This is a genomic window from Bacillus sp. FSL R5-0712, assembly GCF_038593285.1.
GTDB classification, from domain to species: Bacteria; Bacillota; Bacilli; order Bacillales; family Bacillaceae; genus Bacillus; species Bacillus safensis.
Genome location: NZ_CP151981.1, coordinates 285,842 through 343,512 on the forward strand (window position 1 = coordinate 285,842; position 57,671 = coordinate 343,512).

Genomic DNA, 57,671 nt, shown 5'->3' on the forward strand with positions numbered 1-57,671 from the left:
ACATTGAGAGGCTCTTTGCTGATATTTTTTACAGATACATTCACTTTTAGTACATACTGATCATCCTGTACAGATGTATCGTATTGAGGTGGTAATGTGTACTCAGCACTTTCTACCTTTACCTCTGCTGCATCAAGAGATTTTTTGGTATCGTTTTCTTTCGCAGCTGTTTTGTCTTTTCCACCACTACAAGCAGCAGCGACAACAGTTACACACAAGATCAGAAGAAACAGGGATAATTTCTTTTTAAACATGGCGTGTTTTCCTCCTCGGGTTTATGGTGAATTTCATTGAAAAGCTGTAGTTCATATCATTCTTTTTGCATAAAAAGAAAAATACTGTATGTTTTTTACTGTAGAATGAAGCGAAAGTACTGTCAATACCTCAGTGCGTTTCCGAGGTTGATTGGCTTCAAGTAGTAAAAATGACACTAAGTTGAGAGGAGAAACTTGTAATTTATTATTTGATATCTCCTGTAGAAACTCAACATTTTATATTTTAAGGTTTTGAGTCGGATTATTGAATAGGTTCAAATGACTGTTTTTGAAGATGATGTCGCAATTAGAAGGATTTTTATGACTTGTAAATGAGTATATAGTAATGAATATTTCTTCCTGTTATGTATATGGTCACTTGGTTTGAGTGTTGTTGGCAGCGAGACACATGTCCAGCAAATTTAGACAGGCTGCCGACACTGAACGTGCTTTTTCATGTCAAAATGGCAGTCATCTACACAGAAACGCTACATAAAATAAAAGAGAAACGAACTGGAGGTGGATGTATGGCAGTGGTAAGAGCGACAAGCTCTGATATTGATTTAATGGCCAGACTGCTGAGAGCGGAGGCAGAAGGTGAAGGGAGGCGAGGGATGCTGCTCGTAGGAAACGTGGGCATCAATCGTTTGCGTGCCAACTGCTCTGACTTTAAAGGGCTGCGTACGATTCCACAAATGATTTATCAGGAGCATGCATTCGAAGCGGTCACGCATGGTTACTTCTATCAGCGAGCACGAGAAACGGAAAAAACACTTGCGCGGAGAAATATTAACGGAGAACGTTTTTGGCCGGCAAAATTCAGCCTTTGGTATTTTAAACCGCCTGGCGATTGTCCGGCGACTTGGTACAATCAGCCGTTTGTGGCAAGGTATAAGTCACATTGCTTTTATCAGCCAACTGCCGAAACGTGTGAAAATGTTTATAACACCTTTTAGCTTGATGAAACGCACAACCCTCTTCGAGTACAAATGCAGAGGGTTGTGTTTTTGTTTTTTCCAAAATGGGTAACCATTGTGTATCAGCAAGATGAAGCACGTGAATGGAGGAAATGAAGATGTATCAAGATTTAAAAGGGAAAACAGCCATTGTCACAGGTTCTTCAAAAGGAATTGGACAAGCGATCGCATTGCGGTTTGGACAAGAGGAAATGAATGTGGTTGTAAACTATAAAGGCGATGAAGATGGAGCTGAAGAGACCGTACAAGCCATTCAGAAGCACGGAGGTGGGGCGGTGAAAGTACACGCAGATGTCTCCAAAGAGGAAGGCATCCAAGCCATCATGGATACAGCACTGGAGCATTTCGGTACAGTAGATGTATTCGTCAATAATTCAGGCTTCAACGGGGAAGAAGCGCTGCCGCATGAGATGACGCTGGAGCAATGGCAAAACGTCATCGATGTGAACATAACAGGTGCATTTTTAGGCGCAAAGGCTGCGCTCGCCTATATGATGGAGCATGACATCAAAGGATCGATTTTAAATATTTCCAGTGTCCATCAGGAAATTCCGCGCCCGTTTAATGTTCATTATTCCACTTCAAAGGGCGGAATGAATATGATGACGAAGACGCTGGCTCTTGATTATGCCGAAGCAGGTATTCGAATCAACGCGATTGCGCCGGGTACCATGGCAACCGAATCGAATGATGATTTACAGGATGAATTGAAAAAACAAAAGCAGCTTGAGAAGATTCCGATGAGAACCTTTGGTGAACCGAAGGAGATTGGGGCCGCTGCTGCATTCCTCGTTTCTAAGGAAGCGGCGTATATCACAGGCACCACCTTATTTGTAGATGGTGGAATGACACTTTATCCTTCTCAAATCAATGATTAATACAAAAAACATCCGCCTGTTCAGCCGGCGGATGTTTTTTGTTCGTAGCGTTGTGCGACTTTGGCTGGTTTGCCGAGCAGCATCGGGTATTTGCTCAGGAAGGAGATACATGGCACCATGAGCAGCAATGTACCGATCGTATAAAAAAGTGTCCAAGAGAGCTGTGCTGTATCAGCAATATTGATACCGAGTCCATAAAAAACAAATGCTTTCATGATATCGATACCGGCAAACTGCAAGACAAGAATGACAATAGAATTACGTCCTAGATACGTCAAAATAGGGGATGTTTTCAATTTAAAGCTTAAATAAATCACGGCAGCTGAACCGAGCAGAGCACATGCGTAGAAAATAAAGAGATCACCGTAGTCGTTGACGCGCATATCGATCCGTGAATTAAAGCTTTGCATGTAAGCCGTCAGCACAAGCAGACCTGTACATAAAAGAAGGGTTGGATCTGTTTTTAATTCCACAAACCATTGCTTTGCTAAAAATCCAATCGAATAAAATACAACAGCCGTCAAGGCGACATTGGCGTTCCAAGGAAGACTTTGATCTAAAAGCAAGGTAGAGGCATATCCAGCACCTCCGCAAAGAACAGTCAGCAAGATCACGGCAGCGGGTTTTCCTTTAGAAAGACGATGCATAAAGAAAAATAAAATTTCCACTAAAAAGAGCGTCGTTAAAAACCAAATCGCTGGGTTATGTGTGAGTCTTGCTTCATCTGCATTGGATATGAAAATACCTGTAAACGGAACGAAAGGATCAATATCCGTTTGTCCCTTGAATGCGAAAAAACGGGTAACGGAGAACCAAAATACATACGTAATGATGGAGAAATAGAGATAGGGCAAGAGTAAGCTTTTGGCTTTTTTCTGAATAAATGACAAAGCAGGGGATGAGGATGATCGAAACATCATGCCTGATAGTAAAAAGAAAAGCGGCATATGAAAAGAGTAAATGAATTGCTTGAGCGAATCTGGAATGGGCACATGCGCCATGACCACGAGCAGAATGCCAATTCCTTTAGCTGCATCAACCCAATCGAGTCTCTTTTTCATGTCTGTCATCTCCTTCTTTCTCAGCGTTGTAAACCGTTCATTGAATATGTACCTCTACTATATAAAAGGTACACCTCTTATGCGTTTACAGTTCGCTAACGATTAGAAGACACATTTGCGATCAGATGACAGACGGAAGAATTTTGACATCTTGATGTTACATTTCCCATTTTTTATGACAATGTAAAAAAGAAGCCTGCTGGCTTCAAAATAATTCTGCTATTCGCTTGAAGGAACGTTGTTTTTCGATCGGATCAAAGGAATTGTTCAGAATCATGATGTCATCCGTTTGATAGCGGTCCATCAAGGTCTGTAATTGCTCTTTCACCGTTTTCTTCGAGCCGACAATCATCCGCTGGCGGTTTTGCAGCACTTTTTTCTTTTCCTGTGTGGTGTAGTGATAGGCGTTTGCTTCTTCTATAGAAGGAACGCGGCTGTCCAGTCCGTTTTCAACACGAAGCAGCCATAAATCTGTACTGCTGGCGATCCTGTCTGCTTCTTCATCTGTTTCACCACAGATGACAAAGACGGCAAACATAGATTGTGGCTGCCTAGAAAAGACAGATGGAGAAAAGTGTGATCGATACGTCTCAAATGCTTGTGTGCCGCGTGCAGGATGGATAAAGTGGCCGAAAATATAGTTGATTCCAAGCTCCGCCGCCTGCATGGCACTATTTTCTCCCAGCCCAAGCAGCCAAACCGGCGGATGAGCATCAACAAGCGGAGCAGCTTTCACGCCTGTATGCGGATGACCAGAAGGCAGGCTGTCTGATAAGTAAAAAAGAAGATCCTTCAGCTGGCGGTCAAACTGAGACAGATCTTTAGGCACGCCGTCTGTCAAAGCGAGCCTCGTCCTTTCGATCCCGCCCGGGGATTTGCCGACACCAATCTCAATCCGTCCAGGATAAAGGGCTTCAAGCTGCCGCGTGACCTCTGCTACTTTAAAAGGACTGTACTGAGGAAGTAAAATACCGCCAGATCCGGTACGCAAGGTCGTTGTATGAGCCGCAATATGAGCCATTAATATTTCAGGCGCTGTACTAGCGAGCCCTCTTGTGCTGTGGTGTTCAGCGAACCAATAGCGCTCATACCCAAGCGTTTCAGCCAGCTGAGCCAGCTGCGTTGTATGAATCAATGTCTCCTGAGCAGACTGACCTTTAGGAATGGCGACTTGATCTAATATATGAAGTGATGGCATCATCAACATCCTTTCATCAACATGCTGAATATAAGTATAAAGAAATCCATAGGTGGAAGGAAACGAAAGGGTTTATCCTTTGCTTTTATCTTTTCTATATCAACATATGAAACCACATCAATACACTCGTTATCAGCAAGAGCTGTTCATCGGGAACTTTCGACAATGTTTCACATGAAACACTTCATTAACGACATGAACCATTTCCAATGTGCATCTTTCGTTAAAAAAATATAAAGTGTTTGAAACCTATCTTGAACATAGATCGTATATACTAGTAAATAGAAAAAAGAGTAAGAGGCTCCAATGTCATTTCATGAATTTTGTCGAATTTTCATGTATGATGATTTTAATAGGGTCCATCGCTTAATAAATAGATTTTTATTATGCTGGAGGAGTGATTGATTTGGCGATTACATTAGAAAAAGGTCAACGTATTGATTTAACAAAAGGGAAAACAGGGCTGACGAATATTCTTGTTGGACTTGGCTGGGACCCTGTATCACAAGGCGGCGGATTTTTAGGAAAGCTGTTTGGCGGCGGAGGCGGCGCTGATGTTGATTGTGATGCTTCAGTGCTCATGCTGAAAAATGATAAGTTTACGGAAAATAAAGATTTGATTTATTTTGGCAACCTAAAGAGCAAATGCGGCAGTGTTGAGCATACAGGTGACAACCTGACTGGTGAAGGAGACGGAGATGATGAACAAGTCCTCGTCAACTTGAGCAAGGTGCCGGGTAATGTGAATAAATTAGTGTTTGTCGTCAACATTTATGATGCCCTTAGAAGGAACCAACACTTTGGTATGATTCAAAATGCTTACATTCGTATCGTTGATCGTTCAAACAATCAAGAATTAGTGAAATATAATTTAAAAGATGATTATGCAGGAAAAACATCATTAATCGTCGGAGAGCTTTATCGTCACGAGAATGAGTGGAAGTTTGCGGCGCTTGGAAATGGTACAAATGATGCGAAGCTTGCAGATATTACGAGAAACTATATTTAAACAGAAGGGAGAGGTTCCTAGTGGGAATTTCTTTAGCGAAAGGTCAAAAAATTGATTTAACAAAAACGAATCCGGGTTTAACAAAAGTAGTCGTCGGTCTTGGCTGGGACGTCAATAAGTATGACGGCGGACATGACTTTGATCTAGACGCAAGTGTATTCCTTTTAGATGCGTCAGGTAAAGCAAGCTCTCCATCTGACTTTGTCTTTTACAACCAAACAACTGGCGGAGGCGGCAGTGTCGTACATACAGGCGATAACCGCACTGGTGAAGGGGACGGAGATGACGAGCAAGTCAATGTTGACCTTGCAGCTGTACCAGCAAGTGTTGAGAAGATTTCATTTGTCATTACAATTCATGATGCAGAAGCGCGCAGTCAAAATTTCGGACAAGTGTCTAACGCATATGTACGTATTTTAAATGCAGCATCGAATGAAGAACTCATTCGCTACGATTTGGCAGAGGATTTCTCAATTGAGACAGCCATTATTGTAGGTGAATTATACCGTCACGGCGGGGAATGGAAATTCTCAGCTGTCGGATCAGGCTATCAAGGCGGTCTTGCCCGCATTGCAACGGACTTTGGCTTAGATATCGGATAACGCAATAGTTTCCTATTTTCAAAGACAGGAGAGATACGAATATGGCGATTCAGCTTTCAAAAGGACAACGTGTCGATTTAACCAAAACCAATCCAGGGCTGACGAAAGTGATGATCGGTCTTGGCTGGGATACGAATAAATATTCTGGCGGAGCCGAATTTGATTTGGACGCTTCGGCTTTCTTGGTAGATGCAAACAATCGTTGTCAGCAAGATACAGATTTTGTGTTCTATAATAACCTTCAGCATCCGAGCGGCAGTGTCACTCATACAGGTGATAACCGTACAGGTGAAGGAGATGGAGATGACGAGCAAATTCTCGTTGATTTCTCGAAAATTCCTGCTAACATTGATCGTATCGGAATTACAGTTACGATCCATGATGCAGAGGCGCGCAGCCAAAATTTTGGACAAGTCTCTAATGCATTTGTTCGTGTTGTAAATGAAGAGGGCGGGGAAGAATTGATTCGCTTCGATTTAGGCGAAGACTTCTCAATTGAAACAGCTGTTGTGGTATGTGAATTGTACCGACACGGAAGTGATTGGAAGTTTAACGCGATCGGAAGCGGATTCTCTGGCGGACTTGCAGCTCTTTGTCAAAATTATGGGTTAGAAGTGTAAATAAGAGAAACAAATCAATTCAAGAGATGCTGTCAAAAGCTCATATGAGGGCCTTTTCCTAAGTGAGAAAGAAACAGCGATCAAGAATAGCAGCAGGCGAAAGCCTGCTGATGCTTCTACACTTATAGGAGGAAAACCAGTTGGACATTTTGAAACATATGTTGGATACATATGCCTCGTTTTTTGATTGGCATATGTGGGCAGAGGTATTAACAGACCCTGTCTCTTGGGGGCTTATTGGGACGCTTGTCGTGCTTGAAGGATTGTTATCAGCAGATAACGCACTTGTATTAGCTGTGATGGTGAAACATCTACCAGAAAAGCAGCGTAAAAAAGCATTAACCTACGGATTAATTGGCGCTTATTTCTTCCGTTTTCTATTCATTGGCGTAGGGATGCTGCTTATTAAGTTCTGGTGGATTAAGGTCCTCGGAGCTGCTTACTTAGCATGGCTTGTTATTAAGCACTTCTGGTTAGGTGACGGCGATGATGAAGCGAAGGAACTGAAAAAAGAAGGCTGGTTGATTCGAGTCTTTGGTGTGTTCTGGGCAACTGTTATTTCTGTTGAAATTATGGACCTTGCCTTCTCGGTTGATAGTATTCTTGCAGCATTCGCTGTATCTGAGGAAGTATGGATTCTACTATTAGGCGGAATGCTTGGAATTCTCATGATGCGTACAGTCGCACAGTTATTCCTTGTTCTCATTGACCGTATCCCAGAGCTTGAGAATACAGCGTTTATTCTCATCGGGATCATTGCGATCAAAATGGGCTTGAGTGCTGCTCACATTGAAATCCCGCATCTTGTATTCTTTGCGATTATTATCCTAGCATTTATCGGAACGTTTATCGTTCATAAAATCAATAAGAAGAAACATCAAGAAGTGACAAACGAAGCTGCGGCTTCAAAAGAAGAATAGGACGATCAAAAAGGAATGGAGTTGATTAGCGGCTCCATCCTTTTTTGAATCATCAAGTCATTTGTTCGATTTTCTCTCAACAACAGGAGGTGGCACAGCATGCGGTATTTTCAGTTTTTATCAGAGGCGAGGCAGCACGATATTTTTTTCAAACGGCCGGGGGCGATGCATTTGATGACGCCAAGGCACGTACTTGCGCATGCATTAGGTGCTACTTTGTATATGCCTGCGACAAGACAGGATATAGCAGACATGCTGCTGTCGCAGAAATATGAAGCGCTTTGCTCTGTTGTATTTTGTTTAGAGGATGCCATCGGTGATCAAGAAGTGGAAATGGCTGAACAGAATCTAGTGGTACAACTCGCCAAACTGTCGGACAAATTAACGCATACACCTGAAATGGCTGAACAAATGCCGCTTTTATTTATTCGGGTTCGTTCGCCGAAGCAGCTGCTCAAAATGGCAGATTTGCTTGGTCCATCTCTTCGTTTATTGACGGGTTTTGTATTTCCAAAGTGTTCTATTCATAATGCGAAGGATTATTTGGACAGCTTGAAACAGGCGTCCGCACAAACGAAGACAACGCTGTACGGTATGCCCATTTTGGAAACACCCGATTTATTAGAAAAAGAAACAAGATATACGGTGCTGTCTAAGTTAAAGCAGATCATGCTGAATGATGAAGAATATATTTTGAATATTCGTATTGGGGCAACGGATCTTTGCGGCTTATATGGCATTCGCCGTGATCGCGACACCACCATCTATGAAATCAGATTGATTGCTGATTTGATCACAGATATTATCAATTATTTTGGTCGTTCCTTTGTTGTATCAGGTGCTGTATGGGAGCATTTTGGTCCTGCACGAAAGGAACAAAAACCATTCATCCGTGCGCTTTCTAAGGGAGGTGAGCTGTCCTTATCTGAATTCGATGACGTACAAGGTTTACTCAAAGAGACAAGACTCGATGTAGCCAACGGCATACATGGAAAGACAGTGATCCATCCAACACATCTCAAGCCAGTGCAAAGCATGTACGTTGTGACAAAGGAAGAGTACTTGGATGCTTTAAGCATTCTGGAACATGCCGACGGCACAGTTGGCGTGATGAAGAGTGCTTTCTCTAATAAGATGAATGAAACAAAGCCGCATTACAGGTGGGCAGAGCACATTTTAATGAAGTCAGACATTTACGGGGTGTTTCATGAAAATAGAAGCTATATCGACATACTCACAGAATCAGAAGCGGCATACGCTGAACATCTTGGAACATATGGAGGTTGAGCTTGACCTCAAAGAAGGTGCGCTCCAGCTTGAAAAAGAGCATCTTTTTGAGATGGCGGCAAGGGTGAACAAAAAAAGAGCCTTTTTATTCGTGAGTAAGGTGCTTGGAAAGCATATTCCTGTTCATCCAGTAAAACCGCTCCTTGTCTCGGGTCTTTTAGCGATGGCATATGCCAAAGAGCAAACTGGAAAGATGCCCCCGCACCAAGATCTTCTTGTAGAGGCACTCAAGACGAATGATCACACGGTGTTAACGGCAGCCTATGAAACACTCAAAGAAGAAAAGCTTTCAGTAGGCAATGAGCCTGTCGTCATCGGCTTTGCGGAAACGGCAACAGCCCTTGGACATGGTGTGTATGATGTGATAGAAGGCGCATCATACATTCATACGACACGTGAACAGCTGCTGGATCTTGACCCGTCATTGGTATTTGAAGAAGAACATTCGCATGCAACAGATCAGCTTTGTTATGCAGACGAAGCATTCCTTCGCACAGACCGCCCCATCGTGTTAGTAGATGATGAAGTCACAACAGGTCGTACCAATATCAACATCATTCGTGACCTTCATGCAAAGTACCCAAGGCATTCTTATACCATTCTTTCCATTTTGGACTGGCGGACGGAGGAGCATGAGATAGCCATGTGCCAGCTTGAAGAGGAGCTTGGAATTCACATCACATCATTGTCTTTATTAAAAGGGCAGATGATTTTTCGAGGCAAAACGCTCGATGAAACAGCTTATTCGTATGAGATTGCGGAGCAAGAGAAGCAGCCAAGTCTCTCTTTTCACTCTCTTCAACCTTTCTTTAAGCAAGTGCCTTATTCACTTTCTCATGCAGCAAATTCGGCTGGTCATTCGCCATATATACATGAAACGGGTCGTTTTGGTTTAAATGCAGCAGATACGGAAGCGCTCGACCAAGCAGCTGCTGAAGCGGGATTGAAGCTGCGGCAGGAACGCAAAGGAAAACAAACACTCTGCTTAGGGACAGGTGAGCTGATGTATGTGCCGATGAGACTGTCTGCACACATGGGGGAAGGCGTTCTCTTTCATTCAACAACGAGAAGCCCTATTCACCCAGTCGAAAAGGATGGATACGCTGTCCAAAATGGGTTTACCTTTATGAATCCAGAGGATGCCCGAATTCAGCACTACGTGTACAACATTCCAAAAGGTGAATATGATGATGTATTTCTCTTTTTTGAGAAAAAGGTCTCTCAGGAGGCATTGCTTCCACTTGTTCACTTATTTGCTGAGCGGCATGTGAAGCATGTGCATATTGTGACTTTATCAGACGAGGTGAAGGTGAATGGCTAATGTGTATACAAAGATGGGGAGCTATCCAGAGCAGGATGTAACCTTCTTACTCAAAGATTTATCCTCTATTGAGATGGAGAAAAGTACAGAAGAGCGGGAGCGTTCGATTCAGAGCGGTTCGCATTATTCAGAAATGCTGCCAATTGAGTACAAACCAACGGCATCTTATATGACTTTATTCTATCAATCTCTTGAAGAAAGTAAGGAAAAGGTAGCAGAAGCAGTAGCTGTTGTAGCAGAACAGATTGTGAAGAAGCGAGGCTTCCAAACCGTACTTTGCAGCTTGGCGCGTGCAGGGACACCGATCGGGGTGCTGATCAAACGATATATTCGAAAGGCGTATGGTGTCGATCTGCCTCATTACAGCATTTCTATTATTCGCGACCGCGGAATAGACGAGAATGCACTGCATTATATGCTGAAAGAACATCCAGGTTTTGAAATTGCTTTTATCGATGGATGGACTGGAAAAGGTGCGATTTCGAAAGAGCTCCAAAAAGCTGTTCTTGATTTTGAAAAAAAGTATGGTGTACGTCTCTCGAGTGAGCTGGCTGTGCTGGCAGACCCCGGCTATTGTACACATGTATACGGAACGAGGGAGGACTTTCTCATTCCAAGTGCCTGCCTGAATTCGACAGTATCAGGGCTTGTCAGTCGTACGGTATTAAACAACCGCTGGATCAATGCCGATGATTTCCATGGGGCAAAGTATTATAAAGAGCTGCTTGATGAAGATGTGTCCAATCTATATGTGGATACAATTGAAGAAGCATTTTCCAGCCTCGGACCAAATGTACAAGAGAAAGCAGAAACCATACTTACGCAAGGAGCACCGGCAGATTGGCGGGGAATGGCATCCATTGAAGCAATTGGTCAGGAGTTTCAAATTGAAAATACCCACTTGATTAAGCCGGGTGTTGGTGAAACGACCCGCGTGCTGCTTAGAAGAATCCCTTGGAAAATCTTGATTCAGCCTGGATCTCAGGAGAAGCTGAAGCATATCTTGCTTTTGGCAGAGGACAGAGGTGTTCCTGTCATTGAATATGCCAATATGTCTTACACGTGCTGTGGGTTAATTCGCCCGTTGGAGCAAACGTCATGAAGACATTTGCATTTGCCAGTGATTTAGACCGGACGCTGATTTACTCACATCGAGTGCTTGACCAGTATGCGTATGAAGGAGAGTATGATTTAGTTGAGGTGCTGGACGAACGGCCGCTTTCCTATATGTCTGTTGAAACGAAAAAATCTTTGCAGACGATTCATCAATCAGGCTGGTTCATACCAGTAACGACAAGAACAACCGCACAGTATGAACGGATCACTTTCTTTCAACAAGAGCTTAATCCGGAATATGCCGTCACAACAAATGGGGGCTGTATTCTTCACCATGGCAAACCGCTTGAGGATTGGCAGGCCATTGTTGATGAGAGACTTAGGGAGTGTATGCCAGTCAGAGAGATGTTGAGGGCGATCTCGGAACTTCCGGTTGCGGCATGGGTGAAGCGTACCCGTACAGCAGAGGGAAGATTTCTTTATTTGATTATGAAAGAGGAGTATCTATCTCACATTCCGCTTGCTGAATTGAAGCTGTGGGGTGAGGAGAGAGGATGGCAGGTTTCTCTTCAGGGACGGAAGCTTTATTTTATTCCACAGCCGCTTAATAAGTGGGATGCTGTTGCTTTTCTAAAGGACAGGCTGCAGCTTGAATACGTCTATGGTGCGGGTGATTCTCTGTTAGATGCGGGGCTCATTCGGCAATCAGATATGGGCTTTGCCCCAAGGCATGGAGAAGTGCTCGACTTTGATCCAGAACTTGAGCCGACATCGGCATCTGGCATGGCCGCAGCGGATGAGATCACCGCTTGTGTCATCGAGCAAATGATGAACGCAAAAAAGCCTTCGATTCGATAGCAGAAGTAGAAGGCTGAATGATATGATAGTAGTAGCTTTCGAGAAAATATAGGAGAAAGGAAGGAGCGGCGTGAGTTATAAAGAAATCAATGTCACCCATACACGGGCGGAGCAGGAAGCCTGGAAAAATGTGCTGAAAAAGCCGCTCCCTGAAAGAGACGGTTATGTAAAGGACGAGCATATGTTGTCCTTGCCGCGTCTCGCCGCCCGGGTCCTTGGAACTCCGCATGATGCAACCGATTATTTTATTTATTTACATGAATTATACGAAACAGACGGCATGCATATTTTAAGTGAAACGCTCAATCGTCATATTGAGCCGGAGCATTTTCAAGCGCTGCAGCGCATTCATTTGATTAACCAAGAAGAAAAGGGATTGTCCGTGAATCGCTTTGTGGCTTTTTTAGATGGTGAACAGCTGATTGTACGCCATCCAAACGCTGTGATGAACCGGCATATCCGTCTTTCATTGATCAAGGTATTTGAGCATTTCAAGCAGCTGCACGAGGGTGGATTTCAGCATCCTGATTTCCGCCGGGTCCTGCTGGATGTCGTGAAGTTTTCAAATAATCATCTAGGTCCATGGCTGAAGGAAGTCAATATCGAAGAAAAAATGCCGGCTGTCATTTGGTATGGAGAGGCGAATAAAAGTCAGCTTTATTTTCTTTACTACGTCATGCTGATTGGCTGTGATGTTGTCCTATTTCATCCAGAAGGCAAGGATTCGTTCCGCGAATTAGATCCAGAAGAAAAGCTGACTTTTATTGATCAGTACCCGGGGACTTCAAAGCTTGAGCCGTTCCCTACTGAAAAGCCTGAGAGGAAATCAACGGTGGCGTACCGCTCGACAAGAGAGCTTGAAGAGGTGCTTCACACGGAAGATTCAATGCTGTATAAGCCGTGGCAATTCAGAGATCATACTCCTCATTCTATTACACTGAAGACCACGTATGATGAGCTGTTTTTAATTGCAAAGGAACGATCCTTTATCCGCCCGAATTTCAAAGCCGACCGGGACACGATACAGATTCCAAATCTCTTTGCGAAAATGATGGGTGTCACACGAGACAAACGTGAATACTGGGATCGCATTCACACGTTAATGGAAGGGAAAGAGACGAAGACCATTCGCCATTTTCCTTTTACGAAAGAAGTGACATCGAATTATCAATTTCATTATCAGCATGCACTTTCTTCTAATGGAGAGATTGATCCTGACTTATTAATGAAAAGCAATGTGTGGCAGTTTTCTCATCTATATGAGGGCACGCAGCGTGCGATAGCAGAGGCGATATCTCGAATCTGTCAGCATCCGAAGCTATTAAAAGAAGGCAATGAAACCGAATTAGATGTCCGTATTTATTTATTCAAGCAGGTTCTGCATTTAAGCCAGGATCTCATTGGACTGATTCAAACCTTTGATTACGCACAAACCGTACCGAAAGTGATTTTATACCATACGGAATATAATGGTGAGCTGACTCGTTCTGATGCGGCCGCCCTGATTTTCCTAAATGAAATGGGTGTGGATCTCTTCGTATATCATCCAGCGGGATATCAGTGTATCGAACGGTATATCGATGAACAATTATTTGATACCCATTGGCTTGATGAGATGGTCATGAACCAGGAGTTTAAAGAGCCGTCCATCGTTAGAAAGTTATTTCAATCCATTAAAAACCGATAAGGAGATCAAAGCTTATGACAAATACAAACGGAAATGACATCATTTCAATTGATAAAGAGGAAATCACGATTGAGAAGGCAGACGATATTCGCGTTCAGCTTCGAAATGAACCAGAAGTGCAAAATATTGCGAGACAGATCGATGCGAAAAATCAGCTGGAACTTCTTGAATACGGTAAACAGCCAGCCGTTGAAATCTCTAAGTTCTCTGATCGTATCCTTTCAATGATGCGTTCAACAAGTGTCACTGACTCAGGAACAATGCTGACGCAGCTTGGTAAGATTATGGATCGCTTTGATAAAAATGATTTTGACGAACCGAAGGGTGGTTTGTTGTCAAAAATCTTTAAGCGCGGCGGCAGCATGATCGAAAAGATTTTTAGTAAATATCAAACGCTCGGTGCAGAAATTGAAAAAATTAATGTGGAAATTAGTAAATATAAAGATGAAATGACCAAATCGACTGTGACGCTTGAAGAAATGTATGAGCATAACATTCAATACTATTTGGAGCTGGAAAAGTATGTCGTAGCCGGTCAAATGAAAATCGAAGAATTAAAACAATTGGTTCCTTCATATGAAGAAAAAGCAGCTAGTGGAAACCAGCTGGCACAAATGGAGCTTGATACGCTTCGTAATGGCATTCAAGCGCTTGAAGAGCGTGTGTATGACCTTGATATGGCACGAATGGTGGCGCTTCAAACGGCACCGCAAATCCGTTTGCTTCAGCGTGGGAATACGAAATTAATCGGTAAAATCAACTCTGCCTTCATCATCACGATTCCAATTTTCAAAAATGGGATCATTCAAGCTGTTACAGCGAAGAGACAAAAGCTTGTGGCTGATTCTATGAGTGAGCTGGATAGAAGAACAAATGAAATGCTGAAACGAAATGCTGAAAACATTTCAAGTCAAAGTGTGGAGATTGCCAAATTATCTGGCCGTCCAAGCATCGACATTGAAACGATCGAATCTTCCTTTAATACAATTGTACAAGGGATGAAAGAGACGAAACAGATTGAAGAAGAGAACAAGCGATTACGCGAAGATGGAACAAAACGTATGCTTGAGCTTCAAGATAATATTAAGCGGGCTGCCCTAGAGTCCTAAAAAAACAAGCTGTCTGTAACTAAAGTTGCAGGCAGTTTTTTTATGAATTTAAATAAAATTTGAGGAAAAAGGTTTTTATGTGACCATTTTCGGGTAAATCCTGTTAAGGGGAATGGTTCGCCCATGATTCAAAAAACCGCTATGACGAGGATTCGACTTATTTTTTAGCACAATTAGGAATTTCCAGTAAAATATTGTCTGATGAGAGGAAATACCCCGTAAAATATGTAGTTTATGAAGCATTCTATAGGATTTACGAGTAATACGGCGTATAAACTCTAATGACCAGACCTCTATATGGAATTCATACATATTGTGGGGAAATAAGCGAATTCTAAAGATTGTTCGCATCATAACGCTTATGTTACGGTTATAAAGATGCTAATTTGGAGGGAAAATATGAATTCTGAAGAGAGAAATATCAAAATCAAGATAAATAATGTATCTAAAATTTTCGGTAAAAATGCTAAAAAAGCATCTCAAATGCTTGAAAAAGGGAAAACAAAAAGAGAGATCCTAAAAGAGACCGGCGCAACAGTTGGTGTCAATCGAGCAAATTTTGATGTGTATGACGGCGAGATATTTGTCATCATGGGGCTATCAGGGAGCGGAAAGTCCACACTTGTGCGGATGCTAAACAGGTTAATCGAACCAACCTCCGGTGAAATATATATTGATGGGGATATGATAACAAATATGTCAAAGGATCAATTGCGTGAAGTCAGACGGAAAAAGATCAGCATGGTTTTCCAAAACTTCGCATTGTTCCCGCACCGTACAATTCTTGAGAACACTGAGTATGGTCTTGAATTGCAAGGTGTCGATAAAGAAGAGCGCAGACCAAAAGCGCTTGAATCTTTAAAGCTTGTTGGACTTGAAGGCTTTGAAGAGCAATATCCAAATCAATTAAGTGGTGGGATGCAGCAGCGTGTTGGATTGGCACGTGCGTTAGCAAATGACCCTGACATTTTATTAATGGATGAAGCATTCAGCGCACTAGATCCATTAATTCGTAAAGATATGCAGGATGAATTGCTTGAGCTTCATACATCTGTAGGAAAAACGATCATTTTCATTACCCATGATTTAGATGAGGCGCTTCGTATTGGTGACCGCATTGTACTCATGAAGGACGGAAATATCGTTCAAATCGGAACACCAGAAGAAATTCTGATGAACCCATCGAATGAATATGTTGAACGCTTCGTTGAAGATGTTGACCTTTCTAAAGTATTAACCGCTGGTCATATTATGAAACGTGCAGAAACAGTTCAGATTGATAAAGGGGCACGTGTTGCGCTTACGCTCATGAAAAACCTTGGGATTTCGTCTATCTATGCGGTAGATAAGAAAAAGCATTTATTAGGTGTCATTTCTGCCCAAGCAGCGAAGAAAGCAGCAGAAACGGGAGCGTCGCTTGAAACGGTTCTCGATAAAGAATTTACGACAGTGTTGGAATCTACGTATTTGACAGAGATCTTTGATGCGGTGTCTGATGCGAACATTCCGATTGCCGTTGTTGATGAGAAAAACAGAATGAAGGGCATTGTGGTCCGAGGTGCATTGATTGGTGCATTATCAGGAAATGATGAGTATATCAACATGTCTTCTAACAAGCTAGAGGAAATTAAAGCACAAGAGCCTTCTGCACAGGAGGTAGAATAAGATGTTTAGTATGAGTGATTTACCTAGAATTCCGTTTGCGGAATATATCGATCAATTTGTTGACTGGTTAACATTAACGTTTGGTGGTTTCTTTGATGGCATCACAAATGGATTAGCAGGAACAGTAAATGGGATTGTGGCTGCACTTGGCGTCATTCCATCCATTATTTTAACTCTTATTTTTGCCGGCATTGCTTGGTGGATCAGTACAAGAGGAGTTGCTCTTTTCACACTTATTGGATTTTTACTGATCGACTATTTAGGCTACTGGCATCCAATGCTTCAAACACTTGCACTCGTTTTGACCGCTGTGGTCATTTCCATTGTGATCGGGGTTCCGATCGGTATTTGGGCATCACAGAAGGAAACTGTGCGTAAAATAGTGACACCTATTTTAGATTTAATGCAGACAATGCCTGCATTCGTTTATCTATTACCAGCGATCTTCTTCTTTAATATTGGGGTTGTTCCTGGGGTTGTGGCATCGGTTATTTTCTCCATGCCGCCAACGATTCGTATGACCATTCTCGGTATTAAACAAGTACCAGCTGATTTAATTGAAGCTACTGAAGCATTTGGTTCAACGACATTCCAGCGTTTATTCAAAGTTCAGCTTCCACTTGCAACAAAAACCATCTTAGCTGGTATTAACCAAAGTATCATGCTGGCTCTATCAATGGTCGTCATTGCGGCAATGGTAGGTGCACCAGGACTTGGTTCAGAAGTATATAGTGCGGTAACGCAGCTGAAAACAGGTATTGGTTTTGAAGCAGGTATTGCCATTGTGATTGTGGCGATTACACTTGACCGTATTACCCAAAACATTAAAACGAAAAAAACCAGGGGGAATGCTTAATGTGGAAAAAGTCTCTCTACATTGGGATGACCGCCCTGCTTGTCTTTTTACTAGCCGCTTGCGGTGCGCAGACAGATTCAAATGCGAGTGCCGCACAGCAGGTGAATAAAACCATTATCGGAATCGATCCTGGTTCAGGGATTATGGCACTGACAGATCAAGCGAAAAAGGATTACGGCTTAGAGGATTGGACGGTTGTGTCTGCATCAAGTGCAGCCATGACGGCAACGCTCAAAAAATCTTACGACCGTAAAAAGCCAATCATCATCACTGGCTGGAATCCACACTGGATGTTTTCCCGCTATGATTTAAAATATTTAGATGATCCAAAAAAATCTTATGGTGAAGCGGAAGAAATTCATACGATTTCACGTAAAGGCTTTGCGAAGGATCAGCCGGAAGCAGCCAAAATGCTTAGTCAGTTTAAATGGTCTCAAGATGACATGGGCGAAGTCATGATTGATATCCAAGATGGTGTGAAACCAAAGGATGCCGCCTTAAAATATGTGAAAAAACATAAAGACCAAGTAGCGAAATGGACAAAAGGCGTGAAAAAGTCGAATGGTGGAAAAGTCAATCTGGCCTACGTTGCATGGGATAGTGAGATTGCAAGTACCAATGTTGCGGCAGAAGTATTGCGTGAACTCGGGTTTACGGTGACTTTGACTCAGGTTGAAGCAGGTCCAATGTGGACAGCAATTGCAACCGGAAGTGCGGATGCATCATTATCCGCTTGGCTGCCAAATACGCATAAAACGTATGCAGCGAAGTTTAAAGGAAAATATGATGACCTTGGTACAAGTATGAAAGGTCTTCGAATGGGGCTAGTTGTTCCGACATATATGAAGAACGTAAACTCCATTGAAGATTTGAAAAAATAGTCAATGATATAGTGGTTCCCTTATAATAGAAGGGAGCATGTTGAAAAAGCAGTCTGCTCAAAAAGCGGCTGCTTTTTTCTTATATAGAAGGATGGAGTTGTCGGGCAATGGATAAGTCAATTATGGTTTTTCTGCATGGTGGAGGAGTAAGCAGCTGGATGTGGCAGGAGCAGGTTGAAATATTGAAGGACACGTATGAATGCTTTGCCCCTGATCTCATTGGACATGGGACAAGAGCAAAAGAACAGATATTTTCAATGAATGAAAGCACCCGTGAAGTCATCTCATGGATCAAGGAAAATGCGAATGGCCGTCAAGTGATTCTGATTGGATTTTCTTTAGGTGCGCAGATTGCAGTTGATGTGTTATCAAGAGAGCCGGATATCGTAGACATAGCCGTCATCAATAGCGCCCTTGTGATGCCTTTGCCATGGCTCCATTTCATGGTGAGACCCCTCTTGCCCCTGACGTATCCATTATTAAAGAAAGATTGGTTTATCCAGCTCCAAGCCGAAAAGATGGGGCTCTCGCAACATGTACTGCATCATTATGCGGCGGAATCGAAACATCTGCAAAAGAAAACCCTTCTTACGATGTTTCAAGAAAACCTCCATTACAAGCTCCCTGACACGTTTCAACAAGCGAAGGCACGCATTCTTGTCACAGTGGGAGAAAAGGAAAAAGGCATCATGAAACGGTCAGCAAAAAAAATAACGAATTCACATCCGAAGGCAACAGGTGTCATCGTTCCCGGTATTGGACATACATTTACTTTTGAGAAGAAAGAACTTTTTACAGAAATGATCAAATGCTTTATAGAGGCACGTGCATTACCAGTTGAATTAAAGGAAATCCAGTAGCCGCGCCAATCAATAAGTGAAGACGAGCATAAAAGGGGCGCCAGTCTCTTTGAATCTGTATGATATAGGTATAAAACGCTTACAGTATGTGTGCCATAGAAGGAGGAGCTATGAGTAAAAACTATATCATATTCGGTGCAAGTCAAGGATTAGGAGATGCTTTTGTAAAGGGTCTCCCTTCAAGTGGAGATACAGTTTGGATTGTGTCGCGTAGTGAACCAAGCAGTTTGAGCATAGATGACGGTGTTCATAGAATTTGGCTGAAAATCGACTTATCAAGCCAAACGCATATCCCTTATATGCTTGAAGTACTTGAGAACAAGACGATTGATGTACTCATCTATAACGTCGGTTTATGGGAAAAACGAGGCTTTGAAGACGATTATTCCTTTGATCACGATCAGCCAGAGGATATTGCACATTTAATCAATGTGAATGTCACCTCAACCATTACATACATCCAGGCACTGCTTCCGCACGTAAGGAAATCAGAGAATGGGAAAATCATCGTGATTGGCTCAACGGCCGGACTCGACCATACAAACCTGCCGCAAGTCTCGTTTGTTGCATCTAAATTTGGCCTGCGCGGAATTGTGAATGCACTGAGAGAGCATGTGAGGAAAGATAAAATATCCGTCACCTGTATCAATCCAGGAGAGCTGGCGGCGGAGGTTCCGTATGAGGATGGAGCCGAAAAGGCCATCACTCTATATGATGAAACGAGAATCCCTGTCCAGGATATTGTGGAGCTTGCGAGATGTGTGATTCATTTATCAAGGGTATCTTGCGTAAAAGAAATCAACGTTCCCGCCATGGCAGATCTGAATGCATAATATAAAGCAGACCACCCGCTTGATGAGAAGGCGGGTGGCTTTTTCATTTATGATGAATGCTGCTGGAGTGTTTGATAGACAGCTTCGGTCAAAATCTCAATGCCGGTAAAGATTGCCGAGCGGTCAAAGGTCATATACGGATGATGAAGACCAGGCTTTAAATCACAGCCTAAACCGAGCATTGTGGATTTGATATGCGGAAGCTTTGCTGCATAAAAGTGAAAGTCCTCTCCACCTGTTGTGACAATCGGGGGATCAAGCTGCTCTTTACCTAAAACCTGTTCAATTGCATGAGACATGATCTGGACAGCTTCCTCATTTAAGGTGGCGGCAGGCAGACGATGGTCTGTTGAAAGTGTAATGGAAGCGCCAAAGGCATCCGCTACAGAATGAACTGCTCTTTCAATTTCTTTTTCTAGCTCATCCATTACTTCGTTTGTTTGCGCCCGTACATCTAATGTAAAAGAAGCTTTCCCTGGGATGATGTTTGAGCTGCCCCCGCCAGCATGTAAATTGGTCATTTTGACAGAATGCGCGACTCTTGGATCGACATGGATATGCGCGAGTCTCTGCACAAGAGTTGAAGCCACTTCTATTACGTTGACGCCAAGATGTGGGCGTGCGCCGTGCGCTTCCTCGCCAATAATGGTGCCGACGTAATGATTACTTGATCCGTGCAAAATAGCAGGAGCGCAGCGTCCGTTTAATGTTTCTTGAATTGGGCGCACATGTACGCCATATAAGTAATCGACATCTGCGAGCACACCTTTTTCAATCATTTTCAGCGCACCGCCGCCTCTTTCCTCAGCAGGCTGAAAGATGAAACGGATCGTGCCGTTCGGTCGTTCTTTTTCCTTTAATGCCATGAAGGTGCCAAGAGCCATTGTCATGTGTGCATCGTGGCCACATGAATGATTGGCTTGAAACTCACCATCTACTTCCTGCCAAAGTGCATCAATATCAGCTCTCACAGCGACCACTGGTGCGCCTTCTCCAATTTCACCAATCACCCCTGTACAGTCGTCAAATGTTTGAGTTTTGCAGCCCAATTTTTTCAATATATCTTCAATATAAGCGGTCGTTTCTGTTTCTTCCCAGCTGATTTCTGGGTGGGCATGCAAGTGTTCAAAGATGTCTGTCACGGTTTGTTTCATTTCGTTTGTCAAAGTTGTCATGAGAAGCCTCCTTGCTGACAGATAATCTGCCAAAACATTATTTTAATGAAATAATATTGCTCTTAAATATCAACAGTGTTTATAATATAACACATCATTTGATTATTCTGAAAATTAAGTGAAATTCCGATCGGGACAAAGGGGTTTTGACACATGAAAACAGCGACAGTATCAGCACCAGAGAAACAAAAACGAAAACTTCAAATGCCAGATGCGTATGTTCTCTTATTTATGATTGCACTGATTTGTACAATAGCAACGTATTTTGTACCAGCGGGTGAGTTTGACCGAAAGACATCTGGGGAGATCACAACAGCCGTTCCTGGCAGCTATCACCGTATTGATCAATCACCAGTGAGTCCAGTTGGCTTTTTTACAGCGATACAAGAAGGAATGGTAGGGTCCTCTTCTATTATTTTTCTGATTCTATTTACGGGCGGAACCATTGCCATTCTGGAGAAGACAGGTGCTATTAACGGGATGATTCACCATGTCATCAGCCGGTTTCAAACGAAGCAATTATTGTTTATTTGTATTGTTGGGGGATTATTTTCAGTCCTTGGAACGACCGGAATTGTCGTGAACTCTGTCATTGGATTTATTCCAATCGGCATCATTGTAGCACGATCCTTGAAATGGGATGCTGTAGCAGGAGCGGCTGTCATATACATCGGCTGTTATGCAGGATTTAACGCAACGATTTTATCTCCATCTCCATTAGGTTTATCACAAACGATTGCAGAGCTGCCGATCTTTTCCGGCATTGGCCTGCGTGTCATTATTTATCTTTGTTTTCTTATTTCTAGTATTGTGTACATCTATTTATATACAAGACGTCTGAAGAATAAAGAAAAGGGAAGCATTCTTGGCGATCAATGGTTTCCTGCTAAGGGGCTTGGCGGAGCCGATGCGGAATCTGTGGACAAGCCTGCATTTACTGGCAGACATAAGCTGATTTTAGCAGTGTGCGGATTGTCACTTGGAGGTTTCTTATATGGCGCACTTCAGCTTGGCTGGACCGATAAGGAAATGGCGGGTGTGTTCATTTTTATGGCTATCGCTGCTGGCCTGCTCGGCGGTTTAGCGGCCAATGATATTGCGAAAACGTTTATTATTGGGTGCCAAAGCCTTGTATACGGCGCACTTATTGTTGGGATGGCACGCTGTATTTCGGTCATTTTAGAAAACGGGAAGCTGCTTGATACAGTGGTCAACGGCTTGGCGAGTATGCTGACAGGCTTTAGTCCAATCGCTGGTGCGATCGGGATGTATATTGCGAGTGCGCTTCTTCACTTTTTGATTTCATCAGGATCAGGAGAGGCTGTTGTCTTTATCCCGATTCTTGCGCCGCTCGCTGATTTAATGGGCATCACAAGACAGGTAGCTGTAGAAGCAGTGATGCTTGGCGAAGGGGTAGTCAACTGTATCAATCCGACTTCTGGTGTATTGATGGCTGTGCTTGCTGCAAGTGGTATACCTTATGTAAAGTGGCTGCGTTTTATGGTGCCGCTTGCCCTCATTTGGTTTGTCATCGGTCTTGTATTTATTTGTATCGGGGTCATGATCAACTGGGGACCTTATTAAATATGTATGTAGGAAGCTGCCGACGAGCGTTTGGCAGCTTTTTTCTTGTGGAAATATGTATGGAGCCAGCGCTTTGAAAGCACAATAAATGTGTTCACAAATTCGCTACATATTTTTTTTGAGCAGTCCCCTTGCAAAAGTTTGTGAAATGTTGCACAATATGAATGTGAAATACTTCACATAATAAAAACAGCCTAGTTTTACTCAGGAGGATGAGATAAATGACAAACGAAAAAGTAAACAAAGTAGCCCTTATTGGAGCAGGTTTCGTCGGCAGCAGTTATGCCTTTACATTAATAAATCAAGCAATCACAGATGAATTGGTTGTCATCGATTTGAATCAAGACAAAGCAATGGGTGACGTGATGGATTTAAACCACGGAAAAGCATTTGCCCCGCATCCTGTGAATACATGGTATGGAGATTATGAGGATTGTAAGGATGCAGATATCGTCTGTATCTGTGCTGGTGCAAACCAAAAGCCAGGTGAAACAAGACTTGATCTTGTTGAGAAAAATTTAAATATATTTAAAGGCATTGTAGAAAACGTAATGAAAAGTGGATTTGATGGCATTTTCTTAGTTGCCACAAACCCAGTCGATATTTTGACATATGCGACTTGGAAATTCAGTGGACTTCCAAAAGAACGAGTGATTGGCAGTGGTACGACGCTTGATACGGCAAGATTTAGATACATGCTTAGTGAGTATTTTGAAGCAGCGGCACACAACGTGCATGCTTACATCATTGGCGAGCATGGAGATACAGAGCTTGCTGTTTGGAGTCATGCGAATATCGGAAGTGTACCAATTACAGAATTAATGAAGAGAAATGAGCAATACAAACAAGAAGACTTAGATGAAATCATGGAAAATGTTCGTCATGCCGCTTACCAAATCATTGAGAAAAAAGGCGCCACTTATTACGGCGTAGCAATGAGTTTAGCCCGCATTACAAGAGCGATCCTGCACAATGAAAACAGCATTTTAACTGTCAGCACTTACTTAGATGGAGAGTACGGAGCAGAAGATGTCTACATTGGTGTACCAGCCCTTGTGAATCGAAATGGTGCAACAGAAGTGATGGAGCTTGCTCTGGATGATACGGAGAAAGAAAAATTTGCACACAGTGTAAATGTGTTAAAAGAGATTTTGGCTCCTCATTTTTAATCAATCAAAAGCAACCTATCTGAGCAGAAAAGGATGAATCACTATGTGGCAGCAAATATATGATCCGTTTGGTAATGAATTCGTCAGTGCATTGGTGGCAATGCTTCCAATCTTGTTTTTCCTTCTTGCATTAACCGTTTTTAAGCTAAAAGGTGTTTTAGCCGCTTGTTTTACCTTAATCGTCAGTTTTGTAACAGCTGTTTTCTTCTTTCATATGCCAGTTGAAAAAGCATTATCTGCTGTGCTGCTCGGTATATCTAATGGGCTGTGGCCGATTGGATATATCGTCATCATGGCGGTATGGCTCTATAAAATTGCCGTGAAATCTGGTAAGTTCGATATCATTCGATCTAGTATTGCAGGAATCTCTCAAGATCAACGTCTTCAGCTCTTATTAATTGGTTTTAGTTTTAACGCATTTTTAGAGGGAGCTGCTGGGTTTGGTGTACCGATTGCGATCAGTGCCGCTCTCTTAACAGAGCTTGGGTTTAAACCGCTGAAAGCTGCGATGCTCTGCTTAATTGCCAATGCTGCGTCTGGTGCATTTGGTGCTGTAGGCATTCCAGTGATTACAGGGGCGCAAATGGGCAATATGACGCCGCTTGCGTTATCTCAAACCCTTGTATATACGATCCCATTTATTTCATTCTGTATTCCGTTTCTCCTCATTCTGATTGTAGATGGATTGAAAGGGATCAAAGAAACTCTGCCAGCCTTGCTTGTTGTGAGTGGTACCTATGCTATTTTGCAAGCTGTCACAATGGTGACGATGGGTCCTGAGCTTGCCAATATTATTTCTGCCTTAGCAAGTATGGGAGTTTTGGCTTTATTTCTTCGGAAATGGCAGCCAAAACACATTTATCGTGAAGAAGGAGCGCCAGATATTGAACAGAAACAAACGTATCGCGGCGTTGAAATACTGAAAGCATGGTCTCCGTTCTATATTTTAACTGCTGTTATTACGGTATGGAGTCTGCCGGCATTTAAAGCATTGTTTGCTGTAGGAGGACCGCTTAACTGGACGACCATTTTAGTGAAAATGCCATTTTTACATCAGCAAATTGTGAAATTACCACCAATTGCACAAACGGAAACACCTATTGATGCGATCTTTAAAATTGATGTCATCAGTGCAACGGGGACCGCCATTCTGATTGCGGTCATGCTGACAGGGCTGTTTAGCAGACATATTACATTAACAGAAGGCGCTGTCTGCTTAAAAGCAGCGGTGAAAGAGCTTTGGGTTCCTGTTCTTACTATTTGTTTTGTTATGGGCTTTGCCAACCTGGCGAACTTTGCTGGACTAAGTTCAGCGATTGGACTTGCTCTTGCCAAAACGGGCGATTTGTTCCCGCTTGTCAGCCCGGTGCTTGGCTGGATCGGCGTGTTTATTACGGGGTCTGTCGTGAGTAACAACGCCTTATTCGGTAACCTTCAAGCGGTCACTGCTTCTCAAATCGGTTCACAGGCAGGTTTGTTAATTGGGGCGAATACGACCGGTGGTGTGATGGCGAAATTAATTTCTCCACAATCAATCGCTATCGCTACAGCAGCTGTTGGAGAAACAGGGAAAGAGTCTGAGCTCTTCAAAAAGACCGTGAAGTACAGCTTCATCCTGCTCGGTATTGTATGTATATGGACATTCATTCTTGCTCAATTTGTATAGGTTGATAGATAGGTATAAAAAAGACTGAGATCTCTCTCAGTCTTTTTCTTTATGTAGATTCTCTTGTCACGAGCCGGGTAGGCAGCTGGATATGTTCGCGCTGTAATGGTTTTTGATCTTGAAGGAGTGCGATCATTTGCTGTACAGACCGCTGGCCAAGCTCTACGATCGGTATGTCAATCGTGGTGATCGTTGGAGCTGTCACCTCACATATGTCTTGGTTATCATAGCCGATGACCGCTAAATCCTCGGGGATTTGATAGCCATATGAAATGGCCTGTTTAATGAGCCCTGCTGCGACTTGATCATTGCCGGTGAAAATGGCATCAGGCGCATTCTTCATGTGATGGATGACATCCATTAAGCGAAAGCCGTCTTCAATGGTAAAGGCTTCTCCAAACAGCCAATCATCTTGCAGCGGCAAACCGTGAGCAGAAAGTGCATCAAGATAGCCCTGTTTCCTTTGTTTCTGCGCTTCACTGCTTTCTGTATCAAAGCAAAACCCAATCGATTTTCGCCCCGACCGAATCAAGTAGTCGACCGCTTTATAGGCGGCTTCCCGTTCATCGTATCCGATAATCGGGATGTTTGCTGTTTGATGATATTCATTAGCCATGACAATGGGGCCGTTCGTTAAATATGGCTCGATCTTTTCCCACTGATTTTCTAATGCCCCCAATATGACCCCATCTACTTCTTTTCTTTTTAATAATTGAAGCCCTTCAAGCTCTAATGCTTCTTGATAAAACGTCTGGAGCACGATGGTTTTATATCCTTGATCCAGTGCTTCCTTTGAAATGCCTTTAATCAATTGTGCAAAAAAAGGATGGTCCACAGCTGGAACAGACACAGCAATGGTTTTTGTCTGATGTGACCTTAGTGTGCGGGCTGCTGAACTCGGTGTATATTCCATTTCTTTCATCACCTGTAAAATGAGCTGCCGTTTTTCTTCTGACACATATGGGTGATGGTTTAGCACTCTGGAAACGGTGGTGGTTGAAACCCCGCAGCGTTTGGCAATTTCATAAATTGTACACATATTAACAAATCCTTTACACAAAGTTATTGTTCTGAAATCGATAACATCATTTACAATGTGAAACAAGTTAAATATTAACAAAAGGAATTGATTAATTGGAGGGAATGGAATGCAAATATTGACGAAGATATCAGGTAAAAGCAAGGATTATCTTCCTTTGCTGGATATGATCAATCAAGGTGTTCAAGTTAAGGCCGATTCAGTTGAAAAGCATCTAGCAAATGAAAAGCTGGTAACGTTCCTTGAGCAAGATATAGAGCGCACAGGTTTGGAAAAAATTCTCTTCCATTATAAACAAAATAAGGAAAAAAAGATACCGTTTCTGCCAGTTGACAAACTGATTTCAGAAGATGAAATCGATGATATTATGCAGGTGCTGAAGGAAGTATTGAGCTCTGGCCGTTTTACTTCAGGGCCATATATTCCGACATTTGAAAAGGCGATTGCTGAGTATTTAGGGAAAAAATATGTCATTGCCACGTCAAGTGGAACAGATGCATTGATGATCAGTCTCATATCAGCAGGCGTCCATCCAGGAGACGAGGTGATTTTGCCGGCCAATAGCTTTGCTGCAACAGAAAATGCAGTGCTTGCCATTGGGGCTGTTCCGGTATATGCCGATATTGATCCTGAAACCTACTGCCTCTCACCGAGTGAAATAGAGAAGCATATCACAGATAAAACGGTATGCATTCTACCGGTTCATTTATATGGAAAGCAAGCGGATATGAAGGAGATTTCGGCGATTGCGAAACAGCATGGGCTGAAAATCATTGAAGACGGCTGTCAGGCGATTGGCAGCAGCGGCCTTGGCGCTTATGGAGATGGACTTGTTCTCAGCTTTAATCCATACAAAAACCTTGGGGTCTGCGGAAAGGCAGGAGCCATCGCTACAAATGATGAGGCCTTAGCGGAAAAATGCATGGAGATCAGCTATCACGGCTTTGAAGCTGGAAAGAAAAATGTCAAACGCAGTGACTACGGCTTTAATTCGAAAATTGATAATTTGCAGGCAGCGATTGGACTCGAACGAATGAAGTATTTAGGACTGCAAAATTTCAAACGTTTTTACTTAGCCAAGCGATACATTGAACAGCTGCAAACGCTTGAGGATGAAGGATATATGAAGCTCCCGACGCTGACAGATGATCATGTATGGCATCTATTCCCGATTAGAGTGCTGAAGGGAGAACGAGATGAACTGGCAGCGAAATTGCTGGAAATGGGCATAGAGACGGATGTCTATTACCCGGTTCTATCGCATCAGCATCAAACAAATCTTGTTTCTCAAAAATATAGACAAACGACACTTCCACACACGGAAAAAGCAGCGCAGCAATTACTACACTTGCCGCTTTATCCAGGAATGCCGCTGCAAGATCAGGAGAAGGTCATCGAGGGGGTTCATCATGTTATCAAGTCTTCCATTCAATAAAAAACTGCTGAATCTGCCGAAGAATCCGCAGTGGATCGTCTTCTGTGATTTTGATGAAACGTATTATTCTCACGGAATGACAGAGGAGCAGAGAGAGGATGTCAAGCGGCTGGAAGCCTTTGTAGCAGAAAAGAGTGAAGCGGGACAGCTCTTGCTGGGCTGGGTGACGGGAAGCAGCCTCGATTCTGTCACGAGCAAAATGGAAAAAGGCGGGTTTCATCAATTCCCGCATTTCATTGCGTCGAACTTAGGGACTGAGATTGTATATACGTCGGATGCCGATTTTGGACAGCCAGATGCAGAGTGGATGAAGCGGCTGGATGCACAGGGCTTTTCAGATGAAAAAATCGAAGACATCCTGGAAACCATCCGAGAAAAGGGCATTTCTCTTAGACCGCAAACGCAGCTGGGCAGTTCAGGGTATAAGAAGAATTTCTATTATCAGGAGCAGGATGAACGGACAGATCTTTATCATCTATCATTTATCCAAACACTGGCTAAAGAGCGAGGCGTGGCAGTCAACATCAATAAATGCAACCCGCTTGCTGGAGATCCTGCGGATTGCTATGATGTCGATTTTTTACCAGTCGGAACAGGGAAGGATGAAATTGTCCGTTTTATGCTGAACCAATATGATTTATCGAAAGATCAAGGCTTTGCCTTTGGTGATAGCGGGAACGATTTGCGGATGCTTCAATCCGTCACACACGGCTTCCTTGTCCAAAATGCGACAGCCGAAGCCAAACGGCACCATCACCAAATTTGTCATCATGGGTATGCAAAAGGAATCTATGAAACACTGAAAACAGTGATGTATAAACATGAGGAGGCACATTCATGAAGAAAATTGGAATTGTTGGAGCAGGGAATATTGCAAAAGCACATGCAAGAGCATTATCAACGATCAAAGGTGCAGAATTATCCGGTGTCTATGATTTGCATGAGTCGGTCGCACAGGGATTCATTAAACAGTACGGCGGACGTGTGTATTCAAGTATCGGGACACTGGCAGATGCATCTGATGGATTGATCATTGCATCCCCTAATTTTTGTCACAAGGACCATGCCCTTCAGTCGCTAAGAGCAGGACAGCCGATTTTATGTGAAAAACCGATGGCTGTGTCGTTGAAGGAAGCGAAGGAAATGGTGGAGACAGCCAAACAGTTCCAAGTTCAAGCCAGTATGGGCTTTAACTATCGTTATTTATCCTTTGTGAATATATTGAAAAACTTGATTGCCAACGGTGAATTAGGCCGCATTTTGACCGTCAGAACTCATTTTAAGAAAAACAGTGCCCTTAGAAGAAAGACTTTTTCATGGAGAGACAGCGGTGAAAGTCTGCGTACGAGCGGTGCACTAGGGGATCTTGGCATTCATTTGATTGATATGCTGTGGTACTTATTTGGCAGTGAAATGAAGAAAGAATCACTTAACACCAAGATGCTGACACATGTAAAGGAAAAAGAAGAGAAAAAGGTTCAGGTGGATGATCATACCGAAATTTTTGGGCAGATGGAGAATCAAGTGTTCTTTCATTTGGTGACATCCAAAAGCACGCAGCCTGAGGAATGTGGATTTAGTGTAGAAGTCGTTGGTCATGACAAGGTATTCAAATACCATACGAACATGAAAAACGAATATGAGATCAGTGATGGATTGTGTGTGGAGCGTCATCAAATGCCGCAAACTTTGCTGACAGATCCGCCAAATGAATTTTACGGATGGTCCGATACATTCCGCGATCAGCTGATGCATTGGGTGAATACTGATCCATACCCATCTCATATGAAGGTCGCTGATTTTGAAGATGGTTATCGCGCTCAGGCTGCGCTCAATACATGCTTTGAAAGGGAAGAGGCAGTTGTCTCTGCCCAGGCATATTAAAGAGGTGGAGCGGAGGATATCATGACTCCGCTCCTTTTTAGAGGAAGTGAAAAGATGAAAAAGGTATTTTATTTTGGCTGTGTCTTTTATTTTTTTATTGGGACCATTCATGTATTTTTTGGCAGCTTAACACCTTATTTGCTGTCTAGTTACGATAAAGGCCCCGGGGAATTATCATCTTTAATTTTTTTTCAGTTTATTGGTTTTTTGACAGGCGTTCTGTTATCCCCCATTTTAGTGAGAAAAAAAGGTTATGGCGCTGTGCTGACGATGGGTCTTTTGCTGATGATCGGCTCACTTCTGCTGGGGCTGTTGGTGCCGGGCTGGACAACGCTTGTGCTGGCAGGTTTTTTTCTTGGGAGCGGCGCTGGCAGTCTTGAGACAACAGCCGGTGCGTATGTCATTTCGATGGCTAATAGTGCAAAGCGAATCAGTATTATGGAAGTCTTTTTTGGATTAGGTGCGCTGTTATTTCCGCTAGTGATTCTGCTGACTGTCACAGAACAGACATGGCAGTATGTGTTTTTATTTCAGGTGGGTGCGCTGACATTTTTCCTCATGCTCTGGCTGGTTTTTATGAACAAACTGCCTCATGGACAGATGGATGCTCCCTCCACAGGGGGGACGCGGAAACCGTCTTTACTTGTTGATCGAAATAATCGAATGATTGTGGTGATCATGATTTGCTTTGCCTTTTTCTACGCAGGGATTGAAACGAACTTTGCGAATTTTTTGCCGTCGATCATGCTGGAAAAAGGGGGAGAAAATTGGGGACTCTTTGCGGTCTCTACTTTCTGGACAGCGATCGTCATCGGCAGAACCGTGATCGCGAGAAAAGCTGATCAGCTGCATCCGCTGCGTTTTTTAAAGCTAAGTGCATCACTGATGATTTTGCTGCTTGTGATATTCGCTCTGACAACCCACATTACCGCGCAGCTGATTCTCATCTTTTTCATCGGCCTTTGCGCAGCTGGCATGTTCCCAATCGCCCTGACAGCGTCTGCCTTAATGATTGAAAATGCCATTGATGAGGCGACAAGTTATTTTATTGCAGCCGCGAGCTTAGGAGGAGCCTGCTTGTCCTTTTTGATTGGATTTAGTCTGGAATGGGCAGGAGCGGCTAGTGCCGTCTTTGTATTTGCTTTCTTAGCTGTTCTTCTGTTCGCAGCTGCGATTCAAATGAATCGTTCTAAGAAAAAAGAAACGGTACACGCGCAGCAGTCGGCACTGAAAGCAGATCGCTAAGCGGATGACCCAGCGGCTGGTCCACCTGAAATGATGACAAAGGACTTGTACTAAAACGCAGAAAGTTTGAATAACATGTACAAGTCAGCATCAAAAGGAGGACGTCTATGTGGCGGTGTTTTTTGGTTATATCTTTTTAGGGTTGTCACTTTCAGCGCCTGTTGGGCCAGTCAATGCAGCCCAAATCGACAGAGGGATTAAAAGTGGATTTTGGCATGCGTGGATTTTTGGTGTGGGAGCTATGGCTGCGGATATTGTCTATATGCTTCTCATCTATTTTGGTGTCGCCCAGCTTTTGACTGCACCTCTTGTAAAAACCTTTTTGTGGCTGTTCGGCTTTTTCGTTCTGACCTATACCGGCATTGAAAGTCTGCGTAAAATCAATTTACAGGAGAGTCCGAAAAAGGATAGCGGAAACACATCAGTTGGCCATTCGTTCATGACCGGATTTTTCATTTCTTTATCTAATCCGCTCAGTATTTTGTTTTGGCTTGGCATCTATGGCAGCATTTTAGCCAATACGATCGAAAAGTATGGAGCTTCCCAAATGCTCATGTACAGTGTGGCTATTTTTATCGGCATGCTGATCTGGGATTTCTGTATGGCGCTGCTTGCTAGTTCGTTTAGGCGTTATTTAAGTGAACGTGTGTTACATGGTTTATCCGTTCTGGCAGGTCTATCTTTACTTGGTTTCGGCGCCTATTTTGGGTATCAAGGGATTATGGCGTTGATTGGGTAGAAAAACAGACTGACACATTCAGTCTGTTTCAGCGTGTAGACAAACCCTCGCATTCGGTGTCAGGTCTGCGCTCCGGTGCTCACGAATGTCAAATTCGCTCCGCTCCGATGCTCGTCCTTCCTATGGCCGCAAAGGTTTTCTATCACGCTGAAAAGAAGACAAAGGGCTAAAATTAAAAATCATTTTAGCCCTTTGTCAGTAATCTGAAGCAGACTGACACATTCAGTCTGTTTTTTTGTAAGGATTGACAGACATAACACATTCTTGAATAATGGTGGAATATAAAATGGATTGAAGGAGCTTCTGCTATGCGTATGTTTCTGCCAGTATTCAATTATTTGTGTATGTTGATTTTATCAGTCATCACAGCAACATTCGTTTATACGTTTTTATTTATGCCGCCTGAAGTGGGCTTTAGTTATGTGGAGATGATCAGTCTGTTCATTTTGCTTGCTTATGTCATTTTTGCTGCACCGATTCAGTTTGTTTTACACCGGCATCCTAAAAGGTTTCGAAGCCGTGACTTATTGATTTATTTTATTGCGGCCTGGGTGGTTTGCTCGGCTTTGGCTTTATGGATTGATTATGGACTTGTTGTGTTCATCAGCTATAAAGTTTATTTGTTTAGCTTCTGCGCAGCCCTTATTTATTGGGTGCTGGATTCCGTCTTTTTGATGAAGAGCCGTTCGTAGGAATGACGAAAGGCGCTCTATTAACTTACATTAGTCTGATCCTGCATAATAGAATAAGAGGAACAAATACCTGCTCCATTTGAATGGAAATCCCCATCTTGTCATGTGCAAGGAAAGTCGTGGGAGGACAGTCACCACAGCCATTTCCACCTCATAGGCTGTGGAGAAGACGCTAAAACGAGGTGGAAGGAAATGGCCCAGCTGTATGCAAAAAGTTGCCTTGATCAAAACCTACGATCACTAGAAGACTGGAAGCAGGACGCTTTCACAAAATTTGGCGAGATGGTAGGAGATGAAGCAGATACATTCCCTTGTGTACCCGGAAGACAAGGATTTTTTCTCGATCATTTACGCTATGGGTTTGTTGGTGACCCGAGGGAAGAGGAAGCGGTGGATGATTTAGCCCAGCTGCTTAGAGAATATCAAGGCTGTGCGAAAGAAACCGGTCAATATGCTTCATTTATCTGTTTTTTTGAAACACCACAGGACTTAAAGGAAAGTTCGCTTGAAGAGTTTGAGCAGCAGTTTTGGTCGCTGCTTCAACGGCTGCATCAGAAAGATGAAATGCCATGGCCTGAGGATATACCGGTGGACCCTCATCATCATGAGTGGGAGTATTGCTTCCAGGGTGAAGCGTATTTTATTTTATGTTCCACACCTGCTCACAAGCTCAGAAAAAGCCGCCACTTCCCTTATCTCTTGATGGCGTTTCAGCCTAGATGGGTATTTGAAAAATTGAATGGATCGACCAAGTTTGGACAAAAAATGAGCCAGCTCGTTCGCAAGCGGCTCAAAGCATATGATGAGGTCAGTGTTCATTCATCATTAAAATGGTACGGTGACCAGGCCAATCATGAATGGAAGCAATACTTTCTCCCAGATGAAGAGGCGGAGAAGCCAGCCTCCGCCAAATGTCCATTTACTGCATTAAAAAACATGATGAAATTATGATGCGGTCTGATCCTGCTTCCACTTTTTCCTCATAAATAGCACCATGATGGCAATCACTGCAATGATCCCAAGGCTGATAAAAAAGCCAGGTCGTCCGCTTGCCTCTGTTAATGTGCCTGAAACGGCGGCTCCAATTAAGAGCAGCGCAAGAATCATTTCGCACGTTTGGCGAGTGGATGGCTTGGATAGCTTTTTACTTGAGAACAGAATAAAGATCCATGTGTACAGCAGGGTAAGACCAGCTGCTGTTGTGAGATGCTCGTAGATGTGTTTGGACAAAAAGAGTGCAAGCAAAATTGAGACAATTAAGCCAGCGGCAGTTAAGATAATCGAAGACCATCTTACATGAGATGGATCTTTTTGCTTAAAGCAAGCAGGTGCATCTTGATGCTCTGACATCGTGCCGAGCAGTGTTGTGACCGCATAGAGAGAGGCAACCAATGTCGAAAAACCTGCAATAATAAAAATGCCATTAAAGATATGAAGAAAGATCGATAAATGAAACGGCTCTAATGAAGTAATAAATGGACTGCTGTTCTCATTAAAGGCTGTCACTGGGACAAGCAAGAGAGCAAGTCCGATCGAGACGATATAGATGACCGCTAGAATGATCAGCATGACACGTCCAGCCTTTGCCGCATCCTTCGGGTCCTTTAAATGAACCGCCATCAGCCCCATGACTTCAATTCCTCCAAATGCATAAAACGCGTAAATCAAACCATTCCAAAGACCAAGCGGACCAAGAGGCATCCATTCGTGATCCTTGTTAGGCAGATGCAGGGTCGGTTTATGCTCTGTCAAAATGCCGAATAACACAAGCACCGCAAGAATCATAAACAGAAAAATCGCCGCTGTTTTCAGTACCGCCAGAACATTTTCTGTCTTTTGAAAAGAAGAAAGCCCAATGATAATGACGAGCAGGGCAAGAGCGGAATAAATCGCAGAAAACACCCAAAGCGGAATATAAGGAAACCAGTGGCGGGTAAATAGAGAAATGGCTGTTAACTGACTTCCTGTTATCAGCATTTCTGCAAACCAATACACCCAGCCATTGCTAAACCCTGCCCAGCGTCCATATGCTTTACGAGCATAGGAACAAAACGACCCTTTATCAGGGTTATCAGCTGTCATCGCAGCCAAATGTTTAAAGACGAGATATGTTCCGACCGCAGCAAGCAAAAAGGAAATGCAGACGGAATAACCGGACTTTGTAATGGCGATGCTGGAGCCGAGGAAGAACCCAGTGCCAATTGTACAGCCGACTCCGATGAGAGAAAGCTGCCACCAAGATAAAGATTGTTCTTCTTTCAATGCAAGTGCAACACCTTTCTATTTCAATGACATTAGCTTGTGACCGCCTCTTTTTTTTATACATGATTATGGGGACGTTTTGGGCATACTGTCATGGAAAGGAGTGCATGTGATGAACGGAGAATACGTCATTTTACCAAAGGGTAGACACGGCTTTCGTTTAGGAAAAGGCCAATGTATGCGAGTGGTTGATGTCGAAGGCCAGCAAGTAGCAGATGTGATGGCCTATCATGAAAAGGATTTTTATGAAAAATTTGACCAAGGTGCGACAATGGACAGCCTATTTTCATCCAAAGTGAAAAAAGGCGATAAGCTCTATTCTAATTTATATAAACCGATGTTTACGATCATTGAAGATACAGTGGAATGCCATGATTTATACATGCCCGCCTGCCGGCAAGAAATGTATCAGCTTTTATACGGCCGGACGCACTTGGAGGTCATGCATACATGCTACGACAATTTGCGGACTGCCTTTGAGCCCTTTGGAATTCCAAAGGAGGATATGTATTATCCTTTTAATGCCTTTATGAATACAGTCATTGATGAAAAAGGAAAGCTGTCTGTGGAGCTGCCAAAATCGCTGCCAGGTGACTACATTCGCCTGAGGGCTGAAATGGATCTCATTGTGGCCGTGTCCGCTTGCCCTGCTGATATTGGGAAGTGTAATGGTTCAAGCTGTACATCTATACGGGTAGAAATCGATTAAAAAAGAAAAGGACCAGTCCATAAAGACGTGGTCTTTTTCACTTGTGAATGTTTGATCATCTAAGAAATAGGGGAACGTCTAACAAAATGTTCTTGATGAAAACATGGTATAATGGAGATTCAAAAAACGTTGTTAAATCAATGAATTGTGTGTAAAACCTGTTCTCTTCATGTAGAGGATGCTTAGGAGGAAAAGTGTATGAGTTTGCAGAAAAAGATCAGCCAAGAGTTGCATGTGCAGCCCTCAATTGACCCAAAGCAGGAGATCGAAAAGCGGGTTGGATTTCTAAAGGAATACTTGAAAAAAACCGGGGCAAAAGGATTCGTACTCGGCATTAGCGGCGGGCAGGATTCAACGCTTGCCGGACGTCTTGCACAGCTTGCTGTCAGTGAGCTTCGTCAAGAAGGAAAAGAGGATGCAGTCTTTATTGCGGTACGCCTTCCGCATGGTGTGCAGCAGGATGAAGATGATGCACAGCTCGCTCTATCATTTATTCAGCCAGACAAGTCGTGGAAATATGATATTGCACCTGCCGTATCAGCATTCAGTGATCAATATCAAAAGGAAACGGGCGGACCATTGTCTGATTTTAATAAAGGGAATGTCAAAGCACGCATGAGAATGATCGCACAATATGCTGTCGGTGGTGAGGAAGGATTGCTTGTCATCGGTACAGATCATGCAGCCGAAGCAGTAACCGGCTTCTTCACGAAGTATGGTGACGGCGGTGCAGATGTTCTTCCGCTTACAGGTCTGACAAAACGCCAAGGCCGTGCGCTACTCGAAGCGCTAGAAGCGCCGGAGCGCCTGTACTTAAAGAAACCAACAGCTGATCTGCTGGATGATAAACCTCAGCAAACGGATGAAACAGAGCTCGGCATTACGTACAATGAAATTGATGATTACTTAGAAGGAAAACCAGTGTCAGATCAAGCAGCAGAAGCGATTGAAAAGCGCTATGTTCAATCAGAACATAAACGCCAAGTACCCGCTTCCATGTTTGATGACTGGTGGAAATAAAAAAGACCTCTCCAGAAGATGGAGAGGTTTCAGGCTGTCGAGAAAATCTCGACAGCTTTATTTTTTTCCTTAAAGTTTCCATCTCCAAATTTTATAATAGAGATAAGTCCCACTAAAGGAAGTGTTTTTTCTTATGTTGTTGCTTAACAATAATTTTTAAGGTATTTTTACAGTATATGCTAAATTAACAAACATAATATTTACGCCTACATCAACTTTCTTATATTTGTTTTTAACTGCCCATGCAACAGCACCAGAAGTTCCAGCAGTAATAGCCGCAGCGGCTCCAGCACCCCATGGTCCAGCAGCAGCAATTCGACTTGTGTACCAACCGATATATCCGGCTGCAAATCCACCTGCTACTATGGCATTCATGCTTCTAACTTTCGGTCCTAATTTGAGGTGTAAACCTACAAAACCTAATGTCTGCATGTCACCTTTTTTCTCATTCTCTTCAAAGCTAAATTCTTCTGATTTCATTGAAGTCATTAGTAGACTGTCGTGTTCTGAAATTCCCATTTCCATAAGGGTTTCTTTATCAGCTGTAAAATGAATATTTCCATCCTTATCTAATTCGAAGTAATTAGATAGTTTCTCTGCTAATTCCAATTGTTTTTTATCTACACTGACTGGAGGGGTCTCATTATTACCTTGACTTGCATGACTAATCATTGGAGAAGAGAAACCAAATGTAATAGTAAGCACACATAACACTACTAGAAATTTTTTAAACATACGTACTACTCCTATTTGTTTTTTGGGGTAACGCATACATGATATTTCCTTCTATTGGGGTGGAATACTTAGAGGTTAAGGAGAGTAATAAAATGTATTTATTCTTATTCACTTTGATTTATTGTGTAATCACACAGATGTTGAGTTTTTCCTTTGAGATGTCTTTTGGTGTGTACTTGATAGGTTTAGCTTTAATCAAAGGACTTTCCAGTGGGGAAATTAAAGACATCTTTAATTTCAAAAAGACAAGGGACGTGTTCAAAGAAAACAGATTTATAGATTCTTTGATGGAATTGTTTTCTTTGGTAATAGTGTTTATTAATGCATACATAATTGATTATGAACCATTCTCTCCCTTTGAGTTTGTTTATACTTTTTTCTTGCTTGTAGTTCTGTACAGGTTCCTATTTTGGGGGATCATAAGAGAGTCTAAAAAATGGTTGCATAAAGAGTCATAAGAGACATGGGCTTATAAAAATCACTCACTTTCTTTGATATATTCCAATGCTACCATTTATTTCTTTATAATTGGTAATGTGATGGAAATTTTATTTTTCAGTTGCGGTATCCGCAATTAAGGTTCTTTTAATTGGGAGGAGAAATTTCGAATAGAGAAGAATTAGATTATCAATTATCGCTAATGAACAGGCTGGAGAGCCTGTTTTTTATTTCTTAATATTATGTTTTTGTTGAAAAAATTCCATGCTTCATTATTTAGAAGAACTGGCATTAGAGTCCGCAGAATTTTATACTAAATGTGAGCGTATGGAGGAATCTGTATATTTGTATCAGCAAATGGTGTACGCTCAAAAACAAATTCGAAGGGGCGACTGTTTGTATGAACATTAGAAAAAGCTTTGTTTTAGCTGGTCTTGCAATCATGATGTTGGTTGGTGGTTCATATCTGAATCATACCGAGACTGCTATGGAGTTGGCTATTCGATTAGGTACATGAAAAATAGCAGACCTTTTGGGTCTGTCTATTTGGAAATTCTTCTGGAACAACGCCAATGCACTAACAGACACTCAGAAAAAATCCCTTCCAATTGGATAGGGATTTTTTGAATAAGCTGCGATCTAATTCAAAGTTGCATAACCCTAATCAACAACAAACAGTACGGCCGTTCCATCTTCGTATTCATTTAGTTGATGGGACACCCAAGATCCCGCACCTCGATTGTCTGAAGGAGATATTTATTCTATATCGGCTCCTGCACTGCCTTCTTCACACATAGCCATAGGGAATTCATCTCGATCATATCCCCTTTTTGTTGGTATGTTTTTCAATGATTCTTCTCTATTTTTATCGGCACCATCTTTATCAATCGTGCAGACGGCAGAAGCGCCCTTTTTTATAGCATTTTTTATGTGTCGTGCTGTTTCTGGATACTTATCAGTCGGAAACTTCAATTTCACATCATACTGAGACCTCTCCAGAAGAAGGAGAGGTCTTTTTATGTCGAATTGGGTTTGACAAAATAACCAAAAATTCATTAAATTAGTAGAACGATATACTTAAGTCCATTTAACTAAATATCGATTTTCTAGATCGAAAAAAGTAAACATAATTAGTTCGATTCACTTAATTTCACTTCTATTGACAGTATTTTCAGAAAAAATAATTGACGAATAAAAAGAATGCGCTTACAATGAAACCACATTCCGAAAAGTGAAATTAGATTCCACTGGATGGAATAAAGGGGTGGTTCACCTCCAAATAAGAAGCTAAAGGAATGATTCACACAATGAAAAATCGAAGTGCACTGGAAATTTACAAAGAGGGAGGCGCTTGGTGGGAGACTGAGATTAGTCATATTCAAAAAAATTCAATTGAAATTCGAGGGTATCCGATTGAAGAACTGATTGGTGAATTGTCGTATCCACAAATGCTCTATTTACTGCTTGTTGGTGAATTATTGGATGATTCAAAAGCAGCTCTTTTTGAAAGTGTTCTTGTCGCAGGTGCGGACCATGGACCAAGAGCGCCATCTATTGCAGCAGCTAGAATGGCGGTGACTTGCGGCATTTCGTTTAATTCCTCTGTAGCAACAGGGGTGAATCTATTAGGTGACATTCATGGCGGAGCCGGAGAGAAGGCCATGCGTATGTTATACGAGGCTAAAGCGATCTACGATGATCAAAAGGATATACACTCTGCCGCAAAGCAAGTGTGTCAAACATGGTTAAATCGCAAGGAAAAAATCCCGGGAATCGGACATCAGCTTCATGATGATGATCCGAGGGTGAGACGTCTATATGAGCTGAGTCACACATATGTCCAGCAAGGTGTTATCAGCGGGACATATTTACGGTTAGCCGAAGCGATTAGACATGAGCTTGAACAGCTGAAAGGGAAGAAAATCACGATGAATATAGATGGTGTATCTGCTGCCATCCAATGTGAATTAAACATTCCAGCAGAAGCAGCAAAAGGCATTTTTTCCTTATCCAGAGGAATGGGCATCGTGGCGCATGCATATGAGGAGCTGACAAAGGGAGCCCTCGTGAAAGGACCTTGTCCGAATGAAGAAAGATTGGTTCGTTATGCAGGACATGGAACGCGGCACTTGAAGGAGGGAGAAAAAATTTGAGTGGTTTAAAAGCATTGTCATATATAAACGGCGAGTGGCTGGATACCGGTCGTGTGAAAACAGATATCATCAATCCTTACTCAGGAGAAAGGATCGGTACATCCTATCTCGCCTCATCAGAAGACATAGAACAAGCACTTTCTATTGCGCAGCATGCTAAAAAACAAATAGCGGGAATATCGGCAATCGAACGCTCAAAGCTTCTAACAAAAGCAGCCACCTTGCTTGAAGAACAAAAAGACCATTTTGCAAAACTGATTTCGCTAGAATTAGGCAAACCGCTTAAAAATACAAGAGATGAAGTTTCGCGGTCAATCGAGACGCTGGCGCAGTCGGCGGAAGAAGCGAATCGATTAATAGGCGAGACCATTCCTGGCAATGTATCATCCCGTGGACAGGGAGCAATGGCCATGACATTTAAAGTACCAGTCGGAGTTGTGCTGGCGATTACCCCTTTTAATGCACCGCTCAACTTAATTTGTCACAAAGTCGGTCCGGCCTTTGCGGGAGGGAATGTCATCATTTTGAAGCCTGCACCGCAAACATCAGCTGTTGCCACAGCGTTTGTCGAACTCCTTCTCGAAGCAGGATTTCCTGAGGCTGGTTTGCAGCTTGTGATTGGCGGGGTCGACGCCGGGAAACAGTTAGTCACTGATGATAGAACGAATCTCATCTCTTTTACCGGCGGGGCTGCCGGAGGCGAACACATTACAACCTCTGCGGGATTAAAAAAGGTACTGCTCGAACTCGGAGGGAATGGAGCGACGATTGTTCATCACGATGCAGATATTGAACAAGCCGCATCCATGTGTGCCAAAACAGGCTTTAGTAATTCCGGTCAAAGCTGTATTTCTGTTCAAAGAATTTATGTCCACCAGGAAATGATGCCGTCGTTTACTGAGGTATTAAAACAAAAAGTAGAGCAGCTTGTTGTTGGAGATCCGCTGTCCAGTGAGAGTGATATCGGCTGTATGGTCGATGTTCAGGCCGCGCAGCGTGTTGAGACATGGATACAAGAGGCAGAGAGCATGGGTGCCCAGCTTTTATGCGGGGGGAAAAGAAATGGAGCGAGCATCACACCGGCTATTTTGCTAAACCCTCCGAAACAGGCCAAGGTCGTCTGTGAGGAAGTGTTCGGCCCAGTTGTCAGCATTCTCCCTTATGAGGAGCTGGAGGAAGCGATTAAAGAAGCAAATGATAGCCGATATGGTTTGCAGGCAGGGATCTTTACGAATCAGCTGGATGTGGCATTATACGCAGCAAAAGAGCTTGAAGCTGGCGGGGTTGTCATCAATGGGACATCGAATTTTAGACTGGATCATTGGCCTTATGGCGGGATTAAACGAAGTGGCCTTGGAAGAGAAGGTCCGCGTTTCGCCATCGAGGAGATGACCGAAACCAAAATGGTCGTGCTTCCAAATGGTCTGTGAAAGGGGCGTATGGATGTGAATGCATTTCAGCAAAAGGTAAAAAGTGTGCAGGCAGGCGGTCAGCCAATGATTTGTACGCCGCTCATCGGACAAACAAAGGAAGAATTGTTTCATGAGGTCGAGGTGTTAACAGAGAAGAAGCCTGATGTGATAGAGTGGCGGGCGGATTTTTTTCATCACCTTCATGACAAGGATCAAGTGATAGAAACCCTTAAGGGAATGGTAGAAAAGGCAAAGGGCATCCCATTTTTATTCACCATTCGTTCTGAAAAGGAGGGAGGCGAAAGGATATCACTCTCAGAATCTGAGAAGGTTTCTCTGCTTGCCGAACTTTGTTCCACACAGCTTGTGGACGCCGTTGATTATGAATTAATGCATGATGTGACACATATACAGCAAGTCAGTCAGGCAGCTAAAAGACATGGCGTTACCTTGATTGTGTCGTATCACGATTTCGATCGCACCCCTGAGGTGGATCGCCTCGTGCAGCTATTCGTCAATGCAGAATCAGTCGGCGCCGATATCGCAAAGATCGCAGTGATGCCGCACTCCTATGACGATGCATTAACACTGCTCTCGGCGACCAGCCTTGCGAAAAAGCAGCTGTCAATTCCCGTTATTTCGATGGCGATGGCGGAATACGGGGCTTTTACAAGAATGATTGGCGGGCTTTTTGGTTCTGTGATGACCTTTGCTGTAGGGAAAGAAAGCTCAGCTCCCGGGCAAGTGGCGATACAGGATTTGAACAATGTTCTATCTATTGTGTTTTCAAAGAATAAGTGAGTAGCAGATTCATAGCTGCACCGTGAGAGGAGAGAAACATGAAGAAGAATATTTCTACACAGGTTATTCAGTACTTAGAAAATCGGGGAGTCGAGCATATTTTCGGCCTCTGTGGTCATACGAATATTGCTTTTTTATCAGCGCTTGAAAAAAGCTCGATTCAATTTGTAAATGTCAGACATGAACAGATAGCGGCACATGCAGCAGATGGTTATGCGCGGGCGAAGAAACAGACGGCTGTTGTTCTCAGTCATCTAGGACCTGGACTCACCAATGCCGCAACAGGGGTAGCGAATGCAGCACTTGATTCCATTCCAATGGTTGTTATTGCAGGAGATGTCCCAAGTCACTATTACGGAAAGCACCCACACCAAGAAATCAATCTTCATTCCGATGCCTCTCAATACGAAATTTACCGGCCGTTTGTGAAAAGAGCATGGCGAGTCGATATTCCAGAATTATTTCCAGAGATTTTATCAAAAGCATTTCAGTTAGCTGAAAGCGGCCGTCCTGGCCCGGTGCTTATTTCTGTTCCAATGGATGTGTTCTCAAAAGATTTAGATGTGTCCCTGTTTGAACAAATCAACCATCATACACACACCATTGAAAAACCTTCTATCGATGATCAAACGGCCAATCGGATATTAGATCGATTGCTGCAGGCAGAAAGGCCGCTCTTATATGTTGGGGGAGGCATTTTATTAGCTGATGCCGCTGAAGAACTAAAGGCATTTTCTGACCATCTAAGTATCCCTGTCGCCCATTCTTTGATGGGGAAAGGAGCCATGCCGGATGATCACCCAATGACCCTTGGAATGACAGGGTTTTGGGGGACGAAATTTATCAATGATCAGTGCAAAGAGGCGGATTATATATTGGCTTTAGGCACTCGTTTTGCTGAAGCTGATGCGAGCTCGTGGGAATCGGAGTATACGTTCAATTTCCAATCAACCAAGCTCATTCATATCGACATAGATCCGAATGAAATTGGACGTAACTATCCTGTTGAAATTGGAGCAGTAGCCGATCTTAAGCAAGCCTTGACCGTACTCAATCGCGTGGCGAGAGAAATGCAGCCAGAAGGTATCGATCGCCCTGAACTGAAAAAGGACATTGCGGCATATCGTGAGGAATTTCAAAAGAGCAATCTGACGAATATTCAAGATGAATCCTTCCCAATGAAGCCGCAGCGTATTTTGCAGGAAGTGCGGGAAGTATTGCCGCCAGATGCCTTTATTACAACGGATGTTGGCTGGAACAAAAATGGGGTTGGACAGCAATTTCCAGTGTTGACGCCAGGAACCATTTTAACGCCAGGCGGCTTTGCAACGATGGGATTTGGAGCCCCTGCCGCACTTGGGGCAAAGATTGCCCAGCCTGACCGTGTTGTTGTGTCACTCGTTGGAGACGGCGGCTTCGGTCAAAATCCATCCGTTCTCGCAACAGCCGTTGAAGAGAACATTCCTGTTGTGTGGATTGTGATGAATAACAGTGCATTTGGCACAATAGCCGGCTTGCAAATGGCGCACTATGAAACGACGTACGGCACTGTTTTCAGAAAAGATGGAGAAAGCTATTCACCGGATTTTGCTGTCATTGCGAGAGGTTATGGAATGAAGGGGATTAAAATCACCTCTGCTTCTGAATTCAAAGAAGCTTTAGCTGATGCCATTGCTTCTCAGGAGCCTTGCGTTATTGATGTAGCAATGAAAAATGATCCTGTTCCTACGGATGGACATTGGAATATTAATGACATTTATTCACCAAATTCAAAGCGCTCACATGTCAGCGTGAATTAATCAAAACGAGGGAGGAATTAACAATGAAAATTAAAGTATTGAATCCGTTTCAAGATGGGAACCCATTATGGTTAGGCTTAGATCGTCCAGAGGAGCAAATGGTTCGAAAGGTATTTCAAACCATTACACCGGATACAGTTGGTTCAGAACATATGATGGCGGGTCTCACCATTTTTGAACCAGGGGAAGCAAGTTCAGTGCACAATCACCCGGGTTCAGAGGAATTTGATTTTGTGATTAAAGGATCTGGCGAAGTCATTTGTGATGGAGAAAGGCAGTCCTTTAAACAAAATGATTTTATGTTCATTCCTGACGGTGTCCCGCACCAGCATGTCAATACAGGAGATGAACCTTTATGGCTCATTTGGCTCTACACACCGCAAGGGCAGCTTCCAAAGGATTAAAAACCTGCACCGGTAAGCCCTCCTTTTGAATCATCAGGGCTTTCCGGGTCAATTAGAAAGATGAAAAGGGCTAAAATTAGGAATGATTTTAGCCCTTCATCACTTGAATGAAAGGGAGTCAAGCAATGAATATGAATACACCGCTCGAAGGAATAAAAATATTAGACGTCTCTACGATGATTGCTGCACCCTATGGCGCGGTGCTTCTAGGGGATTTTGGAGCAGAGGTCATCAAAGTCGAGATTCCTGGCAAAGGCGATACGCTGCGGCATGTCGGCCCTTTTGCAGATGGGGAACCACTTAGATGGTCTGGTCTCTCACGGAATAAGAAATCCCTTACACTGGATCTGCACAAAGACGAAGCAAAAGACATTTTTAAAAAACTTGCGGGCCAGGTCGATGTGCTGATTGAAAATTTCCGCCCTGGAACACTGGAAAAATGGGGCGTTGGGTACGATGTGTTAAAAGAAATCAACCCTCGTTTAATTATGATTCGTGTATCGGGTTATGGTCAAACGGGCCCGTTTAAGGACAAAGCCGGATTTGGAACACCAGCGACGGCGTTTAGCGGCTTTACATATATTCAAGGGTTTCCAGACCGGCATCCAGTCAGCCCTTCCTTTTCTCTCACTGATTATATTGCTGGCATCTATGTGGCGTTTGCTACTGTGACAGCGATGTATTACAGGGATACACATCAAGAAGGAACTGGGCAAATGGTGGATTTGGCCCTCTATGAATCTGTGTTTCGTATGTTAGAGTTTTTGGTTGCAGAATATGACAAGCTTGGGAAGGTGCGTGAGCGTTCACCGGGGCTGAGCGGACATTCAAGCCCTGCCGGCACCTATGAGACAAAGGATGGTCATTATTTGGTTCTTGTGACGAGTACAGATTCGACCTTCAATCGATTGGCAGAGGCGATGAATCGATTAGATTTACTAGAGAATGAAAAATTCGCGGTCAATGCATCCAGGCTGAAGCATAACAAAGAAATGGATGCGATCGTCTCTGAATGGATCGCATCGAAAACAAGGGATGACGTATTAGAAATTTTAGATACACATGGTGTTCCTGTGAGCCCAATCTTAAGTATTCGGGATATTTTTGAGCATCCGCAATTTAAAGCACGAGAGAATATCGTCGAGGTGCATCACCCTCGTCTTGGAAAAGTGAAGGTGCCTGGGATCATTCCAAAGTTTGAAAAAACACCTGGAAGTATCCGTCACATTGCACCTGATTTGGGCGAACATAATTATGAGATTTTAACAAATATGCTTGGCTTAACAGAAGAAGAGTGTAAGCAGTTAGAAGAAAAAGGGGTAATTTAATACGCTCAACCGAACCGCACGCTGCGGAAACAAAGGAGGATGGTTATGAAAGTGCATTCAGAACTGCAGGGGAATGAATTGCAGCCCGCATATGTGAAACCAACGAAAGCCCGTTTTGGCATATTGATTCTGTTGTTTTTTATTACCGCTATTAATTATATTGATCGAGCCAGTGTATCCATTGTTGCTCCTGCAATTCAATCTTCATTGCAATTAAATCCTGCCTTATTAGGCTTGATTTTTTCAGCATTTAGCTGGACATATACAGCAATGCAAATACCAGGCGGTTTTATTCTCGATAAATTTGGCTCAAAGGTAACGTATGGGATATCACTCGTTACTTGGTCTATTTTCACAGGCTTACAGGCGTTTGCGAACAGCTTTGCCTTTTTATTCGGCTGCCGTTTGTTTATTGGGATTACAGAATCTCCCGCTTTTCCTGCAAATAACCGTATTGTCACCACATGGTTTCCAAGGCGGGAACGGGCTTTTGCAACAGGTGTTTATACTGCTGGAGAGTATGTGGGTCTTGCATTTGCGACACCTCTTCTATTTTGGATCATGACGACTTTCGATTGGAGAACCGTCTTCATTACGGCAGGTGCGCTCGGTATCATATTTGCTTTCTTTTGGTACAAGTATTATCACGAACCGAAAGAGCATCCGAAGATAAATGAAGATGAGTTAGAATTAATCCGGCAAGGCGATGGGCTGACAGTCGCATCACAGGAGAAGCTGAAATGGGCAGACTTTGCCGCCCTTCTAAAATATCGTAAATTGATCGGGCTTTATATTGGCCAATTCTCTGTTGCGTCTACCCTTTTTTTCTTTTTAACATGGTTTCCGACCTATTTGGCAGAGGCGAAAAATATGGCGTTTCTCAAGGTAGGTTTTGCTGCTTCTCTTCCTTATATTGCTGCCTTCTTTGGGGTCTTGTTTGGAGGTTATGTATCTGATTGGCTGCTTAAAAAGGGCGTATCAGTGAATGTAGCAAGAAAGCTGCCAGTAGTGGTTGGCTTGCTAATGACGAGTACCATTGTTTTAGCAAACTTTACAACAAATATCCCGCTTGTGCTGACCATTTTATCCATCGCTTCATTTGCGCAAGGATTGTCTAATATCTCTTGGACGATGCTGTCTGAGGTGGCACCGCGGGAAATGGTTGGGCTGGCTGGCGGCGTATTTAACTTTTTTGCTAATTTAGCTGGGATCATCACTCCGCTGATTATCGGATTCATCGTGTCGGCGACAGGCTCTTACAATGGAGGTATTTTATTCGTCAGTTTAGTTGCTTTAGGCGGGGCATTGTCGTACATCTTTATCGTAGGTAAAATTGAACGTATTCAATTAAAGCCATAGAGAGAAAGCAAAAGAGAACTCAAGGGTGAGTTCTCTTTTCAGCGTGTAGACAAACCCTCGCATTCTTTGTCAGTCCTGCGTGCTGGTGCTCACGAATATTAAATTCGCTCCGCGCCCGTGCTCGTCCTTCCTAGACTTCAAAGGTTTTCTATCACGCTGAAAAGAAGACAAAGGGCTAAAATCAACATCATTTTAGCCCTTTGTCAACAATCTGAAAAGAGAACTCAAGGATGAGTTCTCTTTTTTATGTATAAAAGATAACGGTGATGATCGCTGCACATGCGATACCCATGCTGATATAAAGGCTGGCAAACCATATATTCCAGCGAGTGATACGGTAAGGGTTGACCTTCATCAAATCAGCTAATAGGGAGACAGAAACATTAAAAGGACTAAACATAACAGTTGATGTGCCAGCAACGATCAGCATGATGGCAATGGGAAGAGCAGGCAGTTCATGGATGACTGGTGCCATCATACTCACTAACAAAGCAAGTGAGACGAGCGGGTGAAAACCGCAAAGGGCGGTGATCAGAAAATACAACCCAATGACACAATAAACCCAAATGGCATGGTCTGATATACTGACAATAAATGCTTGAATCGGCTGCATACTGTTTGTCGCAAGGAGCATATCGACAAAGAAGCCTGCACTTAAAAATAGACACATATAGTTGGAGAGCTGACGGGTTCTTTCTTTCCAATGAGGCACAGAGACAGCGATATATTGTTTTCTTTTTTTGATAACAGAAGAGAATAATAGAGCAAATGGAATAATCGTCAGTACTACAGCGAATAAATAGCCTTTCCCAATCCATGCATCGACAAGTGAGACGACTGTCATAAAACCTAGCAGCATGAAAGCGAGCTGAAGGGTTTTTCGTTTAATTCGATGAGGATTGGCGCTTGTTTCTGAAGACTGAATGATGTTTGGTAATCGTTTGCTTTGACGAGAAAAAAGCATCCAATCTATCGCCAGTACGACGACCATTAAACCAAAAGTAATAGGTGCAATTTGATAATATTTTAGTTTGGTTGCATCAATGGTGACGCTTACCAGCACTTCAACAGGACTCCAGCTTAAACATAATGCATATGACCTTAAGAGGTTGCGTGTATAAAGATGTTGTTTCACTTGTTCTTTTAGGGATTCAAGCGACGGTTTGAGCGATGTATAGAGTAAGGGAATCGTCGCGATATTTAAAAACATGCCGAGTATATGAGTGACAAATGAACTCTTGCGATAAAGCTGATTTGAGCTCGTTGTATGCAGTGTGAGCAGTTTATTTAATTGTGTATCGAAATGTCCAACATGTATGAGAGAATGAATAAAAGGCAGCATGAAAAAGAGAGAAAGCAAGCCCAGCATGGAATGAAAGTGAAGAAAAAACGTGTGCAAAGGCTGGCCGGATAAGAAGAATAAGAACAACCCAATGATGAGAAATACAGCACCTGTTTTCAAATAAAGCCCGCTTGCTTTCTTAAAAGAAATGGTGAGCGAAGCAGCGGCCAGCAGACCAACAAAATAGGAGAGTATGGGAGCAGGAAATAGTTGATGAACTATATATAGACTGATAAGAAGTGTAAAAACGAGCAGGTACATTCAAATATCTCCTCCATCAAATATCTTCAATTGATTTTATTCCGTCTGGTGGAATTTGTTTTCTTTTAATGGAACGTTTAAAATGGATTATAGCAAAATCGATCGTTGATGTCGATAAGAAATCAAAGGGGAAAAGGAGAAAGTGAATATGGCTGATAAAAAGTCAAAAGAAGAATCAGGACTGCGTACAGTTCAGCGTGCTTTGGATATTCTTTATTGTTTTAGTGAAGAACGTCAAGAGCTGACGCTAACGGATATTTCAAAAGAGATGAATTTAGCAATGTCTACGACAACGAGACTGCTCAAGGCACTTGAAATGAATCATTTTGTGGAGAAGAATCAAGAAACAATGAAATACCGATTGGGTCAAAGGCTTTATCTCCTCGGATACATTGCAGGGAAGTCCATTAAATTGAGGGAACTGGCTAAGCCACTCATGTACTCACTTCGTGATGAAACAAAGGAAACCGTCAACCTGTATGTACTGGATTCAACAAGCAGGGTTTGTATTGAACAAGCGGAAGGGCTGCAATCGATTCGGCATCTTGTCAAGATTGGTGAAAAGCTGCCATTGTACGCAGGTGCAGGCGGAAAGGTATTATTGGCATTTCAAAGTGAAGAATTTCAACAAAAAGTATTAGCGTATGAGGCTGATCATGTGATGAAGGGTGACTGGCAAAAGGAACGTAAACATATTCTTGACACATATACTTCTTGCAGCATCGATGAACGCGAGGTAGGATCAGCGGCAGTAGCGGCACCAATCTTTAACATTCATGGTGAAGTGAAAGCCTGTTTATCCATATCTGGTCCAACCCATCGGTTTACTGAAGAAGTCATTCCTCAGCTGCAGCAAAAAGTGAAAGAACAGGCACAGCGGCTTTCTGAACAGCTCGGCTACGTCGTCAAACACAATTTTTAAGATTGCCTATCTTTTCGCGCTCCATTTATCATATAATAGAAACATTATGTAGCATTCCTTGTCGTAGGGAGGACGTGTCACGACCATGAAAATCAATAGAGAAATTCCTGTAAGACAGCGGAATATTGTCCTCATTGGCTTTATGGGTGTTGGGAAAACAACCATTGGGCAGCTGGTTGCCAAAAAGCTATATAGAGATTTTATTGATGTCGATCAGGAGATTGAGAAAAAGTACAACATGACGATTCCAGAGATGTTTCAGCAAAAAGGAGAAGCATTCTTCAGGCAGGCTGAAAAGGATTATATCGTCGATTTATGTGAACATACACAGCTCAAGATTGTTTCCCTTGGAGGCGGTGCATTCAAACAGGAAGAAATCAAACGCGCCTGCTTGAAGCATTGTACCGTTCTTTTCCTTGATCTATCGTGGGAGAATTGGAAGCAGCGGCTTGATATTTTAATCGAAAACCGCCCTGTTCTTCACAACCGGACACTTGATGAGATGAAAGAGCTGTTTGAAGAGCGCCGGGAGATTTATTCTCTTCATAACTCAAGAGTGGAAACAGATCATTTAGAGGCTGAGGAAGTCGCCAATTATATTGTGGACACACTCAAGCTTGGCTGGGATTTATATTCGAAATAAAAAAAGTCTACCGTTGAGGGTAGACTTTTTTTCTATTGAATTCTTTTCCTTCGTACATATGATGATGCTTTGACAGCCAAAATGTATTTATCCTTTTTTTGGTGTGCAGCCGTTTGGAAAAAGCGGTGATTCTCCTTCAATCAGTTCATGGTGATGAGGCTTTTGATATAGATCATTTTCTTTTTCGGAAAAATAAAATAGTATCTAAATTTTAATAAGAGTTTTTTGAATTATGATAATATTTAAAAAATAATGTTGACATCTTCCGTGAGGACATTCTATGATTGTTTACGTAAACGCTTACGGTAAACGTTTACTATAATCGAATGGGGAGGAATTTGTTGATGAAAAATAAAGAAAAATGGAGCGGTGTATTCCCGGCGGTCTTAATTCCTTTTAAAGATGACTATTCAATTGATGAACCTGCTTTTCGTAAGCTTGTTCGCTGGGTGGCGGAGCACGAAGGAATTAACGGGATTGTTGTCAATGGACATACTGGCGAGATTATGACTTTGCTGCCACATGAACGAGCTGAGGCTGTGCGTATTGCAGCCGACGAATTAAAAGGGGAAGTACCTGTCATTTCCGGGGTTTCAGCTGAAGGGACAATTGAAGCGATCCAGCATGCAAAAGCAGTTCAAGAAGCTGGCGGAGAAGGTATCCTTCTCATGCCGCCGCATTCATGGCTGAGATTCGGTATGCAGCCTGAATCACCTGTCCAATTCTTTAAAGATGTTGCTGAAGCGATTGACATTTCAATCATCGTCCATCAATATCCAACTTGGACAAAAACCTCATATACAACGAATCAATTACTAGAAATGTCGGAAATTGAAAATGTTGTCTCATTCAAAATTGGTCAAAGAGACATGGCACAATATGAAGTCGATGTGCGCGCACTGAAAAAGCATGCACCAGATGTATCGCTGCTCACATGTCACGATGAATATTTATTGCCAACATTAGTTCAAGGGATTGATGGGGCGCTTGTCGGTTTCGGCTGTTTTGTGCCAGATTTGATCGCTGAACTTGTGAAATGTGTGGAAGAACAAGACCTTGCAGCAGCTAATAAAGTGTACGATAGAATCTTTGAATTAAAGCATGCTGTATATAAAATGGATGAACCTTCCTCTACCTCTCATCTGCGAATGAAGGAAGCGATGTTCCAGAGAGGTTTGATCAGCAGTTCGCTTGCTAGAAAGCCGGTATTACCTTTAACTCAAAAGGAAAAAGAAGAGATTCGCCAGGGCCTTCAAAGTGTTGGTTTGCTTAAGGAAAACGTCAGTAGATAACAGACCATTGATTTCATGATGAAGGTGAGTCAGGTTATAATAGGGTATAAAACAACAGACTCCCGGAGGTATGAAATGTGTCAGTAAGTATTAAAGATGTAGCATTGAAAGCAGGAGTGTCTATAGCCTCTGTTTCCCGAGTATTAAGTGGTAAACCAGGAGTAGGCGCTCAAACGGCTGAAAGAATCAAGCAAGTGATTGATGAGTTAGGCTACCGCCCTAATTTAGGAGCGAGAGGGCTCGTGAAAAGAAAGACTGGGAATATCGCTGTAGTGGTTCCCCGCGGTTCATATATTTTGAATAATCCATTTTTTTCAACGATTTTAGATGGCATAGCGAAGGAATTAGATGAGACCGAATTCAATATGCTGATGTCATTTACATCTGTGCAGCAGCAGCGGTTACTTGAGACGCAGGCTGTAGATGGTGCCATTTTATTTTCTCCAAGAAATGAAGAATTGAGCATGGATTGGCTAAAAAGTTTGGCTATTCCCATTATCGTTGTCGGAAGTTACTTAGAGGATTCACCATTTCCATGTGTCAGGCCGGATGATGAAGAAGGTGTTTGTCAATCTGTAACGGCCTTATTTGATAAAGGCCATCGAACCATTGGGCTGGTCAATGGTCCAATGAGTTCGATGCATAGTGTGAGGTATTACAAGGGGTATGAGCGCACACTGAAACGTTTAGGATTAACATTGAACAAAGAGCTTGTGTTTGAGTTAGATGAATTTGATGGGGGAAAAGTAGTAGAAGTGGTTTCTCAATTTCTCCAAGGAAACCAGCACATGACTGGAGTTGTTTGCTCTTCAGATTTTTTGGCGATAGGGGTCATGAAAGCGGCAGAAAACGCAAATGTTTCAATACCTCATGATTTGTCTGTCGTTGGTGCCGATGATGTGCCCATTGCAAGTTTCCTAACCCCTTCTTTATCTTCTGTTCATGTTGATTTAGTTGGAATGGGAAGAAAAGCTGTTTCTTTACTAACACAGTTATTAGAAGGAGAACAGTTAGAGGCGATGGAACATATCTTCCCTATGTATTATATAGATCGGGGTACCACGGGAACGCCAAAAAAGATTTGATAGATGCTGAAAACTCGTATGAACGCTGCAGAATTTCAGCTTGATTTAAAATGTAAGCGATTTCTTAAGCGCTCTTCGGCATGTACTTTTGCATCATTTCCTCTAATAAGGAGGAGATACCATGACGTTAGAACTCAGCGGAAATTCAAATTCTCAAGGTGGGCAAGTTGTTGATAGAGCTTCACAACTATTGACTAGGATGGAAAGTGTACCTTTTTCGAGATGGCATTTAAAACCTCGAATCATTATGGGATCTGCTACTTTTTTTGATGCTTTTGATGCGCTATCTTTAGCGTTTGTTCTCCCGGTCCTCATCGGCATGTGGAATTTATCACCTGCTCAAATTGGCCTTCTTATTGGGTCTGGTTATATAGGACAAGCGATTGGTGCTATTTTCTTTGGGTGGTTAGCAGAAAGGCGCGGCCGTGTATTTAGTGCAAAGTGGACGGTGTTCCTCATGTCTATTATGAGTATCGCATGTGTATTTTCAGGTAATTTTATGGCCCTTTTTATTTTCCGCTTTATACAAGGGATTGGAGTTGGAGGAGAGGTGCCGGTAGCAGCCTCATATATTAATGAGTTGTCCCGAGCCCAAGGAAGAGGCAGATTTTTTATGCTTTATGAGATGATTTTTCCATTAGGGTTAATGATCTCAGCTCAAATTGGGGCATTTGTTGTACCTAGCTTTGGGTGGAAATGGATGTTCTTGATTGGAGGCATTGGAGGTCTAATCGTCTTTGGATTCTTTTTCATGCTGCGTGAATCGCCAAGGTGGCTTATTTCGAAAGGCAGGTTAGATGAAGCCGAAAGAATTATTGAAGAAATTGAAGCTAGTACTGACAAACGAATGCCTGTCGCAAATCAAGTATCCAGCAGTACTGAAAAAGGCGACTGGAAAGAGCTATTTTCAACTTTTTACCGTAAAAGAACATTGGTCGTATGGGGACTATGGTTTTCTGCCTACTTTGTATCGAATGGTTTAAATAACTGGTTACCGAGTCTTTATAATACTGTTTACCATTTGCCAGTTGGAGATTCATTAAGGGCAGCATCTCTCACAAATATTTTACAGACCATAGGGGTATTCGCTTGTGCATTTTTAATTGATAAAGTGGGACGGAAGCGCTGGGCAACCATTGCATTTGTATTAACAGGTGTTTTATTAACGGCTTTATGGATCAGCGGAGCGACTTCACCAGAAAGCGTCATCTATTTAGGATCTGCTGCTTACGGAATGATGGGGACAATTACAGTTCTCCTCTATCTATATACACCTGAAATTTATCCGACACGTATGAGGGTGATTGGAACGGCATTTGCTACAGCGTGGCTTAGACTGGCCTCAGCGATCGCTCCTATTATGATAGGTTTTATTTTAGAGGTAAGCGGTGTTTCAACTATTTTTATTCTTTTTGCAAGTGTGACGGTAGTGGGAGCAATTCTTGCTTTTAAAATGATCGAAACGCGCGAGAAAGTATTAGAGGATATTGCACCGTAAGTTACGCATGCAGGGAAGAACTTATTCCAAAGAGGGTAGGTTCTTTTTTTATTCAGAGGATCTAAAATGCCTCACCTATCTTCGTTCATTTATCATATAATAGAAACATAATCTAGTCGTGAAGAGAGACGTGTCACGAACATGAAAAGCCACCTGTGAAACAGTGAAGATTAAAAAAGTCTACCGGCGATGGTAGACTTTTTCTATCAGTTTAATGCTTGATTCCCTGAAGCAGTGCAGCTTTTAAACAGAAGGAAATGGGCTGATGCTGTGCATCGAATTGAAGCTGAAACAGCTGCTGTGTGTCAGAGTCTGCGGCTTGAAGGTGGGAAACGATCTCCTTTTGAATGTTCTCTGGCGTGCGTCCACGTATAATCCAGTCCTGATAATCAATATGCAGATCCCAGTAACGAATCTCTTTCTGAGTCAATTGGTTGTCATCGAAGAGCTCTTTCCATTCTGATAACGAGCTTTCCCGCACATGAGAAGGGTCTCTCAGTCTATTTAAGTGATTAATAAATGAATCTTGTGCAGGGTTTTCAGGTGCATAATGGTCGACGAGCAGAAATTGGCCGCCTTTTTTTAAGACTCGACTGATTTCCGACATGGCTGCCGGAAGGTTTGGAAAGTGGTGAGCAGCAAATCGGCACGTCACTAAATCAAATGATTCATCAGAGAAGGGCAATGCTTCTGCGGCTGCCTGCTCAAAAGTAATGTGGTTCAGGTGGCGTTCTTCCGCTAGTGCTGCTGCAATCTCGATCATTTTTTGCGTGACATCAATGCCGACCCCTTTAGAGATAACGTCTGAAAAGGAAAAAATGGTATGTCCTGCCGCGCAGCCAATATCAAGTAAATGCTCATGTCCCTTCGCATTTGCTGTTGATTTCATCCATTTCAGCTCTTCTCCGGCTGCAAATATAGGTGAATCTCGATAGTTCTCGGCATTTTGTGAAAATTGGTTTTCGGCTTTAGCATATGGATTCATTTCTTTTCCCCCTTTGTGGTCTCTTTATCGTAGAATTCCTTCTGTTATTTGTCTAAGACATAAAAGATATGACATGGATAGTTAAAACCTATGAGGTGATGAAAGTGGATATACGAATGATGGAATATGTCATTGAAGTGTACCGGCAGCAAAGTTTTACAAAAGCAGCGGATCAACTTCATATTGCACAGCCTTCTTTAAGCCAGCAAATGAAGAAGCTGGAAGAGGAATTAGACACACCGCTATTTATTCGAAAGTATGGACCAGTAACGCCCACACCTCAAGGGAGACGATTCATTAAAAGGGCTGAGAATATTTTGAAGGAAAGAGATGATTTGCTGCGTGAAATGGGAGAAGCAGCTTATGAAATCGGGAAAGAGCTGAACATTGGAGCGCCAGCAGTGACTGGGGGATATGTCTTGCCCGGTTTATTAAAAACCTTTTGTCAAACGTATCCCCATGTTCACGTTCAACTGATAGAAGAGTCTCCTCGTGAGCTCGAAAAACGACTATTGGCTGGAAAACTGGATTTGGCTATTTTATCTATGCCTGTCGAGCATGAATCATTGAAAACGAAACAAATGCTGACAGAGCCGCTCCTTCTTGCAGTTCCGCAAGCTGCTCAGCCATGGTTATCAGAGGAATTGAACGAGATCATCAAGCAAGCAGGGCAAAAAGCGTCCGGTCACGAAATCGTTCCCTTTCAGCTTCTTGAAGGTATCCCATTTATTATGCTGAAAGAGGGATACGGTTTTCGGCAAGTAGTCATGGAACTGTGCCGTCATCACGGTTTTCAGCCAAAAGCGGCTTTTGAAACAAGTCATATTCAAACAGCACAGGCATTGGTCAAAAACGAACTAGGTGTGACCGTTGTGCCGAAAATGGTGGCACAAGAGGATAGGGACGGGGTCATTTATTTACACATTGATTCATGCCCAACCCGCACACTTGTGTTTGCATATGTGGAAGAAAGGTATTTAACGAAAGCCGCTCAAGCCTTCATGGACCTTTATCAGAATCAAGGGAAAGCTTAAACAAACGTTTAATTAAACGCAAAAAGCAGGGGAGCACCCTGCTTTAAGATTGTTGACAAAGGGCTAAAATGATCTTGATTTTAGCCCTTTGTCTTCTTTTCAGCGTGATAGAAAACCTTTGCAGTCTAGGAAGGGCGAGTACAGGAGCGGAGCGAATTTGACATTCGTGAGCACCGGAGCGCAGACCTGACACCGAATGCGAGGGTTTGTCTACACGCTGAAAGCAGGGGGGCACCCTGCTTTTTAATATAAGTCCAGACGCTGATCCGTCATAACCGGAATTTGCTGTCTGACTTCATCCACCAGCTGAAGATCAATTTCCGCATAATAAATATCTTCGTCATCTTTTGTTTCAAGCAGGATGCGGCCGAGTGGATCAATTACCATAGAGTGTCCAGGGAATGCCGTGTCTCTGCTTGTGCCTGTTCTGTTCACAGCAATCATAAATGACTGGTTTTCAATCGCTCTTGCGATGAGCAGGCTGCGCCAATGGTCCACTCTTGCTGACGGCCATTGTGCCGTATTGACGAGCACCTTCGCTCCTTTGTTCACAAGTGTTCTGGAAAGCTGCGGGAAGCGGAGGTCATAGCAGATCATCGCACCAATTGTTACATCTTCACCATAGTCAAATAAACCAAGCTGATCACCAGCGGTTAAATAGTTGTGCTCATCCATTAAGCGGAATAAATGAATTTTATCATAATCTAACACAAGCTCACCTTGGCGGTTAAAAACATACATTGTGTTGGTAATGTGTTCATCTTCTGTCCGTTTATTTAATACACTGCCTGCGATGAGATACACTTGGTGCTTCCGTGCAAAGGAGGAAAAGAGCTGTTTTGTGCGTTCACCGTTTATATCCGCAAGCTGATCGGCTTGTTCAAGGGCGTAGCCGGTATTCCACATTTCGGGTAAAATGATCAGATCAGGCTGCTCGCGGACCGCATCTTCTAAAAACGCTTCTGCTTTTTTAAAATTCACTTCAGGTTCTCCAATTTGTACGTCCATTTGGACAAGGGCGATTTTCATATGGGTTCCTCCTTTATTCGCTATATGTCATGTGAAAATCATGAATGTATGTAATGGTTTATTCTAGTCTTCAAGGCCAGTTTCTTTATCATAAAGGTTTCCATCATCTTTGCCAATAGAAATGTCAGAAGGTTTTGTTAAATGACTTTCTCAATTAAGAAATGAGTGGTATGATACCTATAACTAATAAAACAAAGGGGAATAGTATGATATGCAATTGTTCGATTTATCACTAGAAGAGCTAAAAAAATATAAACCAAAGAAAACTGCACGTCCTGATTTCTCAGACTTTTGGAAGAAATCGCTCGAAGAACTGCGCCAAGTGGAGGCAAAGCCATCACTTGAACCGTATGACTATCCAGTGAAAGGCGTCAAGGTGTACCGCCTGACATATCAAAGCTTTGGACATTCTAAAATTGAAGGCTTTTATGCTGTACCTGATCAATCTGGCCCGCATCCAGCGCTCGTTCGTTATCATGGCTATAATGCCAGCTATGACGGCGGCATTCACGACATCGTCAACTGGGCGCTCCACGGCTATGCCACATTTGGTATGCTCGTCCGCGGTCAAGGCGGCAGTGAAGATCAGACAGTGACACC

53 protein-coding genes and 1 pseudogene (2 of these 54 running past the window's edge) are annotated in these 57,671 nt (G+C 42.8%); 43 read left to right on the forward strand and 11 right to left on the reverse strand.

Annotated elements, in window-relative coordinates; genetic code table 11:
* Window positions 1-254, reverse strand: partial view of a DUF4352 domain-containing protein gene (locus tag NSU11_RS01570; RefSeq protein WP_024424362.1) — the beginning only. 808 nt of this gene lie to the left of the window's left edge; only the first 254 of its 1,062 coding nucleotides appear in the window; it begins with the start codon at window positions 252-254; the stop codon falls past the left edge of the window.
* Between the two features lie 527 nt (window positions 255-781).
* Here NSU11_RS01570 and NSU11_RS01575 point away from each other — a divergent pair.
* The gene (locus tag NSU11_RS01575; protein WP_024424361.1) at window positions 782-1,210 is read left to right on the forward strand and encodes a cell wall hydrolase; all 429 of its coding nucleotides are present in this window, start codon (window positions 782-784) and stop codon (window positions 1,208-1,210) included.
* A 119-nt stretch (window positions 1,211-1,329) separates the two neighbouring features.
* A complete protein-coding gene (locus NSU11_RS01580) occupies window positions 1,330-2,109 on the forward strand; it encodes a glucose 1-dehydrogenase (protein ID WP_024427225.1) in 780 nt (259 codons plus the stop codon).
* Between the two features lie 20 nt (window positions 2,110-2,129).
* Here the strand turns inward: NSU11_RS01580 and NSU11_RS01585 are convergent, their stop codons facing one another.
* Both NSU11_RS01585 and NSU11_RS01590 read right to left on the reverse strand, forming a co-directional pair.
* The gene (locus tag NSU11_RS01585) at window positions 2,130-3,170 is read right to left on the reverse strand and encodes an acyltransferase family protein (RefSeq protein ID WP_125587134.1); all 1,041 of its coding nucleotides are present in this window, start codon (window positions 3,168-3,170) and stop codon (window positions 2,130-2,132) included.
* Window positions 3,171-3,375: 205 nt separating this feature from the next.
* A complete protein-coding gene (locus tag NSU11_RS01590; RefSeq protein ID WP_024424358.1) occupies window positions 3,376-4,368 on the reverse strand; it encodes an LLM class flavin-dependent oxidoreductase in 993 nt (330 codons plus the stop codon).
* Between the two features lie 406 nt (window positions 4,369-4,774).
* Here NSU11_RS01590 and NSU11_RS01595 point away from each other — a divergent pair, with 406 nt between their 5' ends.
* The 15 genes from NSU11_RS01595 to NSU11_RS01665 all read left to right on the forward strand — a co-directional run bounded on the left by NSU11_RS01595 (window position 4,775) and on the right by NSU11_RS01665 (window position 19,932).
* The gene (locus NSU11_RS01595; RefSeq protein WP_024427228.1) at window positions 4,775-5,377 is read left to right on the forward strand and encodes a TerD family protein; all 603 of its coding nucleotides are present in this window, start codon (window positions 4,775-4,777) and stop codon (window positions 5,375-5,377) included.
* A gap of 20 nt (window positions 5,378-5,397) precedes the next feature.
* On the forward strand, window positions 5,398-5,979 hold the full coding sequence (locus tag NSU11_RS01600; protein WP_151040487.1) for a TerD family protein: 582 nt from the start codon (window positions 5,398-5,400) through the stop codon (window positions 5,977-5,979).
* 41 nt (window positions 5,980-6,020) lie between these two features.
* Complete coding sequence (locus NSU11_RS01605) at window positions 6,021-6,599, forward strand: TerD family protein (protein ID WP_007498343.1); 579 nt, start codon at window positions 6,021-6,023, stop codon at window positions 6,597-6,599.
* A gap of 140 nt (window positions 6,600-6,739) precedes the next feature.
* Window positions 6,740-7,519 (forward strand): TerC family protein, encoded by a 780-nt coding sequence (locus tag NSU11_RS01610; RefSeq protein ID WP_024424355.1) that lies wholly within the window; start codon window positions 6,740-6,742, stop codon window positions 7,517-7,519.
* Between the two features lie 99 nt (window positions 7,520-7,618).
* On the forward strand, window positions 7,619-8,806 hold the full coding sequence (locus NSU11_RS01615) for an HpcH/HpaI aldolase/citrate lyase family protein (RefSeq protein WP_025092779.1): 1,188 nt from the start codon (window positions 7,619-7,621) through the stop codon (window positions 8,804-8,806).
* A complete protein-coding gene (locus tag NSU11_RS01620) occupies window positions 8,796-10,127 on the forward strand; it encodes a phosphoribosyltransferase family protein (RefSeq protein WP_342493898.1) in 1,332 nt (443 codons plus the stop codon). The genes NSU11_RS01615 and NSU11_RS01620 overlap by 11 nt, the downstream gene beginning before the upstream one ends.
* Window positions 10,120-11,229: a cysteine protease StiP family protein gene (locus NSU11_RS01625; protein ID WP_044333569.1), complete on the forward strand. Its 1,110-nt coding sequence runs from the start codon at window positions 10,120-10,122 to the stop codon at window positions 11,227-11,229. The genes NSU11_RS01620 and NSU11_RS01625 overlap by 8 nt, the downstream gene beginning before the upstream one ends.
* Window positions 11,226-12,041: an HAD family hydrolase gene (locus NSU11_RS01630; protein WP_073203673.1), complete on the forward strand. Its 816-nt coding sequence runs from the start codon at window positions 11,226-11,228 to the stop codon at window positions 12,039-12,041. The genes NSU11_RS01625 and NSU11_RS01630 overlap by 4 nt, the downstream gene beginning before the upstream one ends.
* Before the next feature lie 70 nt (window positions 12,042-12,111).
* Window positions 12,112-13,728, forward strand: coding sequence for a YceG family protein (locus NSU11_RS01635; protein WP_151863115.1), 1,617 nt, complete (start codon window positions 12,112-12,114; stop codon window positions 13,726-13,728).
* Window positions 13,729-13,742: 14 nt separating this feature from the next.
* On the forward strand, window positions 13,743-14,837 hold the full coding sequence (locus NSU11_RS01640) for a toxic anion resistance protein (protein WP_024427234.1): 1,095 nt from the start codon (window positions 13,743-13,745) through the stop codon (window positions 14,835-14,837).
* Window positions 14,838-15,236: 399 nt separating this feature from the next.
* Window positions 15,237-16,502, forward strand: a complete 1,266-nt coding sequence (gene opuAA, locus NSU11_RS01645) for a glycine/proline betaine ABC transporter ATP-binding protein OpuAA (RefSeq protein WP_024424349.1) — start codon at window positions 15,237-15,239, stop codon at window positions 16,500-16,502.
* 10 nt (window positions 16,503-16,512) lie between these two features.
* The gene (gene opuAB, locus NSU11_RS01650) at window positions 16,513-17,358 is read left to right on the forward strand and encodes a glycine/proline betaine ABC transporter permease subunit OpuAB (protein ID WP_039182966.1); all 846 of its coding nucleotides are present in this window, start codon (window positions 16,513-16,515) and stop codon (window positions 17,356-17,358) included.
* Window positions 17,358-18,239, forward strand: a complete 882-nt coding sequence (locus NSU11_RS01655; protein ID WP_044333560.1) for a glycine betaine ABC transporter substrate-binding protein — start codon at window positions 17,358-17,360, stop codon at window positions 18,237-18,239. The genes opuAB and NSU11_RS01655 overlap by 1 nt, the downstream gene beginning before the upstream one ends.
* A gap of 107 nt (window positions 18,240-18,346) precedes the next feature.
* Complete coding sequence (locus tag NSU11_RS01660) at window positions 18,347-19,099, forward strand: alpha/beta hydrolase (protein ID WP_073203679.1); 753 nt, start codon at window positions 18,347-18,349, stop codon at window positions 19,097-19,099.
* A gap of 110 nt (window positions 19,100-19,209) precedes the next feature.
* Window positions 19,210-19,932 carry an SDR family oxidoreductase gene (locus NSU11_RS01665; protein ID WP_151863116.1) on the forward strand — a complete coding sequence of 241 codons (723 nt, stop codon included), beginning with the start codon at window positions 19,210-19,212 and terminating at the stop codon, window positions 19,930-19,932.
* A gap of 47 nt (window positions 19,933-19,979) precedes the next feature.
* Here NSU11_RS01665 and NSU11_RS01670 read toward each other — a convergent pair whose 3' ends face one another.
* The gene (locus NSU11_RS01670; RefSeq protein WP_034623963.1) at window positions 19,980-21,107 is read right to left on the reverse strand and encodes a M20 peptidase aminoacylase family protein; all 1,128 of its coding nucleotides are present in this window, start codon (window positions 21,105-21,107) and stop codon (window positions 19,980-19,982) included.
* 153 nt (window positions 21,108-21,260) lie between these two features.
* On the opposite strand from NSU11_RS01670, the gene NSU11_RS01675 reads away from it, so the two are divergent.
* From NSU11_RS01675 to NSU11_RS01685, 3 genes are all read left to right on the forward strand, one after another.
* On the forward strand, window positions 21,261-22,691 hold the full coding sequence (locus tag NSU11_RS01675) for a YfcC family protein (RefSeq protein WP_024424344.1): 1,431 nt from the start codon (window positions 21,261-21,263) through the stop codon (window positions 22,689-22,691).
* Window positions 22,692-22,912: 221 nt separating this feature from the next.
* Window positions 22,913-23,860, forward strand: a complete 948-nt coding sequence (locus NSU11_RS01680; RefSeq protein WP_122631524.1) for an L-lactate dehydrogenase — start codon at window positions 22,913-22,915, stop codon at window positions 23,858-23,860.
* A gap of 43 nt (window positions 23,861-23,903) precedes the next feature.
* Complete coding sequence (locus NSU11_RS01685; RefSeq protein WP_342493757.1) at window positions 23,904-25,526, forward strand: L-lactate permease; 1,623 nt, start codon at window positions 23,904-23,906, stop codon at window positions 25,524-25,526.
* 49 nt (window positions 25,527-25,575) lie between these two features.
* On the opposite strand, the gene NSU11_RS01690 is transcribed toward NSU11_RS01685, so the two are convergent.
* Complete coding sequence (locus NSU11_RS01690; protein ID WP_342493758.1) at window positions 25,576-26,565, reverse strand: LacI family DNA-binding transcriptional regulator; 990 nt, start codon at window positions 26,563-26,565, stop codon at window positions 25,576-25,578.
* Window positions 26,566-26,674: 109 nt separating this feature from the next.
* On the opposite strand from NSU11_RS01690, the gene NSU11_RS01695 reads away from it, so the two are divergent.
* The 7 genes from NSU11_RS01695 (at window position 26,675) to NSU11_RS01725 (ending at window position 33,511) form a co-directional block, all read left to right on the forward strand.
* Window positions 26,675-28,000 (forward strand): DegT/DnrJ/EryC1/StrS family aminotransferase, encoded by a 1,326-nt coding sequence (locus tag NSU11_RS01695; protein ID WP_125587124.1) that lies wholly within the window; start codon window positions 26,675-26,677, stop codon window positions 27,998-28,000.
* Window positions 27,975-28,841 (forward strand): HAD-IIB family hydrolase, encoded by an 867-nt coding sequence (locus tag NSU11_RS01700; protein ID WP_268487766.1) that lies wholly within the window; start codon window positions 27,975-27,977, stop codon window positions 28,839-28,841. Before NSU11_RS01695 ends, NSU11_RS01700 begins: the two co-directional genes overlap by 26 nt.
* A complete protein-coding gene (locus tag NSU11_RS01705) occupies window positions 28,838-29,884 on the forward strand; it encodes a Gfo/Idh/MocA family oxidoreductase (RefSeq protein ID WP_103132600.1) in 1,047 nt (348 codons plus the stop codon). The genes NSU11_RS01700 and NSU11_RS01705 overlap by 4 nt, the downstream gene beginning before the upstream one ends.
* Before the next feature lie 54 nt (window positions 29,885-29,938).
* On the forward strand, window positions 29,939-31,129 hold the full coding sequence (locus tag NSU11_RS01710) for an MFS transporter (protein ID WP_342493759.1): 1,191 nt from the start codon (window positions 29,939-29,941) through the stop codon (window positions 31,127-31,129).
* Window positions 31,130-31,238: 109 nt separating this feature from the next.
* Entirely contained in the window at window positions 31,239-31,868 is a 630-nt protein-coding gene (locus tag NSU11_RS01715; protein WP_048238152.1) for a LysE family translocator, read from the forward strand.
* A 308-nt stretch (window positions 31,869-32,176) separates the two neighbouring features.
* Window positions 32,177-32,560, forward strand: coding sequence for a UPF0715 family protein (locus NSU11_RS01720; RefSeq protein ID WP_342493760.1), 384 nt, complete (start codon window positions 32,177-32,179; stop codon window positions 32,558-32,560).
* Between the two features lie 192 nt (window positions 32,561-32,752).
* Complete coding sequence (locus NSU11_RS01725) at window positions 32,753-33,511, forward strand: YqcI/YcgG family protein (RefSeq protein ID WP_342493761.1); 759 nt, start codon at window positions 32,753-32,755, stop codon at window positions 33,509-33,511.
* Here NSU11_RS01725 and NSU11_RS01730 read toward each other — a convergent pair.
* Entirely contained in the window at window positions 33,506-34,822 is a 1,317-nt protein-coding gene (locus NSU11_RS01730; RefSeq protein WP_342493762.1) for an amino acid permease, read from the reverse strand. The genes NSU11_RS01725 and NSU11_RS01730 overlap by 6 nt on opposite strands.
* 112 nt (window positions 34,823-34,934) lie before the next feature.
* Here NSU11_RS01730 and NSU11_RS01735 point away from each other — a divergent pair, with 112 nt between their 5' ends.
* Both NSU11_RS01735 and nadE read left to right on the forward strand, forming a co-directional pair.
* Window positions 34,935-35,531, forward strand: a complete 597-nt coding sequence (locus tag NSU11_RS01735) for an urea carboxylase-associated family protein (protein WP_342493763.1) — start codon at window positions 34,935-34,937, stop codon at window positions 35,529-35,531.
* A 198-nt stretch (window positions 35,532-35,729) separates the two neighbouring features.
* Entirely contained in the window at window positions 35,730-36,551 is an 822-nt protein-coding gene (nadE, locus tag NSU11_RS01740) for an ammonia-dependent NAD(+) synthetase (protein ID WP_024424335.1), read from the forward strand.
* A gap of 156 nt (window positions 36,552-36,707) precedes the next feature.
* Here nadE and NSU11_RS01745 read toward each other — a convergent pair whose 3' ends face one another.
* Both NSU11_RS01745 and NSU11_RS01750 read right to left on the reverse strand, forming a co-directional pair.
* A complete protein-coding gene (locus NSU11_RS01745) occupies window positions 36,708-37,286 on the reverse strand; it encodes a hypothetical protein (protein ID WP_126268974.1) in 579 nt (192 codons plus the stop codon).
* Between the two features lie 1,098 nt (window positions 37,287-38,384).
* Window positions 38,385-38,714 (reverse strand): annotated as a pseudogene (locus NSU11_RS01750) (NucA/NucB deoxyribonuclease domain-containing protein); the annotation flags it as partial.
* A 305-nt stretch (window positions 38,715-39,019) separates the two neighbouring features.
* On the opposite strand from NSU11_RS01750, the gene NSU11_RS01755 reads away from it, so the two are divergent.
* The 7 genes from NSU11_RS01755 to NSU11_RS01785 all read left to right on the forward strand — a co-directional run bounded on the left by NSU11_RS01755 (window position 39,020) and on the right by NSU11_RS01785 (window position 46,980).
* Window positions 39,020-39,877, forward strand: a complete 858-nt coding sequence (locus NSU11_RS01755; protein ID WP_342493764.1) for a citryl-CoA lyase — start codon at window positions 39,020-39,022, stop codon at window positions 39,875-39,877.
* On the forward strand, window positions 39,874-41,307 hold the full coding sequence (locus NSU11_RS01760) for an aldehyde dehydrogenase family protein (RefSeq protein ID WP_342493765.1): 1,434 nt from the start codon (window positions 39,874-39,876) through the stop codon (window positions 41,305-41,307). The genes NSU11_RS01755 and NSU11_RS01760 overlap by 4 nt, the downstream gene beginning before the upstream one ends.
* 9 nt (window positions 41,308-41,316) lie before the next feature.
* A complete protein-coding gene (gene aroD / locus NSU11_RS01765; RefSeq protein WP_197172462.1) occupies window positions 41,317-42,090 on the forward strand; it encodes a type I 3-dehydroquinate dehydratase in 774 nt (257 codons plus the stop codon).
* A 38-nt stretch (window positions 42,091-42,128) separates the two neighbouring features.
* On the forward strand, window positions 42,129-43,889 hold the full coding sequence (locus NSU11_RS01770; protein ID WP_024424331.1) for a thiamine pyrophosphate-binding protein: 1,761 nt from the start codon (window positions 42,129-42,131) through the stop codon (window positions 43,887-43,889).
* Between the two features lie 23 nt (window positions 43,890-43,912).
* On the forward strand, window positions 43,913-44,293 hold the full coding sequence (locus NSU11_RS01775) for a cupin domain-containing protein (protein ID WP_024424330.1): 381 nt from the start codon (window positions 43,913-43,915) through the stop codon (window positions 44,291-44,293).
* A 125-nt stretch (window positions 44,294-44,418) separates the two neighbouring features.
* Entirely contained in the window at window positions 44,419-45,621 is a 1,203-nt protein-coding gene (locus tag NSU11_RS01780; RefSeq protein ID WP_024424329.1) for a CoA transferase, read from the forward strand.
* Window positions 45,622-45,666: 45 nt separating this feature from the next.
* Window positions 45,667-46,980, forward strand: a complete 1,314-nt coding sequence (locus NSU11_RS01785; protein ID WP_024424328.1) for an MFS transporter — start codon at window positions 45,667-45,669, stop codon at window positions 46,978-46,980.
* A 244-nt stretch (window positions 46,981-47,224) separates the two neighbouring features.
* Here NSU11_RS01785 and NSU11_RS01790 read toward each other — a convergent pair whose 3' ends face one another.
* A complete protein-coding gene (locus tag NSU11_RS01790; RefSeq protein ID WP_149126017.1) occupies window positions 47,225-48,583 on the reverse strand; it encodes a hypothetical protein in 1,359 nt (452 codons plus the stop codon).
* Window positions 48,584-48,731: 148 nt separating this feature from the next.
* Here NSU11_RS01790 and NSU11_RS01795 point away from each other — a divergent pair, with 148 nt between their 5' ends.
* The 5 genes from NSU11_RS01795 to NSU11_RS01815 all read left to right on the forward strand — a co-directional run bounded on the left by NSU11_RS01795 (window position 48,732) and on the right by NSU11_RS01815 (window position 54,023).
* Window positions 48,732-49,505, forward strand: a complete 774-nt coding sequence (locus NSU11_RS01795) for an IclR family transcriptional regulator (protein WP_149126016.1) — start codon at window positions 48,732-48,734, stop codon at window positions 49,503-49,505.
* 85 nt (window positions 49,506-49,590) lie between these two features.
* Window positions 49,591-50,148, forward strand: coding sequence for a shikimate kinase (locus NSU11_RS01800; protein ID WP_003214270.1), 558 nt, complete (start codon window positions 49,591-49,593; stop codon window positions 50,146-50,148).
* Between the two features lie 344 nt (window positions 50,149-50,492).
* Window positions 50,493-51,440 (forward strand): dihydrodipicolinate synthase family protein, encoded by a 948-nt coding sequence (locus NSU11_RS01805; protein ID WP_024424325.1) that lies wholly within the window; start codon window positions 50,493-50,495, stop codon window positions 51,438-51,440.
* A gap of 77 nt (window positions 51,441-51,517) precedes the next feature.
* Window positions 51,518-52,525: a LacI family DNA-binding transcriptional regulator gene (locus tag NSU11_RS01810; protein WP_024427258.1), complete on the forward strand. Its 1,008-nt coding sequence runs from the start codon at window positions 51,518-51,520 to the stop codon at window positions 52,523-52,525.
* 121 nt (window positions 52,526-52,646) lie between these two features.
* Window positions 52,647-54,023 carry an MFS transporter gene (locus NSU11_RS01815; protein ID WP_025092801.1) on the forward strand — a complete coding sequence of 459 codons (1,377 nt, stop codon included), beginning with the start codon at window positions 52,647-52,649 and terminating at the stop codon, window positions 54,021-54,023.
* A 211-nt stretch (window positions 54,024-54,234) separates the two neighbouring features.
* Here the strand turns inward: NSU11_RS01815 and NSU11_RS01820 are convergent, their stop codons facing one another.
* Window positions 54,235-55,008: a class I SAM-dependent methyltransferase gene (locus NSU11_RS01820; protein ID WP_206534114.1), complete on the reverse strand. Its 774-nt coding sequence runs from the start codon at window positions 55,006-55,008 to the stop codon at window positions 54,235-54,237.
* A gap of 116 nt (window positions 55,009-55,124) precedes the next feature.
* On the opposite strand from NSU11_RS01820, the gene NSU11_RS01825 reads away from it, so the two are divergent.
* A complete protein-coding gene (locus NSU11_RS01825) occupies window positions 55,125-56,042 on the forward strand; it encodes a LysR substrate-binding domain-containing protein (RefSeq protein ID WP_103132588.1) in 918 nt (305 codons plus the stop codon).
* Window positions 56,043-56,285: 243 nt separating this feature from the next.
* Here the strand turns inward: NSU11_RS01825 and NSU11_RS01830 are convergent, their stop codons facing one another.
* Window positions 56,286-57,071: a carbon-nitrogen family hydrolase gene (locus NSU11_RS01830; RefSeq protein WP_213404987.1), complete on the reverse strand. Its 786-nt coding sequence runs from the start codon at window positions 57,069-57,071 to the stop codon at window positions 56,286-56,288.
* Window positions 57,072-57,282: 211 nt separating this feature from the next.
* Between NSU11_RS01830 and NSU11_RS01835 the strand changes: the two genes are divergently transcribed.
* Window positions 57,283-57,671, forward strand: the 5' end (the start) of a protein-coding gene (locus NSU11_RS01835; protein ID WP_342493766.1) for an acetylxylan esterase. 568 nt of this gene lie beyond the right edge of the window; only the first 389 of its 957 coding nucleotides appear in the window; its start codon is at window positions 57,283-57,285; its stop codon lies beyond the right edge, outside the window.

Coding starts and splice junctions, on each gene's coding strand:
- NSU11_RS01575 (WP_024424361.1), top strand. CDS start 782: ATGGCAGTGGTAAGAGCGACAAGCTCTGATATTGATTTAATGGCCAGA.
- NSU11_RS01580 (WP_024427225.1), top strand. CDS start 1,330: ATGTATCAAGATTTAAAAGGGAAAACAGCCATTGTCACAGGTTCTTCA.
- NSU11_RS01585 (WP_125587134.1), bottom strand. CDS start 3,170: ATGAAAAAGAGACTCGATTGGGTTGATGCAGCTAAAGGAATTGGCATT.
- NSU11_RS01590 (WP_024424358.1), bottom strand. CDS start 4,368: ATGCCATCACTTCATATATTAGATCAAGTCGCCATTCCTAAAGGTCAG.
- NSU11_RS01605 (WP_007498343.1), top strand. CDS start 6,021: ATGGCGATTCAGCTTTCAAAAGGACAACGTGTCGATTTAACCAAAACC.
- NSU11_RS01615 (WP_025092779.1), top strand. CDS start 7,619: ATGCGGTATTTTCAGTTTTTATCAGAGGCGAGGCAGCACGATATTTTT.
- NSU11_RS01620 (WP_342493898.1), top strand. CDS start 8,796: ATGGAGGTTGAGCTTGACCTCAAAGAAGGTGCGCTCCAGCTTGAAAAA.
- NSU11_RS01625 (WP_044333569.1), top strand. CDS start 10,120: ATGGCTAATGTGTATACAAAGATGGGGAGCTATCCAGAGCAGGATGTA.
- NSU11_RS01630 (WP_073203673.1), top strand. CDS start 11,226: ATGAAGACATTTGCATTTGCCAGTGATTTAGACCGGACGCTGATTTAC.
- NSU11_RS01640 (WP_024427234.1), top strand. CDS start 13,743: ATGACAAATACAAACGGAAATGACATCATTTCAATTGATAAAGAGGAA.
- opuAA (WP_024424349.1), top strand. CDS start 15,237: ATGAATTCTGAAGAGAGAAATATCAAAATCAAGATAAATAATGTATCT.
- opuAB (WP_039182966.1), top strand. CDS start 16,513: ATGAGTGATTTACCTAGAATTCCGTTTGCGGAATATATCGATCAATTT.
- NSU11_RS01655 (WP_044333560.1), top strand. CDS start 17,358: ATGTGGAAAAAGTCTCTCTACATTGGGATGACCGCCCTGCTTGTCTTT.
- NSU11_RS01660 (WP_073203679.1), top strand. CDS start 18,347: ATGGATAAGTCAATTATGGTTTTTCTGCATGGTGGAGGAGTAAGCAGC.
- NSU11_RS01665 (WP_151863116.1), top strand. CDS start 19,210: ATGAGTAAAAACTATATCATATTCGGTGCAAGTCAAGGATTAGGAGAT.
- NSU11_RS01670 (WP_034623963.1), bottom strand. CDS start 21,107: ATGACAACTTTGACAAACGAAATGAAACAAACCGTGACAGACATCTTT.
- NSU11_RS01675 (WP_024424344.1), top strand. CDS start 21,261: ATGAAAACAGCGACAGTATCAGCACCAGAGAAACAAAAACGAAAACTT.
- NSU11_RS01680 (WP_122631524.1), top strand. CDS start 22,913: ATGACAAACGAAAAAGTAAACAAAGTAGCCCTTATTGGAGCAGGTTTC.
- NSU11_RS01685 (WP_342493757.1), top strand. CDS start 23,904: ATGTGGCAGCAAATATATGATCCGTTTGGTAATGAATTCGTCAGTGCA.
- NSU11_RS01690 (WP_342493758.1), bottom strand. CDS start 26,565: ATGTGTACAATTTATGAAATTGCCAAACGCTGCGGGGTTTCAACCACC.
- NSU11_RS01695 (WP_125587124.1), top strand. CDS start 26,675: ATGCAAATATTGACGAAGATATCAGGTAAAAGCAAGGATTATCTTCCT.
- NSU11_RS01700 (WP_268487766.1), top strand. CDS start 27,975: ATGTTATCAAGTCTTCCATTCAATAAAAAACTGCTGAATCTGCCGAAG.
- NSU11_RS01705 (WP_103132600.1), top strand. CDS start 28,838: ATGAAGAAAATTGGAATTGTTGGAGCAGGGAATATTGCAAAAGCACAT.
- NSU11_RS01710 (WP_342493759.1), top strand. CDS start 29,939: ATGAAAAAGGTATTTTATTTTGGCTGTGTCTTTTATTTTTTTATTGGG.
- NSU11_RS01720 (WP_342493760.1), top strand. CDS start 32,177: ATGCGTATGTTTCTGCCAGTATTCAATTATTTGTGTATGTTGATTTTA.
- NSU11_RS01725 (WP_342493761.1), top strand. CDS start 32,753: ATGGCCCAGCTGTATGCAAAAAGTTGCCTTGATCAAAACCTACGATCA.
- NSU11_RS01735 (WP_342493763.1), top strand. CDS start 34,935: ATGAACGGAGAATACGTCATTTTACCAAAGGGTAGACACGGCTTTCGT.
- nadE (WP_024424335.1), top strand. CDS start 35,730: ATGAGTTTGCAGAAAAAGATCAGCCAAGAGTTGCATGTGCAGCCCTCA.
- NSU11_RS01745 (WP_126268974.1), bottom strand. CDS start 37,286: ATGTTTAAAAAATTTCTAGTAGTGTTATGTGTGCTTACTATTACATTT.
- NSU11_RS01755 (WP_342493764.1), top strand. CDS start 39,020: ATGATTCACACAATGAAAAATCGAAGTGCACTGGAAATTTACAAAGAG.
- aroD (WP_197172462.1), top strand. CDS start 41,317: ATGGATGTGAATGCATTTCAGCAAAAGGTAAAAAGTGTGCAGGCAGGC.
- NSU11_RS01770 (WP_024424331.1), top strand. CDS start 42,129: ATGAAGAAGAATATTTCTACACAGGTTATTCAGTACTTAGAAAATCGG.
- NSU11_RS01775 (WP_024424330.1), top strand. CDS start 43,913: ATGAAAATTAAAGTATTGAATCCGTTTCAAGATGGGAACCCATTATGG.
- NSU11_RS01780 (WP_024424329.1), top strand. CDS start 44,419: ATGAATATGAATACACCGCTCGAAGGAATAAAAATATTAGACGTCTCT.
- NSU11_RS01785 (WP_024424328.1), top strand. CDS start 45,667: ATGAAAGTGCATTCAGAACTGCAGGGGAATGAATTGCAGCCCGCATAT.
- NSU11_RS01790 (WP_149126017.1), bottom strand. CDS start 48,583: ATGTACCTGCTCGTTTTTACACTTCTTATCAGTCTATATATAGTTCAT.
- NSU11_RS01795 (WP_149126016.1), top strand. CDS start 48,732: ATGGCTGATAAAAAGTCAAAAGAAGAATCAGGACTGCGTACAGTTCAG.
- NSU11_RS01800 (WP_003214270.1), top strand. CDS start 49,591: ATGAAAATCAATAGAGAAATTCCTGTAAGACAGCGGAATATTGTCCTC.
- NSU11_RS01805 (WP_024424325.1), top strand. CDS start 50,493: ATGAAAAATAAAGAAAAATGGAGCGGTGTATTCCCGGCGGTCTTAATT.
- NSU11_RS01815 (WP_025092801.1), top strand. CDS start 52,647: ATGACGTTAGAACTCAGCGGAAATTCAAATTCTCAAGGTGGGCAAGTT.
- NSU11_RS01820 (WP_206534114.1), bottom strand. CDS start 55,008: ATGAATCCATATGCTAAAGCCGAAAACCAATTTTCACAAAATGCCGAG.
- NSU11_RS01825 (WP_103132588.1), top strand. CDS start 55,125: ATGATGGAATATGTCATTGAAGTGTACCGGCAGCAAAGTTTTACAAAA.
- NSU11_RS01830 (WP_213404987.1), bottom strand. CDS start 57,071: ATGAAAATCGCCCTTGTCCAAATGGACGTACAAATTGGAGAACCTGAA.